Annotated in this window: 45 protein-coding genes and 4 tRNA genes (1 of these 49 running past the window's edge); 33 read left to right on the forward strand and 16 right to left on the reverse strand. The window is 39.2% G+C overall.

The features are described from left to right. A tRNA-Val gene (locus L0668_RS16180) sits at nucleotides 1-76 on the reverse strand. A gap of 402 nt (nucleotides 77-478) precedes the next feature. Here L0668_RS16180 and gltX point away from each other — a divergent pair. From gltX to L0668_RS16225, 9 genes are all read left to right on the forward strand, one after another. Further along, nucleotides 479-1,888 (forward strand): glutamate--tRNA ligase, encoded by a 1,410-nt coding sequence (gene gltX, locus L0668_RS16185; protein ID WP_235313765.1) that lies wholly within the window; start codon nucleotides 479-481, stop codon nucleotides 1,886-1,888. Between the two features lie 100 nt (nucleotides 1,889-1,988). Next, nucleotides 1,989-2,064, forward strand: a tRNA-Ala gene (locus L0668_RS16190). A gap of 152 nt (nucleotides 2,065-2,216) precedes the next feature. Then, nucleotides 2,217-2,292, forward strand: a tRNA-Glu gene (locus L0668_RS16195). 188 nt (nucleotides 2,293-2,480) lie between these two features. After that, a tRNA-Glu gene (locus tag L0668_RS16200) sits at nucleotides 2,481-2,556 on the forward strand. Between the two features lie 520 nt (nucleotides 2,557-3,076). Next, nucleotides 3,077-4,195: a tRNA guanosine(34) transglycosylase Tgt gene (gene tgt, locus L0668_RS16205; RefSeq protein WP_235313766.1), complete on the forward strand. Its 1,119-nt coding sequence runs from the start codon at nucleotides 3,077-3,079 to the stop codon at nucleotides 4,193-4,195. A gap of 38 nt (nucleotides 4,196-4,233) precedes the next feature. Next, on the forward strand, nucleotides 4,234-4,572 hold the full coding sequence (gene yajC / locus L0668_RS16210; protein ID WP_235313767.1) for a preprotein translocase subunit YajC: 339 nt from the start codon (nucleotides 4,234-4,236) through the stop codon (nucleotides 4,570-4,572). A 115-nt stretch (nucleotides 4,573-4,687) separates the two neighbouring features. Next, nucleotides 4,688-6,535, forward strand: coding sequence for a protein translocase subunit SecD (secD, locus tag L0668_RS16215; RefSeq protein WP_235313768.1), 1,848 nt, complete (start codon nucleotides 4,688-4,690; stop codon nucleotides 6,533-6,535). A gap of 10 nt (nucleotides 6,536-6,545) precedes the next feature. Continuing rightward, a complete protein-coding gene (secF, locus tag L0668_RS16220; RefSeq protein WP_235313769.1) occupies nucleotides 6,546-7,487 on the forward strand; it encodes a protein translocase subunit SecF in 942 nt (313 codons plus the stop codon). A 163-nt stretch (nucleotides 7,488-7,650) separates the two neighbouring features. Next, nucleotides 7,651-10,551: an insulinase family protein gene (locus L0668_RS16225; RefSeq protein ID WP_235313770.1), complete on the forward strand. Its 2,901-nt coding sequence runs from the start codon at nucleotides 7,651-7,653 to the stop codon at nucleotides 10,549-10,551. Between the two features lie 397 nt (nucleotides 10,552-10,948). Here the strand turns inward: L0668_RS16225 and L0668_RS16230 are convergent, their stop codons facing one another. Continuing rightward, nucleotides 10,949-12,595 (reverse strand): diguanylate cyclase, encoded by a 1,647-nt coding sequence (locus tag L0668_RS16230; protein WP_235313771.1) that lies wholly within the window; start codon nucleotides 12,593-12,595, stop codon nucleotides 10,949-10,951. A gap of 219 nt (nucleotides 12,596-12,814) precedes the next feature. Next, on the reverse strand, nucleotides 12,815-13,591 hold the full coding sequence (gene suhB / locus L0668_RS16235; RefSeq protein ID WP_235313772.1) for an inositol-1-monophosphatase: 777 nt from the start codon (nucleotides 13,589-13,591) through the stop codon (nucleotides 12,815-12,817). Nucleotides 13,592-13,863: 272 nt separating this feature from the next. Here suhB and trmJ point away from each other — a divergent pair, with 272 nt between their 5' ends. The 9 genes from trmJ (at nucleotide 13,864) to fdx (ending at nucleotide 20,948) form a co-directional block, all read left to right on the forward strand. Next, a complete protein-coding gene (gene trmJ, locus L0668_RS16240) occupies nucleotides 13,864-14,598 on the forward strand; it encodes a tRNA (cytosine(32)/uridine(32)-2'-O)-methyltransferase TrmJ (RefSeq protein ID WP_235313773.1) in 735 nt (244 codons plus the stop codon). A 2-nt stretch (nucleotides 14,599-14,600) separates the two neighbouring features. Then, entirely contained in the window at nucleotides 14,601-15,410 is an 810-nt protein-coding gene (gene cysE / locus L0668_RS16245) for a serine O-acetyltransferase (RefSeq protein ID WP_235313774.1), read from the forward strand. Nucleotides 15,411-15,539: 129 nt separating this feature from the next. Further along, a complete protein-coding gene (iscR, locus tag L0668_RS16250) occupies nucleotides 15,540-16,028 on the forward strand; it encodes a Fe-S cluster assembly transcriptional regulator IscR (RefSeq protein ID WP_235313775.1) in 489 nt (162 codons plus the stop codon). 12 nt (nucleotides 16,029-16,040) lie between these two features. Continuing rightward, a complete protein-coding gene (locus L0668_RS16255; RefSeq protein ID WP_235313776.1) occupies nucleotides 16,041-17,264 on the forward strand; it encodes an IscS subfamily cysteine desulfurase in 1,224 nt (407 codons plus the stop codon). A gap of 106 nt (nucleotides 17,265-17,370) precedes the next feature. Further along, nucleotides 17,371-17,751 carry a Fe-S cluster assembly scaffold IscU gene (gene iscU / locus L0668_RS16260; RefSeq protein ID WP_235313777.1) on the forward strand — a complete coding sequence of 127 codons (381 nt, stop codon included), beginning with the start codon at nucleotides 17,371-17,373 and terminating at the stop codon, nucleotides 17,749-17,751. 34 nt (nucleotides 17,752-17,785) lie between these two features. Next, nucleotides 17,786-18,109: an iron-sulfur cluster assembly protein IscA gene (iscA, locus tag L0668_RS16265; protein ID WP_235313778.1), complete on the forward strand. Its 324-nt coding sequence runs from the start codon at nucleotides 17,786-17,788 to the stop codon at nucleotides 18,107-18,109. A gap of 19 nt (nucleotides 18,110-18,128) precedes the next feature. Then, the gene (hscB, locus tag L0668_RS16270) at nucleotides 18,129-18,656 is read left to right on the forward strand and encodes a co-chaperone HscB (RefSeq protein ID WP_235313779.1); all 528 of its coding nucleotides are present in this window, start codon (nucleotides 18,129-18,131) and stop codon (nucleotides 18,654-18,656) included. A gap of 27 nt (nucleotides 18,657-18,683) precedes the next feature. Further along, nucleotides 18,684-20,546 (forward strand): Fe-S protein assembly chaperone HscA, encoded by a 1,863-nt coding sequence (gene hscA / locus L0668_RS16275; RefSeq protein WP_235313780.1) that lies wholly within the window; start codon nucleotides 18,684-18,686, stop codon nucleotides 20,544-20,546. Between the two features lie 63 nt (nucleotides 20,547-20,609). Continuing rightward, nucleotides 20,610-20,948 (forward strand): ISC system 2Fe-2S type ferredoxin, encoded by a 339-nt coding sequence (gene fdx, locus L0668_RS16280; protein WP_235313781.1) that lies wholly within the window; start codon nucleotides 20,610-20,612, stop codon nucleotides 20,946-20,948. An 88-nt stretch (nucleotides 20,949-21,036) separates the two neighbouring features. Here the strand turns inward: fdx and putA are convergent, their stop codons facing one another. Continuing rightward, nucleotides 21,037-24,879 carry a bifunctional proline dehydrogenase/L-glutamate gamma-semialdehyde dehydrogenase PutA gene (gene putA / locus L0668_RS16285; RefSeq protein ID WP_235313782.1) on the reverse strand — a complete coding sequence of 1,281 codons (3,843 nt, stop codon included), beginning with the start codon at nucleotides 24,877-24,879 and terminating at the stop codon, nucleotides 21,037-21,039. Between the two features lie 346 nt (nucleotides 24,880-25,225). Here putA and L0668_RS16290 point away from each other — a divergent pair, with 346 nt between their 5' ends. The 3 genes from L0668_RS16290 to L0668_RS16300 all read left to right on the forward strand — a co-directional run bounded on the left by L0668_RS16290 (nucleotide 25,226) and on the right by L0668_RS16300 (nucleotide 28,059). After that, nucleotides 25,226-26,350, forward strand: coding sequence for a sensor histidine kinase (locus tag L0668_RS16290; protein ID WP_235313783.1), 1,125 nt, complete (start codon nucleotides 25,226-25,228; stop codon nucleotides 26,348-26,350). Continuing rightward, nucleotides 26,343-27,176: a LytR/AlgR family response regulator transcription factor gene (locus L0668_RS16295; protein WP_235313784.1), complete on the forward strand. Its 834-nt coding sequence runs from the start codon at nucleotides 26,343-26,345 to the stop codon at nucleotides 27,174-27,176. Before L0668_RS16290 ends, L0668_RS16295 begins: the two co-directional genes overlap by 8 nt. Before the next feature lie 241 nt (nucleotides 27,177-27,417). After that, nucleotides 27,418-28,059, forward strand: a complete 642-nt coding sequence (locus L0668_RS16300) for a substrate-binding periplasmic protein (protein WP_235313785.1) — start codon at nucleotides 27,418-27,420, stop codon at nucleotides 28,057-28,059. Between the two features lie 297 nt (nucleotides 28,060-28,356). Here the strand turns inward: L0668_RS16300 and L0668_RS16305 are convergent, their stop codons facing one another. Genes L0668_RS16305 through L0668_RS16335 form a run of 7 tightly spaced genes read right to left on the reverse strand, consistent with a single transcriptional unit; the run spans nucleotide 28,357 to nucleotide 33,532 of the window. Continuing rightward, nucleotides 28,357-29,520 carry a glutathionylspermidine synthase family protein gene (locus L0668_RS16305; RefSeq protein ID WP_235313786.1) on the reverse strand — a complete coding sequence of 388 codons (1,164 nt, stop codon included), beginning with the start codon at nucleotides 29,518-29,520 and terminating at the stop codon, nucleotides 28,357-28,359. A gap of 38 nt (nucleotides 29,521-29,558) precedes the next feature. Further along, nucleotides 29,559-30,215, reverse strand: a complete 657-nt coding sequence (locus tag L0668_RS16310; protein WP_235313787.1) for a DUF1190 family protein — start codon at nucleotides 30,213-30,215, stop codon at nucleotides 29,559-29,561. 12 nt (nucleotides 30,216-30,227) lie between these two features. After that, entirely contained in the window at nucleotides 30,228-30,644 is a 417-nt protein-coding gene (locus tag L0668_RS16315; protein ID WP_235313788.1) for a DUF350 domain-containing protein, read from the reverse strand. 34 nt (nucleotides 30,645-30,678) lie between these two features. Then, a complete protein-coding gene (locus L0668_RS16320) occupies nucleotides 30,679-31,326 on the reverse strand; it encodes a YjfK family protein (RefSeq protein WP_235313789.1) in 648 nt (215 codons plus the stop codon). 18 nt (nucleotides 31,327-31,344) lie between these two features. After that, nucleotides 31,345-32,403 carry a potassium channel family protein gene (locus tag L0668_RS16325; RefSeq protein ID WP_370659909.1) on the reverse strand — a complete coding sequence of 353 codons (1,059 nt, stop codon included), beginning with the start codon at nucleotides 32,401-32,403 and terminating at the stop codon, nucleotides 31,345-31,347. A 30-nt stretch (nucleotides 32,404-32,433) separates the two neighbouring features. After that, nucleotides 32,434-33,114 carry a PspA/IM30 family protein gene (locus L0668_RS16330; RefSeq protein WP_235313791.1) on the reverse strand — a complete coding sequence of 227 codons (681 nt, stop codon included), beginning with the start codon at nucleotides 33,112-33,114 and terminating at the stop codon, nucleotides 32,434-32,436. 28 nt (nucleotides 33,115-33,142) lie between these two features. Continuing rightward, nucleotides 33,143-33,532: a YjfI family protein gene (locus tag L0668_RS16335; protein WP_235313792.1), complete on the reverse strand. Its 390-nt coding sequence runs from the start codon at nucleotides 33,530-33,532 to the stop codon at nucleotides 33,143-33,145. Nucleotides 33,533-33,730: 198 nt separating this feature from the next. Between L0668_RS16335 and L0668_RS16340 the strand changes: the two genes are divergently transcribed. From L0668_RS16340 to L0668_RS16360, 5 genes are all read left to right on the forward strand, one after another. Continuing rightward, on the forward strand, nucleotides 33,731-34,048 hold the full coding sequence (locus tag L0668_RS16340) for a DUF6471 domain-containing protein (protein WP_235313793.1): 318 nt from the start codon (nucleotides 33,731-33,733) through the stop codon (nucleotides 34,046-34,048). A 240-nt stretch (nucleotides 34,049-34,288) separates the two neighbouring features. Continuing rightward, nucleotides 34,289-35,338 carry a tRNA preQ1(34) S-adenosylmethionine ribosyltransferase-isomerase QueA gene (queA, locus tag L0668_RS16345; protein ID WP_235313794.1) on the forward strand — a complete coding sequence of 350 codons (1,050 nt, stop codon included), beginning with the start codon at nucleotides 34,289-34,291 and terminating at the stop codon, nucleotides 35,336-35,338. Between the two features lie 8 nt (nucleotides 35,339-35,346). Next, on the forward strand, nucleotides 35,347-35,565 hold the full coding sequence (locus L0668_RS20740) for a DUF1289 domain-containing protein (protein WP_268820404.1): 219 nt from the start codon (nucleotides 35,347-35,349) through the stop codon (nucleotides 35,563-35,565). A gap of 64 nt (nucleotides 35,566-35,629) precedes the next feature. Continuing rightward, entirely contained in the window at nucleotides 35,630-36,556 is a 927-nt protein-coding gene (dusC, locus tag L0668_RS16355; RefSeq protein ID WP_235313795.1) for a tRNA dihydrouridine(16) synthase DusC, read from the forward strand. A 380-nt stretch (nucleotides 36,557-36,936) separates the two neighbouring features. Continuing rightward, complete coding sequence (locus L0668_RS16360) at nucleotides 36,937-39,267, forward strand: glycoside hydrolase (protein WP_235313796.1); 2,331 nt, start codon at nucleotides 36,937-36,939, stop codon at nucleotides 39,265-39,267. A gap of 123 nt (nucleotides 39,268-39,390) precedes the next feature. Here L0668_RS16360 and L0668_RS16365 read toward each other — a convergent pair whose 3' ends face one another. From L0668_RS16365 to L0668_RS16380, 4 genes are all read right to left on the reverse strand, one after another. After that, entirely contained in the window at nucleotides 39,391-40,977 is a 1,587-nt protein-coding gene (locus L0668_RS16365; RefSeq protein ID WP_235313797.1) for an ABC-F family ATPase, read from the reverse strand. Nucleotides 40,978-41,119: 142 nt separating this feature from the next. Continuing rightward, a complete protein-coding gene (locus tag L0668_RS16370) occupies nucleotides 41,120-43,177 on the reverse strand; it encodes a transglutaminase TgpA family protein (protein WP_235313798.1) in 2,058 nt (685 codons plus the stop codon). 1 nt (nucleotide 43,178) lies between these two features. Further along, nucleotides 43,179-44,147, reverse strand: coding sequence for a DUF58 domain-containing protein (locus L0668_RS16375; protein WP_235313799.1), 969 nt, complete (start codon nucleotides 44,145-44,147; stop codon nucleotides 43,179-43,181). A 42-nt stretch (nucleotides 44,148-44,189) separates the two neighbouring features. Continuing rightward, on the reverse strand, nucleotides 44,190-45,107 hold the full coding sequence (locus L0668_RS16380) for an AAA family ATPase (RefSeq protein ID WP_235313800.1): 918 nt from the start codon (nucleotides 45,105-45,107) through the stop codon (nucleotides 44,190-44,192). Between the two features lie 242 nt (nucleotides 45,108-45,349). Here L0668_RS16380 and seqA point away from each other — a divergent pair, with 242 nt between their 5' ends. From seqA to dnaJ, 7 genes are all read left to right on the forward strand, one after another. Beyond that, the gene (gene seqA, locus L0668_RS16385; RefSeq protein ID WP_235313801.1) at nucleotides 45,350-45,910 is read left to right on the forward strand and encodes a replication initiation negative regulator SeqA; all 561 of its coding nucleotides are present in this window, start codon (nucleotides 45,350-45,352) and stop codon (nucleotides 45,908-45,910) included. Nucleotides 45,911-45,935: 25 nt separating this feature from the next. Next, the gene (gene pgm / locus L0668_RS16390; RefSeq protein ID WP_235313802.1) at nucleotides 45,936-47,585 is read left to right on the forward strand and encodes a phosphoglucomutase (alpha-D-glucose-1,6-bisphosphate-dependent); all 1,650 of its coding nucleotides are present in this window, start codon (nucleotides 45,936-45,938) and stop codon (nucleotides 47,583-47,585) included. A 491-nt stretch (nucleotides 47,586-48,076) separates the two neighbouring features. Next, the gene (locus tag L0668_RS16395; RefSeq protein ID WP_268820405.1) at nucleotides 48,077-50,560 is read left to right on the forward strand and encodes a glycogen/starch/alpha-glucan phosphorylase; all 2,484 of its coding nucleotides are present in this window, start codon (nucleotides 48,077-48,079) and stop codon (nucleotides 50,558-50,560) included. Nucleotides 50,561-50,758: 198 nt separating this feature from the next. Beyond that, a complete protein-coding gene (locus L0668_RS16400) occupies nucleotides 50,759-52,063 on the forward strand; it encodes a putative bifunctional diguanylate cyclase/phosphodiesterase (protein ID WP_235313803.1) in 1,305 nt (434 codons plus the stop codon). Between the two features lie 164 nt (nucleotides 52,064-52,227). After that, a complete protein-coding gene (grpE, locus tag L0668_RS16405) occupies nucleotides 52,228-52,863 on the forward strand; it encodes a nucleotide exchange factor GrpE (RefSeq protein ID WP_235313804.1) in 636 nt (211 codons plus the stop codon). A gap of 145 nt (nucleotides 52,864-53,008) precedes the next feature. Beyond that, entirely contained in the window at nucleotides 53,009-54,946 is a 1,938-nt protein-coding gene (gene dnaK / locus L0668_RS16410; protein WP_235313805.1) for a molecular chaperone DnaK, read from the forward strand. A 146-nt stretch (nucleotides 54,947-55,092) separates the two neighbouring features. Continuing rightward, nucleotides 55,093-56,232 carry a molecular chaperone DnaJ gene (gene dnaJ / locus L0668_RS16415; protein ID WP_235313806.1) on the forward strand — a complete coding sequence of 380 codons (1,140 nt, stop codon included), beginning with the start codon at nucleotides 55,093-55,095 and terminating at the stop codon, nucleotides 56,230-56,232. 287 nt (nucleotides 56,233-56,519) lie between these two features. Here dnaJ and L0668_RS16420 read toward each other — a convergent pair whose 3' ends face one another. Continuing rightward, on the reverse strand, nucleotides 56,520-57,671 hold the 3' portion of the coding sequence (locus L0668_RS16420; protein WP_235313807.1) for a DUF2254 domain-containing protein. Its footprint extends 189 nt past the window's final position; only the last 1,152 of its 1,341 coding nucleotides appear in the window; the start codon falls outside the window, past its right edge; it ends in the stop codon at nucleotides 56,520-56,522.

A 57,671-nucleotide genomic window follows, 5' to 3' on the forward strand; every position in this document is an offset into this window, starting at 1 on the left:
TGGTGGACGCTACTGGGCTTGAACCAGTGACCCTCGCCTTGTAAGGGCGATGCTCTCCCAACTGAGCTAAGCGTCCAATCTTTGTACTTCAAAATTTTTTATTACTGGGTTTAACCAGTGACCCTTGCCATTCTTGTACTAAGAGCGGCGATGCTCTGTCTTTTTCTAACTGAGCTAAGCGTCCAAATTTTTTTCACTTTCAGCCTACGGCCTTAAGTGGAGCGCTATTATAGGTATGGGACTCTAACTGTCAACATCTAAATCAAAATTATTAATTAACTGAATAAAAAGTATCCAAATTTATGTTTTTATAAACAAAATTTTAAAGGGGATTTATTTGTGTCGTATAAGAAAGTTAGATTATTGGTGTTATTTGAGGATTGTTTAAAATTAATCAGGATTGTTGCTGATGGATATGTAATTTCCAGTTATAGACTGTTAAAATGCCGCCAATTTTTTTACAGGATATACTTTCTCCATGACAGTGGTAACTCGATTTGCTCCTAGCCCTACTGGCTATTTACATGTTGGCGGTGCACGTACTGCACTTTATTCTTGGTTATATGCAAAAAACCAAGGTGGTAAATTTGTACTTCGTATTGAAGATACTGACATCGAACGTTCAACTCAGGCGGCCATAGATGCCATTTTAGAAGGTATGCAATGGTTAGGTTTAGACTGGGATGAAGGGCCTGTATACCAAACTCAACGTTTTGATAGATACAATCAACTTATTGACCAATTGTTAGCTGAAGGCAAAGCCTATAAATGTTTTATGCCAGCAGCAGAGCTTGACGCTATTCGTGAACAACAAATGGCAAATGGCGAAAAACCTCGATATCCAGGTACTTGGCGAGACCGTACTGATCATCCTGAAGACCAGCCTTATGCAATCCGTTTCAAAACGCCTTTAACTGGTAGTGTGACGATTAAAGATCATGTACGTGGTGAGATCGAAATCGCTAATGAAGAATTAGATGATTTAATTATTCGCCGCACAGATGGCGCGCCTACTTATAATTTTTGTGTGGTAGTAGATGATTGGGACATGGGAATTAGCCATGTGGTACGTGGTGAAGATCATATTAACAATACCCCACGGCAAATTAATATTTTACAAGCCTTAGGTGCACCTATTCCTGAGTACGCTCACGTTTCAATGATTTTAGGGGATGATGGTAAAAAATTATCGAAACGGACCAATGCAGTTGGCGTGATGGAATTTAGAGATGATGGCTATTTACCCCAAGCTTTATTGAATTATTTGGTGCGTTTAGGTTGGTCACATGGTGATCAGGAAGTGTTTTCTACTGAAGAAATGATCGAATTATTTAGTTTAGACGCCATAGGTCAGTCTGCATCAGCTTTTAATACCGATAAACTCATTTGGTTAAATCAACACTATATAAAGACACTCCCAGCCTCTGAAGTCGCTGAACATGCTAAATGGCATTTTGACCAGCAGGGTATTGATACAACCCAAGGACCTGCGCTTGAAGGTGTGATAGCAGTGCAAGCCGATCGAGTCAAAACCTTAAAAGAACTAGCTGAAATTAGTGGTTATTTTTATCAAGAATATGAAGAGTTTGACGAAAAAGCGGCTAAAAAACATCTTAGACCGGTGGCAAAGGAAGCATTACTTTTAGTTCAATCTAAATTAGCAGCCTTAACTGAATGGACGCCTGAAACGATTCATGACGTAATTAATCAAACAGCCGAAGAGTTAGACGTAGGTATGGGGAAAGTGGGCATGCCATTGCGTGTTGCAGTGACAGGCGCAGGTAATTCACCTTCTTTAGATGTAACTTTAAACTTGTTAAAACCTGCTCAAGTTGAGCAACGTATAAACAAAGCGCTCAAATTTATAGCAAACAGAGAAAATTCTTAAAAAAATCGTTGACATGAAAAGGGGAGGTGCCTAGAATGCGCCCCGCTGTCACGGAACGACACCCAGTTATTCAAAAGAAGCTTTTGCTTTTAATTGATTAGGGGCCATAGCTCAGCTGGGAGAGCGCTTGCATGGCATGCAAGAGGTCGGCGGTTCGATCCCGCCTGGCTCCACCAATATCAAGGATTATTTACTACCACCTAGGCCAGTAAATATATAGATAGACAAAATTTTGGTTTTTGTGTTGCATCAAAAGTTAGGTTGCGCGATTCGCAGGCTCATCTTGCCATACAAAAATCTGCAAAGCTTGCTTTGCAAGAAGATTTTTGTCCCCATCGTCTAGAGGCCTAGGACACCGCCCTTTCACGGCGGTAACAGGGGTTCGAATCCCCTTGGGGACGCCATATTGATTAAGTCACAGGAAGTGGCTTAAGTGTCAAAACAAGGATTATTCATTACCGCCTAGGCCAATGAGTATAGTGTTTGATGAAAGGTTCTTTTTGTAGAGCATCAAAAGTTAGGTCGCGCGATTCGCAGGCTCATCTTGCCCTACAAAAACTTATCGAAACATGTATCGATAAACGAAGTTTTTGTCCCCATCGTCTAGAGGCCTAGGACACCGCCCTTTCACGGCGGTAACAGGGGTTCGAATCCCCTTGGGGACGCCATATATCAAAGCCGACTAAGCAATTAGTTGGCTTTTTTATTGCCTAAAATAAAATGATGACCCAAGGGGACGAGAACCCCTATGGTTCTGACAAATTCGTCTGGAACGAATTTGAACGTGCTTTAGCACGGCCGCTAAGCGGTGAGGGCAGGGATAGCCCGAGTACAAAGGTCTGGAACGAATTTGAACGTGCTTTAGCACGGCTGCTAAGCGGTGAGGGCAGGGATAGCCCGAGTACAAAGGTCTGGAACGAATTTGAACGTGCTTTAGCACGGCCGCGAAGCGGGAAAATACAAGGATGTATTTTATAATCCCCTTGGGGACGCCATATATCAAAGCCGACTAAGCAATTAGTCGGCTTTTTTGTTGCCTAGTGATTAATTCCTTAAATTTTGTATTAAAAATATGCTTTTTGGCCTATCTATGTTTTTCCTCCTGTTACAGTTTCGTATATAATCCTTCGACTTTTATACTTAGGGTGTAATCAACTAGCTTTTGGTGAGTTGCACTAGGATAAATTAATGAAATTTGAGTTAGATAATACCGACGGGAAAGCCCGTCGAGGTCGTTTAGTGTTTGAGCGTGGTGTGGTTGAAACTCCGGCATTTATGCCTGTAGGAACCTACGGTACGGTGAAAGGCATGACACCAGAAGAGCTAAAAGAAACAGGTGCACATATTTGTTTGGGCAATACTTTTCATTTAATGTTGCGCCCTGGCACTGAAATCATCAAACAACATGGTGATTTACATGACTTTATGCATTGGGATAAACCAATCTTAACGGATTCAGGTGGATTCCAAGTATTTAGTCTTGGCGAATTGCGTAAAATTACAGAAAAAGGTGTCACATTTCGCTCACCAATCAATGGTGAAAAAATACTTCTCACTCCAGAAAAATCTATGCAAGTTCAGCGTGATCTTGGATCCGACATTGTGATGATTTTTGATGAGTGTACGCCTTATCCCGCGACTGAAAGTGAAGCTAGAGTGTCGATGGAGTTGTCACTGCGTTGGGCAAAACGCAGCAAAGATGAACACGGTGATAGTCCCTCTGCATTATTTGGCATCATACAGGGTGGTATGTACGAAGAGTTGCGAGATGTGTCATTGCAAGGCCTTGAAAAAATTGGTTTCGATGGATATGCGATTGGTGGTTTGTCAGTGGGTGAACCTAAAGAAGAGATGATCAAAGTGTTAGATCATACAACTGAGCAAATACCTGCTAATAAGCCTAGATACCTGATGGGAGTAGGTAAACCTGAAGATATAGTTGAAGCGGTGCGCCGTGGTATTGATATGTTCGATTGTGTTATGCCAACCCGTAATGCAAGAAACGGACATTTGTTCGTTACTAGTGGTGTGGTAAAAATTCGCAATGCTGTGCACAAAACAGATACAGGACCATTAGACGATAAATGTGACTGTTACACTTGTAAAAACTATTCTCGGTCATATCTACATCATTTGGACAAGTGTAATGAGATCCTTGGCGCTCGTTTAAATACTATTCATAACTTGCGATATTACCAAAGAGTTATGCAAGGTTTGCGGGATGCCATAGCGTCTAATCAGTTGGATGAATTTGTGACAGAGTTCTACGAGCAGAAAGATATGCCCGTACCGGTTTTAAATAATTAAGCAGTACTTAAAAAAAATAACTAACAAAAGAGGTAATTATGAGTTTATTTATATCAGACGCACACGCACAAGCTGCACCAGGTGGAGCTGCCGGCGGTGGTTTTGAAATGTTAATCATGTTGGGCGTATTTGGTCTGATATTTTATTTCATGCTTTATCGTCCACAAGCCAAACGCGTTAAAGAGCATAAAAATTTAGTATCTTCATTGAGCAAAGGAGATGAAGTGTTAACTCAAGGTGGTATGGTTGGCAAAATAGCTAAAGTATCTGAAGAAAAGGATTTTGTTGAATTAAGCCTTAACGACAGTACCAATATAGTTGTGCAAAAGTCAGCAATTTCAGCGGTATTACCAAAAGGTACCATGAAGGCTATTTAAGCCCTTAATAATAAAGGCTTAATATTAAAGGGCCGTTTGGCCCTTTTTAACGCTTTTGATTTAATAGCGCCTTTTTAACTGCGCTTTTTAATAGGATAACGGGAAGGAATTACTTGTGTTAAACCAAACTCCGCTATGGAAGTACTTTTTGGTGATCTTAGTGGTCGGCATGTGTGCTTTGTATGCCTCTCCAAATTTATACGGTGAAGATCACGCTGTGCAGATCTCCGCTAGTAAAAACGCTGTTATTGACGAAACTACGTTAGATAAAGTCAACAAAGAATTGGCCGCGGCTAATATTTCTGCCAAACAAGTTGAATTTGATGACGGACAAATTTTAGTGCGCTTAACCGATTCTGACAGTCAGTTAATTGCCCGAGAAAAAATCGAAAAATCGCTAGGTGAAGACTACGTTGTTGCCATGAACCTTGCGCCGGATACACCAGAATGGCTAGAAGCCTTAGGTGGTGTACCTATGAAGTTAGGATTAGATTTACGTGGTGGTGTGCACTTCTTAATGGAAGTGGATATGAAATCAGCAATGGCAAAATCATATGAAGATATGGTGGGTGACTTCAGAACGGCATTGCGAGAGGAAAAGATCCGCTATCGCACAGTAAAACAAGTCTCGGATGGGGTTGATATTTATTTCCGTGACCAAGATACCCTCGATAAAGCAGACTTTTTCTTAAAAAATCGTAACCGTGATTTGGTGTTCACTGAAAAAAATGACCTAATTCTTTCAGTTACCATGTCAGAACAAAAACTCAAAGAAACCCGGGATTACGCGGTTAAACAAAACATTACTATTATCCGTAATCGGGTAAATCAATTGGGTGTGGCTGAACCAACAGTTCAGAAACAAGGTCCTGATCGAATAGTTGTGCAATTACCAGGTATTCAAGATACAGCTAAAGCGAAAGAAATACTTAATGCAACCGCAACACTAGAATATCGCGAAGTGGACATTGAGCATGATGTAAATGATGCAATCAATGGCCGTGTTCCTGCTGGCTCTGAATTGTTACCTTATGAAAAAACCGGTCGTCCACAACTACTTAAAAAACGTGTGATTGTAAAAGGAAGTGCCATTATTGATGCAAATAGTGGTGTCGATCAAAACGGCATGCCTAAAGTGTCTATTTCATTGGATTCTAAAGGTGGCGCTCAAATGCTTAATTTCACCAAAAGAGCCGTGGGTAAGCCAATGGCAGTGGTCTTTATTGAATATAAAACTACAGGTGAGAGAGATGCCGATGATAAGTTGGTTTTTGAAGAAAAAAGGCGCGTTATCAGTGTTGCGACTATTCAAGGCGTATTTAGTAATCAGTTTGAAACCACAGGTTTAGATTCCCCCAAAGAAGCTCATGATCTAGCACTCTTATTACGTGCAGGTGCGTTAATTGCGCCAGTCCAAATTATTGAAGAACGTACTGTTGGCCCAAGTTTAGGTCAAGAGAATATTGATTTAGGTATGCAAGCCATTATTTGGGGGTTTGTTGCGGTATTGATCTTTATGTTGGTGTACTACAAAAAGTTTGGGTTTGTTGCCAATGTCGCCCTTAGCTTAAATTTAGTCATGATAGTAGGTATTATGTCTATGATCCCTGGAGCGACCTTAAGTCTGCCAGGCATGGCAGGAATTGTGTTAACCGTAGGTATGGCGGTTGACGCTAACGTTCTAATATTTGAACGGATCCGCGAAGAAATTGCGGATGGTCGAAGTCCACAACAAGCTATTCATCATGGCTACGATAGTGCGTTCTCAACTATTTTAGATGCCAATATCACTACTTTCTTAGTAGGTTTAATCTTATTTGCCATAGGCACAGGACCGATTAAAGGTTTCTCTATTACATTAATGATCGGTATCTGCACTTCGATGTTTACAGCCATTATTGTTACTCGTGCAATAGTTAATGCATGGTGGGGCGGAAAACGTCTAACCAAGCTATCGATATAGGAGTCTGCACATGCAAATACTAAATATGAAAGAAGTAGTGGCATTCATGTCATTGAAAAAAACAGCAGCAGCCTTGTCAATATTATTAATATTAGGTTCTATCGCTTCGTTGGCGGTTAACCAACTAAATTGGGGCTTGGATTTTACTGGCGGTACTCAAATTGAAGTGGGTTATCAACAAGCTGCTGATTTAGAAGTTATTCGTAAGCAACTTGAAGCCTCAGACTTTAAAGATGCCGTGGTACAAAATTTTGGAAGTAGCCAAGACGTTTTAATTCGTTTAGCTTCTCGCGAAGGCGTTAAACCTTCAGAGTTGGGTGATGCTGCGCTAAAGGTACTACGTGAAGCTGATGCAACAGCAGAAATGCGTGGAAGTTCGTATGTGAGTTCCAGTGTAGGTGAAGAATTAACTGAGCAAGGTGGGCTAGCAATGTTAGTCGCTTTGTTATGTATTTTAATCTACGTGGCTTTGCGGTTTGAGTGGCGTTTTGCTTTAGGTTCAGTGGCTGCACTGACTCATGATGTGATTATCACTTTAGGGTTGTTTTCTGTGTTCCAACTGGAGTTTGATTTAACTGTATTAGCTGCGGTGCTTGCTGTTATTGGTTATTCACTTAACGATACTATTGTTGTTTGTGATCGTATTCGCGAGAACTTTAGAAAAATCCGTAAAGGTGAACCAGAAGAAATTATTAATACTTCTTTAACACAAACCTTAAATCGTACCATAGTGACGTCTTTAACCACTATTTTAGTATTGTTAGCCTTGTTCTTTTTAGGCGGTGCTACCATACACGGCTTTGCTACAGCCTTGTTATTCGGCGTGGTAATTGGAACTTACTCTTCAATATATGTGGCGAGTTTAGTGGCCTTAACTTTAGGTATCAGTAAAGAAGACCTAATGCCAACTGAAATTGAAAAAGAAGGGGCGGACCAAGACGCAGTGGTTTAACCGCTTCCGTTTGAGCTCAGTTTAAATAATATCAGCAGCACCTATTAAGGTGCTGTTTTTGTTTCTATGAAAGCTAGTTGCAAAAACTTACATTCGCCTTGCGCAATCATTTGAAATATCGGGTATATTTCTTATTCCAGCATTATTAGGAATAAGAAAATACATGGGATTATTCAATCCACGAAGAATTAGCTACTTAGTATTTGTAATCAGCTTTACAATATTCAGTGGATGCCAATCTCAAAAATTCCAGCTTGTATCTGATCAACCCCTTGCTAAGTCTTCTATCGTTAAAAGCCCAAATGATAAACGAGAATATGCTTCTATCACCTTGCCTAATCAACTTGAACTGGTGTTGGTGTCCGATCCAACCATCGAAAAATCAGCTGCTGCTATTAGTGTGGGGGCTGGCTCTTACCAAGAGCCCAAAGGGTTTGGTGGACTTGCTCACTATTTAGAACATATGTTGTTTATGGGCACAAAAACATTCCCAGAAGTTAACGGGTATGGAGATTTTGTTAGCCGTAACGGTGGTACACAAAATGCCTATACAGATTTAGAACACACCAACTACCTAGTAGCAGTCAATAACAATGCTTTTGATGAAGCCTTAGCTCGTTTTAGCGGTTTCTTTTATGAAGCAAGCTTAGATGAAAATTATGCAGATAAAGAGCGTAATGCGGTGCACTCAGAATGGACCATGAAAAGCCCAAATGATTGGGTGATATTACAACAGTTAAATGGATTAACTCTTAATCCAGCCCATCCAGTTTCACAATTTAACTGGGGAAACTTGGAGTCTCTTACTGACAAAAAAGATAAAACCTTACATGCGGCGTTAGAAGAGTTTTACCAAAAGTACTATTCAGCCAATTTAATGAAAGGTGCACTGGTAAGTCATTTATCAATTGCCGAAATGAAATTATTAGCCTATAAACACTTTGCACATATCCCCAACAAAAATATCCCTAGGCCTACACAAGTAAAACCAGCTGCGAAACCAGAGCATTTAAATAAAATAGTGCACTATTTACCACAAACCGACATGAAACAGATCCAACTTAAATTTGTGATTGATAATAATGTAGATCAGTTTGCAGTGAAGCCTAATGGTTACGTTAATTATTTATTGGCCAATGAGATGCCAGGAACATTGGCTTCTGAATTGAGAAATGCAGGATTGAGTGAAGCGGTTTACGCTGACTATGACGCTGATTTATATGGCAACACTGGCGATTTAACCCTGTATATTGATTTAACAGAAGAGGGTCTTAACAACCGAGATAAGGTGATGGCTGCTGCATTGAAATACTTAGCTTTACTCAGAGAAGAAGGCGTTAACCAAAAATATTTTAAGGAAATTCAGCAATCACTACAAAATGAATTTAGGTTTCAAGAACAGATCAGTGACTTTGACTATGCCATGCAGATAGCAGCAGATTTGCAAACTGGGACGGCTGAATATGTGTTAAGTCGGCCTTATGAATATCAACGCTTTAACCCTCAAGTGATTCAACAAGTATTAGACCAACTAACCTTAGAAAACGCTCGTGTTTTCTATATTGATAAAGAGCAAAAAACCAATAAAAGTATGCAATTCTTTTTGGGACAATATGCTGTCACCGAAATCTCAGTCAAACACAAACAAAAATGGGTCGAGCTGTCCAAAGAGTTCAATCTTCAATTGCCTAGAGAAAATGGTTTAATGCCAAGTAAGTTCGACTTAGTTCCAGCAGTGTATACAGCTAAACCTACCCAAATAATTCAACAACCTGGCTATTCTTCTCATTTGGCCCATTCTGCTTTATTTCAAAAGCCTAAAGGTAGGATCAAAATCGAGTTGAATACTGAGGTAGCTAAAAAATCGGCTAAAAATCATGTGTTAGCCAGTATTTTAAGCAGCATATTGAACCAACAAATAACAGAGTTGCAATCGGAAGCAATGACAGCGGGTATGAACCTGCAAATTAATACAGATAAAGGCTTATCTATTGGGATCAGCGGGTTTAGTCATCAACAAACAGAGTTATTAGACCGAACTTTAGACTTAATTAAACACTTAACTATTGGCCAGAGTGAATTATTAAATTCAATTGCTAGTTTTGAATCTGAATTACACAGTCGTAAAAAGAATATTTTACTCAACCAACTATTTCCAAAATTTCGCCAAGTATTAAATCTAGATAATTACAGCGATAAGGCTTTATTAGCTGAGGTTACAGCTATCACTGTTGATGAATTGATAGATTACAAAGATCAAATTTTAAAACGAGCTTACTTACAGGTCTTTAGTTTTGGAAATTATACTGAAGAGCAAGCCAAAATTTTTGGTGATTTGGTGCTTAAGGTATTACCCGAGGACAGACAGTTTTCTGAAATCTACTTGTCGCCAGAGCTAAATGTCGCAGCAGGAGATATTTTCAGTTGGCAAGAAGATGTAAGCATGGACGATATTGCTATGGTCGACACTTATATGAAAGCGCTGAATATTAAAGATTTAGCGGCTGCTCAATTATTAAACGAAATTATCAATCCTGCTTTATTTAATCAAATTAGAACTGAAGAACAACTAGCTTATTCAGTTGGCTTTTTTAGTCAGCGGATCAAAGAACAATTACTACTGGGATATTATATTCAATCTCCGGCTAAAGGCTTAGCTGAAGTGCAAGAGCGCATTAAGTCATTTCGTCAATCGTTTTTAGATAAGCTTAAAATCCTGCCTAAATTGGGGTTTGAAGACTATAAAACCAGTTTACTCAATACTTTAAAACAGCCGGCTAAAAATTTAGCTGAAGAGCAGGGGCAATATTTAGCTGATTGGCGACTACAAAATTGGTTGTTTGATAGCAAAGAACAACTTATTCAACAAGTTGAATTGGTCAGCATTGAGCAAGTGATTGATTTATATCAGCAGATTGAAAAGAATCAAAGGTTTGGTCGTTTACTGGTGCAGTTGAGAGGAAATAAATTTATAGATGAACCTTTTATTCAGCCTGACGGGGTGACTATTATTCAGGATATCGAAAGCTTCCATGCAGCTCAAAATAATAAAAAGAGCAATTAATTAAACAAGTGGATAGAGAGATTTATACCATTCAATCTACCCAATGTAATTTAGCTTATTATATGAGCTTGTGTTTTGAGGTGAATGCAAACGTAATTAGAGCCCGCAACCTACTTTTTAGTAAACTTATGGTTGGCATGGGGCGTTGCCAATAAGTTATAAACAAGTCAGCTCAATTCCCGATTTCAGTTTGCAAAATATAATTCACTGGACGAGGTCCTGATGGGTAACTTTTAGCTGAAGATTTATCACTTACTATTTAACCTGAAATCAGGTTATTTAAGCCTGTATACAAGGTGGGTCACCTACTTATATCTGAGTTTAGAGTGATGTCTTAACTAGTGCGATTTCATTAAGATTTAACAAAGCGCAATCTTTTAGGTGTTACTTAACCTAATTACTTAATTTGCACATTATTGCGGCCTTTCTCCTTTGCCCTGTATAGAGCTGAATCGGCAGCTATTAAAATATCTGCGAGTGATTCATAATCCTCAGAGCTTGCAATTCCTGCACTGTAAGTAACATTAAACTCTTTATTGCCATGTTTGAACATAAGAGATGATAAAATTTCTCTAATGTGATCTAACTTTTGTTTAATTACCTCAAGTTCAGAATCGGGAAAAACTAATAAAAACTCTTCACCACCATAACGGCCAATATAATCAGTTTGCCTAACATGTTGCAACAATAGTTGTCCTAGACCCATTAAGACTTTATCACCCGCCGCGTGCCCATGAGTATCGTTAACGGCTTTAAAATAATCGAGGTCTATCATAGCGAAAATAGTTGGTGTTCGGCGTCTAATACCTAATTGTAAGGCACTTGACGCTGCATCCATAATCTGACCATGGTTTAACAAGCCAGTTAAGCTATCACGACTATTTAAGTAACGTAATTCATGTCCCCGTTTTAGACGGCTTGAGACTTGTTTAACTAAAACGTCAGGTGAAATATTCTTAGGTAATACGTCGTCACAACCCACTTCGAGCACTTCAAGCTTAGTTTCAATGGTATTTTCAGAGGTTAAAAATACGATGGGAATCGAATCATATTTTTCCATTAGACGAATTATTTTAGCCAGTTCTATTCCATTAACCTCAGGCATAAATAAATCAAACAAAAATATATCAGGATCATATTCTTTTAAACTTTCTAAGATTTTTGTGGGGTCAAGCAATACCTTTACGTCCATGTCATATGCTTGTAACGTGGACTGAAAATAACTGGCTACAGATTCTTGGTCATCGACTAAAAATACTTTAAACGGACGGACAAGATCCAATAGTAATGCACTGCGTATTTTAGCCACCAGATTGGTAATTTGGTAAGGTTTCACTATAAAATCTGATACGTTTGCATGAATAGCGCCCAAACGTACGTCAAAGTTATCTTGGCCAGAAAGAATGACGGCTCTCGTGTTCTGTTTCTCGAGATCTTTAGCAAAACTAAAAATTTCGTCCACAGTACAATCAGGCATGACTAAATCTAGTAATACTATGTGCATTTTAGTTTCAGCATGCAGTTGCTTGGCTTGGGTTAAATTTTTTGCATAACTTGTGTTAAAACCAAACTCAGATAATAATTTTTTTAACAATTCGCCACTGGAGCGCTCGTAATCTACTACCAAAACTTGAATATCGCTTGGTTTTAAAATTTTGCTGCTAGGCTCTAAGTTTTGTCGTAGTGATACTTTTGAAGGTTGTTGATTAGTACTTAATAGTTTCTCTTGGGCTACCACTAACCTATCAAATGCTTGTTTTAATTGAAAAACTAATTCGGATTCTGGAGATTGAGAAAAATCATGGATCGCTTTAAGTTTACTTTCACAATCACTAAATGCAGCACTGATTTCTTTAAATCCTAAGGTTCCACTTGAGCCTTTCAAACTGTGCAATTCAAATATACATTTTTTACAATTTGCTTCTGTCCAATCTTCTAAAGTATTTTCCCAAAGGGATAATACTTCAGCCATTTTATCAGGCAAGGTAGAAGTGAAAAGTTCTCGTAATTCTTTTAATTTAGCTTCGAAGTTTTGATTAGACATTACTCACCAGTTTCGTAATAACTATTTTATACCAATTACTTAGTAATTAGAGTGTAACTAGAACACAAAAGGCTAGGTAGAAGCAATAGTTAGATTTGATTGGAATAGGTAAATAAATTTTCTACAAAATAGTAGTAGTGACAATAATAAAGACGAGGGTTAACCTCGTCTTTTTGTTGTTTGGATATGCAGTACCTATAGCTAGGTTGGTGTTAACCTTTATTTGAGGTGTTTAACTAAGTTTTGAACTACTTTGGGGCTGCCAGCAACAATTTCACCTTTATGCATAGGATCGTTGCCACCGGCAAAGTCGGTAACTAAGCCCCCAGACTCTCTTACTAATAGCTCACCTGCTGCAATATCCCAAGGCTTAATACCACGCTCCCAATATCCGTCATAACGGCCAGCAGCCACATAGGCTAAATCTAAAGCGGCAGAACCTGAACGTCTAATGTCACCAGACTGCATAAAGATTTTATTAAACCCTTGTTGGTATTGGGCTAGGCTTTCTTTGTTCTTAAATGGAAAAGCCGTTGCCAATATGGTTTGACTCAACTCTTTGGCTTTACTTGCGCGGATCCTAAATCCGTTTAATTGTGCGCCAGCACCTTTGCTCGCGGTAAATAATTCGCCGCGAATAGGATCAAACACAACCGCTTGATCTAAACGGCCTTTGTGTAATAGGGCAATGGATACACAGAAGTGAGGGATGCCTTTAATAAAATTGGTGGTGCCGTCTAATGGATCTATCACCCATTTAAAATCTTTATCAGACCCTTCAACTATACCGCCTTCTTCTCCAACAAAATTATGCTCTGGAAAAGACTGTTTTATTTTATGAATAATAGCTTGTTCAGCTTCTTTGTCGATTCGAGTAACAAAGTCATTGTCTCCCTTCGCTTCAGTTAATAAATCCGTTTGATTTTCAAAACCTTTAGCAATGATATTGCCCGCGACACGCGCGGCACGAACCGCTATATTCAGCATAGGATGCATAGTTAAACCACCAATTTTAAAAGAACATTAAATATAGCCCAACTAATCCAGATAGTATTAAATGAAAGTTGAGCAAAAAATCGCCGCGCAGTTTACCAAAATAGCCCAATTAAGCAATCAGAATATAAATAAAATCAATTATTAGTGAGCAAGGGGCAGTTAAGGTTTACTCATAAAAAATGCACAAAGCTCAACAGGCCCTAGCCAATTTACAGTAAAATTGTGCTATCATCCGCGCCCAGAAAACTACGGGCTAAGGGCAAACGCTTGTTATGTTAGAAAATATTCGTGTTGTGTTAGTCAATACCTCGCATACGGGGAATATTGGTTCAGCTGCAAGAGCAATGAAAACCATGGGTTTGAGTCAACTAGTGTTAGTTGATCCAATTTCGCCTCCAGATGGCAAATCAAGCGCATTGGCTGCCGGTGCCGGTGATGTGTTAGCCAATGCTAAAACAGTTGGTACCTTGGCTGAAGCGGTTGCTGATTGTGGGTTGGTGATAGGTACCAGCGCTCGTTCACGTACTTTGTCATGGCCTATGTTAGAGCCTAGAGAATGTGGTGAAAAGCTTATTGCAGAGGTGCCAGACTATCCTGTAGCGCTAGTTTTTGGTCGAGAAAACAATGGTTTGAGTAATGAAGAGTTACAACAGTGCCATTTCCATGTATGTATTCCTGCCAATCCAGATTACAGCTCTTTGAATTTAGCTGCAGCTGTACAAACTTTATGTTATGAAGTTCGTATGGCTTATTTGTATGCGACTCGTCATCCTAACTCAGATGTAGAAACTGACAACGAGTACCCATTATCGGCTGATCTAGAAGGCTTTTATACTCATCTAGAATCTACCCTTACTCAAACTGATTTTATTGTTGCCAATCATCCGGGCATGGTGATGACTAAATTACGTCGTTTGTTTAATCGTGCTAGGCCTGAATCTCAAGAGTTGAATATCCTCAGAGGTATTTTGTCTTCAGTAGATAAACTGACAAAACAAAAAGATTAATTATGTTCGAGCGATTTAAAGAAGATATAAAGAGTGTATTTCATCGGGATCCTGCTGCTCGAAATACATTTGAAATTTTAACCAATTATCCTGGGTTACATGCCATTTGGTTTCATCGTTTAAGCCACAAGTTATGGGGGAACAACTGGTTTTGGCTGGCTCGCACAGTCTCTACTTTTTCTCGTTGGTTGACAGGTATCGAAATTCACCCGGGTGCAAAATTAGGTCGTAGGTTTTTTATTGATCATGGCATGGGGGTGGTAATCGGTGAAACTGCCGAAATTGGTGACGATGTGACCTTATACCATGGCGTGACGCTTGGTGGTACTAGCTGGAGTGCTGGAAAACGACACCCTACTTTGGAAGACAATGTAGTGGTGGGTGCTGGAGCAAAAGTATTGGGGCCTATTACTATGCACAAAGGTGTAAAGGTTGGCTCTAATTCGGTGGTGGTAAGAGATGTACCTGAAGGGGCAACGGTTATCGGCATTCCTGGTCGAGTAGTCGTACAGCAAAAGAAACCCAAGTCTCCCAGTAATGGTCATAGAGAAAAAATCGCTGAAAAATATGGCTTTGATGCCTATGCCGTAGTGACAGACAATCCTGATCCCATTGCTCATGCCATAGGTGTAATGGTTGATCATGTGCATTTGATGGACACTAAAATGGAAGAAATGTGCAAAGAAATCAACAGAATGGGTGGCAAAGTATGTGACCAAGCTTTGCCCAATCTGGAGTTAAACGATTTTTCTGATCAAGAAATGGTAAAAGATATCGAAAAAGCTAGAGATGCCTTCGACCCACAAATATAAGTAGAAATATAAATAAAAATATATTTTATCATTTAGATATAAGTACTTGACTAAAATACTTGGTTATATACTTGACTAAATTAGTCAAGTAAGTAAAATTTACCTTAAGTTTTGTCTTGAGCGTACATTATGAAATTAACCTCAAAAGGTCGTTATGCGGTAACAGCTATGCTGGATGTGTCATTACATTCTCAGCGTGGGCCTGTGTCTTTAGCTGATATTTCAGAGCGTCAGGAAATTTCGTTGTCTTATCTTGAACAATTGTTCTCTAGATTACGTAAAGAAAGTCTAGTGGATAGTGTACGTGGCCCCGGTGGTGGATATAAATTAGGCCGAAATGCAGGTGAAATATCGATCGGTGAAGTTATCCGAGCGGTAAATGAATCTGTAGATGCTACCAAATGCCAAGGACTAGCAGGTTGCCAAGGCGGTAAACGCTGCTTAACCCATAATTTATGGGAAGGTTTGAGCGATAGAATTAGTGTGTTTTTAGATGGAATTACTTTAGGTGAGCTAATGCAGCAACACGAAGTAAAAGAAATCGCAGACAGACAAGACAAAAGCAAACATCTTAATCAAATAGCGGCAAATGATATTACTATCAGCTTGCAGCTATAAGCGGAGTAAAAAATGAGCGAACTTAAGCTTCCAATTTATTTGGATTATTCTTCAACCACACCTGTAGACCCAAGAGTGGCGGCCAAAATGGCTGAATGTTTAACCACTGAAGGTGTGTTTGGTAATCCTGCATCTCGTTCTCATAAATTTGGATGGGTAGCGGAAGAAGCGGTGGATATCGCCCGTAATCAAATTGCTGACTTGGTCAATGCCGATCCAAGAGAAATTGTATTTACCTCTGGTGCTACTGAATCTAATAACTTAGCGATAAAAGGTGCGGCTAATTTCTATGGTAAAAAAGGTAAACACCTTATTACTATCAAAACTGAACATAAAGCGGTTTTAGATACCTGTCGTCAATTAGAGCGTGAAGGTTTTGAAGTGACTTATTTAGATCCTGAACCAAATGGTTTAGTTGATTTAGACAAGTTAACTGCAGCTATTCGTCCAGACACAATTTTAATCAGTGTGATGCATGTTAATAACGAGATTGGTGTGATCCAAGATATAGCCGCTATTGGCGAGTTATGTCGCGAACGTAAAATTTTGTTCCATGTGGACGCCGCGCAAAGTACCGGTAAAGTTGAGATTGATTTACAAACCTTAAAAGTGGATTTGATGTCTTTTTCTGCTCATAAATCTTATGGCCCTAAAGGCATAGGTGCTTTGTATGTTAGACGTAAGCCAAGAATTCGCTTAGAAGCGCAAATGCATGGCGGTGGACACGAACGTGGAATGCGTTCTGGCACTATGGCGACCCACCAAATTGTAGGTATGGGCGAAGCTTTCCGTATTGCTAAAGAAGAAATGGCTGCTGAAAACGAAAAAATTCGTAGTTTACGAGATCGTTTATTAAACGGCATTAAAGACATTGAAGCCGCTTATATCAATGGTGATATGGAGCATAGAATTGCCGGTAATCTGAATATCAGTTTTGCCTATGTTGAAGGTGAGTCGTTAATAATGGCCCTTAAAGATATGGCTGTATCTTCAGGCTCAGCTTGTACATCGGCTAGTTTAGAACCTTCTTATGTTTTACGTGCATTAGGTTTAAATGACGAATTAGCTCATAGCTCAATTCGTTTTACTATCGGTCGTTTTACCACCGAAGCTGAAATTGATTATGTAATCAGTGTGATCCGTAACGCGATTGAGAAGTTACGTGAAATGTCTCCATTATGGGACATGTATAAAGAAGGTATTGACCTGAGCACGGTTGAGTGGGCTCATCACTAAGGCTTTTTTTATTGTTTAGTGAAGAGAATACAGAATATTGAATTTTAAAGTGTGGTTTAAAATCTGATTTTATTAATAACTGCACTTAATTAAAAAGGTAAAGACAATGGCTTATAGCGAAAAAGTAATCGACCATTATGAAAACCCTCGTAACGTTGGCGGTTTTGATAAAAATGATCCTAGTATTGCAACCGGTATGGTAGGCGCGCCAGCATGTGGTGACGTTATGAAATTACAACTTAAAATTGATGATAATGGCATCATCGAAGATGCTAAATTCAAAACTTATGGTTGTGGTTCTGCAATAGCCTCTAGCTCTTTAGTGACTGAGTGGGTTAAAGGCAAATCTATTGATGAAGCTAGCGCAATCAGCAATATGGACATTGCCGAAGAGTTAGCATTACCACCGGTAAAAATTCACTGTTCTATTTTGGCAGAAGATGCCATTAAAGCGGCAGTAGATGACTATAAAAGTCGTCAGAAGTAATTAGTAAAATTTAGTTTAGTAGTAGGAGTAACCAGTGGGAATATCAGTATCTGACAGCGCAGCGCAAAGAGCACGTACCTTTTTAGAAAATCGAGGGGCTGGCATAGGTTTGCGCTTGGGTGTTAAAACCACTGGTTGTTCTGGACTCGCCTATGTACTTGAATTTGTTGACGAAATGAATGAAGACGATCAAGTATTCGAAGATAAAGGCATTAAAGTCATTATTGATGGTAAAAGTTTAGTGTATCTAGATGGCACACATCTAGATTTCACTAAAGAAGGATTAAACGAAGGTTTTCAATTCACCAACCCTAACGCCAATGGCGAATGTGGTTGTGGTGAAAGTTTTAATGTTTAAGCCTGTTGTTTAACTACCAATGAATCACTTTGAATTATTTAACCTGAAGGTGTCTTTCGATATTGATCTAACTCAGGTTTCTAGTACTTATCAAACTCTACAACGTCTCACTCATCCCGATAAGTTTGCCAGTGGCAGCCAACAAGAAAAATTACTGGCGATCCAAAAAAATGCTTTAGTTAATGATGCATATAACATGCTGAAGTCTCCGTTACTAAGAGCTGAATATATATTGCAATTGCGCGGTGTTGATTTACAACACGAACAACAAACCATAAAAGACACCAGTTTTTTGATGCAGCAAATGGAATGGCGTGAGCAATTATCAGAAGTGGAAGAGCAAGCTGAACCTCTTGATGAATTAGAATTGTTAGATGATGAAATTCGTAAAGAGATAACAAGTGAGCTGGTTGAACTTAAAAGCTTATTAGATCAACAAACCGAACAAGCTAATCAACAAGCAGCTGACTTGATCCGCAAGTTAAAATTTTTATATAAAATGTGTGCTGAAATTGAGCTAAAAGAAGAAGCTCTCAGCGATTTTTAACCACATAAATAAAGAACTAATTAAAACATGGCATTATTGCAAATAGCAGAACCGGGCCAAAGCGCCGTACCTCATCAGCGTAAACTAGCCGTTGGTATTGATTTAGGCACCACTAACTCTTTAGTGGCGACAGTACGAAGTGGAGCGACGACCACTTTACCAGATGATATTGGACAACATATCTTACCGTCAGTGGTGCATTATACGTCCCAAGGTGCAGTTGTTGGCGAAGAAGCTAAAAAACAGGCTAGCCAAGATCCTGCCAATACTATTAGCTCGGTTAAACGTTTCTTAGGGCGTTCCACTACCGACATCAAAGCCAAATATCCAAATTTACCTTATCAATTTACTGAATCTGACTCACCTGTGATGCAAGTAGTGTCTGGTGAAGTGAATCCAGTACAAGTTTCAGCTGAAATTTTAAAAGTGTTAAAACTACGTGCAGAAAGTACTTTGGGTGATGAACTAAAAGGCGCTGTAGTGACTGTGCCTGCCTACTTTGATGATAGTCAAAGGCAAGGTACTAAAGATGCTGCTACGTTAGCTGGTTTAAATGTATTGAGATTATTAAATGAACCGACAGCGGCGGCCATCGCTTATGGTTTAGATTCAGGTCAAGAGGGCATAATTGCTGTTTATGACTTAGGTGGTGGTACCTTTGACATTTCAATTTTACGTTTATCCAAAGGGGTATTCGAAGTCTTGTCTACCGGCGGGGATTCAGCCTTAGGTGGCGATGACTTTGATGCCGTGCTGGTAGATTACATTCGTCAGCAAACTCAGTTAACCGGTGATTTGTCGAAAAACTTGCATCGTACTTTGTTAGATCTGGCTAAAGAAGCCAAAGAAACCTTAAGTCACGAATCAGTGGCTAATCTAAGCTTTGAAGATGACAATAAACAAAGCCACAAAGTATTAATCACGATCAACCATTTTGAAAAACTCATAGCGCCATTAGTTAAGAATACTTTGCGAGCGTGTCGTCGTGCCTTAAAAGATGCGGAATTATCTAAACAAGATATTCTAGAAGTAGTCATGGTAGGTGGTTCAACCCGTGTACCTTATGTGTGCCAACAAGTCGGTGAGTTTTTCGAAACTTCGCCGCTCACCTCTATCGACCCTGATAAAGTTGTGGCCATAGGCGCAGCAATTCAAGCGGATATTCTGGCTGGTAATAAGCCCGATAGCGACATGTTGTTATTGGACGTTTTACCGCTTTCGTTAGGTATAGAAACCATGGGGGGGTTGAGCGAAAAAGTCATTCCGCGCAATACCACTATCCCTATTGCTAAAGCGCAAGAGTTTACCACCTTTAAAGATGGTCAAACGGCTATGATGGTGCATGTGGTTCAAGGTGAAAGAGAGCTGGTACAAGACTGTCGTTCATTAGCCAAGTTCACCTTAAGAGGGATTCCGCCCATGGCCGCAGGTGCTGCCCATATTCGTGTGACTTTTCAAGTGGATGCAGACGGTTTACTCAATGTCAGCGCCATGGAAAAATCCACTGGGGTACAAGCGCAAATCCAAGTTAAGCCGTCTTATGGTTTAGAAGATCATCAAATTGCTGACATGCTTAAAGCTTCCATGCAAAATGCAGAACAAGATATGCAAGCCCGTATGTTAAAAGAACAACAAGTTGAAGCCGCTAGAGTACATGAAACCCTGCAGGCTGCGTTAAACGCCGATGCTGCTGCCTTGTTATCAGCTGATGAAAAACAAGCCATTGAAACGGGCTTAACAGAACTACAAGAGTTAGCTAAAGGTTCTGACAAAGAAGCCATTAAAGCGGGCATTGAAAAAGTGGATAAACTCAGCCAAGTCTTCGCCGAACGCAGGATGGATCAGTCCATTCGAAAGGCATTTTCTGGCCAATCTGTCGAACAGATATAGTTGTCTATATTTAGCCGACTAACTTTAAATCAAACAAAATTTACAGAATATTAGGAACAAGTTATGCCACAAATCATCTTTTTACCCCATGAAGAATTGTGTCCAGATGGCGCGGTATTAGAAGGCGAAAAAGGTACTTCGGTATTAGATGTAGCGTTAAAAAATGGCATCGGTATTGAACATGCTTGTGAAAAAGTATGTGCCTGTACTACTTGCCACGTGATTATTCGTGAAGGCATGGACTCTTTAGAAGAAGGTGATGAGTTAGAAGAGGATATGTTAGACAAAGCCTGGGGTTTAGAACCTGACTCACGCCTTGGTTGCCAAGCCATAGTGCAAGACGAAGATTTAGTTGTGGAAATTCCAAAATACACAGTGAATATGGTCAGCGAAGGGCATTAGTACCTTCCGCTTGATGATTTAAAAAAAAGGGTAATAACCGCAAGGTTATTACCCTTTTTTTGTACTTGCTAGCAATAGCTGATTTTTATTAATCTTCTTCTACTAGTGTCATCAAAGAAGTGTTTCCACCTGATGCTGTGGTGTCTATGCTAATGGTTTTTTCTGTAACTAAACGTTGAATTAAGTTATCAAAATATTCAGAGCTTATCACCGGTAATATTGCGCCTGGACGTTTGGCTAATTCATCACTCATATAATGTTTACGTTCACAAAGACTATCCACTACCACGCCGTCTAGGGCAGGGTGCTGCAACATGCTGGATAAGTGACGTAAACGAGCGACTTGAAAAACATGTTTATCTTCGCCAGTGGCAATAAACTTATCTCTAAAGGCTAATGCCTCATCATAAAAAACGTCAGATACTACAGCAATAACAGTATTACCCGTGGCTAATGCTGTCACTATTGAAATGACCCAAAAATCAAAACTGACCTTACCATCAGCAAAACAGATAATATTGCCACGATTTTCTAAATAAAGAGTATTAGATTCTCCCGTAGGCCCAGGTAAAAATGTCGGTTTCTTTAAGCGTTTTTCAATACTGATCAGTTGCGCACGAGCTGCGGTTAGGGTTTTATTTAAATCATCGGCTAGATCGTCAACTATGCCCACATGGGCTATCTTAGCCAACAATTGACGAACACATGATATACGAGTATTGAGCTCAGTTAAGCGCCAATTTCTTTCTGCTGTATTAGCATTATCCATAAAAATTGAGGCTTCTTTTTCAGATTGCTGATCACCACTTAGTGCTTCAACCTGTGAGGCAGATAAGTTAAATAAGTCTTCATCTGGGGTAGCTTTTTCTTTAACTAAACGAGTTAAATAATTGGGGCCGCCAGCTTTAGGGCCAGTTCCTGATAAACCTCTGCCGCCAAAAGGCTGTACGCCAACAATAGCGCCAATCATGTTGCGGTTGATATAGACATTACCGGCCCGTGATAATTTAGCCAGCTCCATTGCCCTGTGTTCGATTCGAGTATGTATGCCCATAGTTAAACCAAAGCCAGTACTATTAATAGTATCAATCACTTGCTCTATTTGATTACCTTTAAATCGCACTACGTGAACACAGGGGCCAAATACTTCTTGCTTTAATACCTTGATATCTTGAATTTCATACAGCCTTGGGGCAAAAAAGAAATGCCCTTCGTCTGTTACCTCAGAAGCTATCGCGCATTGATACAATAATTGCCCGTGAGTTTGCATATATTCGCTATGTGCATTAAGCGAATCTAAGGCTTTTTGATCTATGACAGGACCTACATCTGTGCTTAGGTAGGCTGGGTCACCTACATGTAATTCAGCTAATGCACCTTTGAGCATAGTGGTCACATTGTCGGCAATATCTTCTTGTAAAAACAATACTCTAAGTGCAGAGCAGCGTTGTCCCGCAGATTGAAAACCTGAAGATATAACGTCGTCTACTACCTGTTCAGGCAAGGCTGTAGAGTCAACTATCATACAATTTTGGCCACCTGTTTCGGCTATGAGTGGGACTTGATCTCCCCCTCTATCAGCCAATATTTGTGAGATCTTGGTGCCTGTGGCGGTCGATCCCGTAAACATAACCGTTTGAATACGAGGATCAGGAACAATCACTTCACCCACTTGGCTACCTTCTGCAATTACAGCCTGCACCACACCTTCTGGTAGACCCACTGATTTCATTAGTTCAATGGCACGTATGGCTATTAAACTAGTTTGTTCAGCTGGTTTGGCTAATACTGTATTTCCCGTGACAATCGCTGCGGCTACTTGGCCTAAAAATATGGCTAGTGGGAAATTCCAAGGGCTGATACATAACACCACGCCACGGGCTTCTAAGCGTGGATCTTCTTCTAACTTAATTGCGTGTTGTGCGTAATAACGGCAAAAATCGACGGCTTCTCGTACTTCATCAATGCCATCTTGGGCGATTTTGCCGGCTTCTTTAATACATAATGCAATGAGTTCGTCTGTATGACGTTCTAGAATATCGGCAACCCTACACAATAAAGCCGCTCGCTCAGCCACAGGGGTTTGAGACCAAGAGTCAAAGCTTGCTTCGGCCGTATCAATCATAGCTAACATAGCATTTTTATCGTGATACTGTGTAAAACCAATGATTTCATTATGGTTGGCTGGATTTTTAACTGCAATGGCACCAGTGGGTAACTCTGTAATACTGAATTGATGCTCGGTAAACCAGCTGTCTAAAGCCATTTTTAACGGTGTGATTTCATTTATGTCAGTTAAATCTAATCCTTTGGAGTTGTCCCTACTGTCAACATTTCCAGCAAGAGTGACAGTTTCTTTGCGGTATAAATCCAGTGGTTTAATGATTTGATAATTATATTTGTCTTTAAGGCGTTGGGTTTTCTCAACGGGATCTTCTAGCAGATATTCAACTGGTTGAGATTCATCTACTATGGCATTCACAAAAGATGAGTTAGCGCCATTTTCTAATAATCTACGGACCAAATAAGCGAGTAGATCTTCATGATGTCCTACAGGTGCGTAGATGCGGCATTGGATTTTTTCGGCGGTGACTATTTGATCGTATAACGAGTCTCCCATACCGTGCAAACATTGGAACTCAAAACCTTCTTTATCATCACCAGCCAACTCAACTATTGTGGCAGCTGTGTAGGCATTATGGGTGGCAAATTGTGGATAGATAGTATCACGATAAGCTAACAGCTTATTTGCACATGCGTGATAAGACACATCTGTAGATGACTTGCGGGTAAACACCGGAAAATGCTGATGACCATCTTTTTGAGCATTCTTTATTTCAGTATCCCAATAAGCACCTTTAACTAAACGCACCATCATTTTTCGATTGACGTTTAGGGTAAGTTGGCGCAACCACTCCACCACAAAAATGGCGCGCTTTTGATAGGCCTGCATGGCGATACCAAACCCTTGCCAATCTGCAAGTTCAGGATCGCTAAATACAGCTTCAATAATATCCAAAGAAATGTCTAGTCGTTCAGATTCTTCGGCGTCAACCGTTAACCCAATATTAAAACTTTTTGCTTGTAGGCAGAGGGCTTTTAATTTGGGCACTATTTCGTTCATGACTCGAGCTTTATGCGAAAATTCGTACCTTGGGTGAATTGCCGAAAGTTTGACTGAAATGCCAGGTACTCTGCGCGGGTCATTTTTACCAGATGCTTGAGCGACTGCGCCAATGGCCTTGATAGCATCTTGATAAGATTTTAAATATCGATCTGCGTCATCCATAGTACGGGCACCTTCACCCAGCATATCGTATGAATATACATAGCCTTTTTGTTCTTTGGTGGCGGCACGTTCGGTGGCGGCTTTGATAGTTTCGCCCATTACAAATTGATTACCCATGATTTTCATGGCGTAATTCATTGATTTACGTATAACAGGTTCACCTAATCGACCTATAGTTTTTTTCAATAAACCAAATTTATCTTGTTGGCGTTTATCCGCGTAGTTGACCATGGCTCCGGTGATTAACAAACCCCATGAAGATGCATTCACAAACAGTGAATCGCTACTACCTAAGTGGCTGCTCCATTGACCTTGGGAGATTTTGTCGCGAATCAAGGTGTCTTGAGTATGTTGATCAGGTACACGTAATAATGCTTCGGCTAAACACATTAACACCACACCCTCTTCACTTGAGAGTGAGTATTCGTTTAGTAAAGAATCTATTGCGCCATTACCTTCTTGATCTTGACGAATTTTCAAGACCATTTTTCGCGATCTTTCCCAAGCACGACTGCGGGCGCTTACATTGACTTCAGCTAAAGGCAGGATGTGATCTACCGCTATATTCTCGTCGATACGGTAAAAATCACGGATCTTCTGTCGAATAGGGCAATGAGTGATGAGTGAACCATTAAATAACATATATTTCTCTTAGGTCAAATTCGCAACTTAATACTATGCTGATTTAGCTATACAGGTCGTCGCTATACTATAGATTTCTGCGGATTGTAGTCAAAACCAAACAAAATATGTTGTTCAAAATCCGTTAATTTTCGTGTTTTATGCTGCTAATAGAGCTTATTTCAGTAGAACATTTTGTTGTTCATTCTGACCTAAACTTGCATGTATCATTTCTAACATAGATTTACCTATCTTGAACAACGAAATTTATTTTTACCTAGGTTTTGTTTCGGGTTATCGCAAAAACGTGCGTCGATTCCAGATTTGTAATACCTTAGCTTAATCTATAGATTGAATTTCGAGCTTTATGTTAATTGAAAACCACCAAGAACAAGGAACACTCGAATTAGGTGAACAAGCATTTGCTAAACATAGCCTACAATTTTGGTCTCTACAGATTAGTGGCTGGATTGGTTATGCCATTGTGGTATTTATGGCCGTTATTCGGCCTCAATTTGATCGAGTAGATTTTAATCTGTCAGGGCAAATGACTAATTTGGGAATAGAAGTTACAAGTGGTTTTATTCTTAGCTATTTCCAATGGACTATCATTAAAAGAATAGTTCATTTACCTCTTAGACAAACCTTGTTTTTAAGTTTTGTAAGTGCTGGAATTATTGGTGTTTTATTTAACGTGATTAAGTTATCTTCATATAAAACAGTTGTTTATAATCAAGCTTGGTATGAACAATGGAGTATGCTGGAGTTTGGTGGATGGTTTCTGTTTTCCTTATCTACTATGTTTGTTTGGACTGGCATATTTTTTATTATGTTGTACAACGTAAAGCTGCAAAAAGAACATGAAATGTTATTGCGTGCTCAAACGTCTGCAAAAGATGCGCAGTTACAAATGTTACGTTACCAACTTAACCCTCATTTTATGTTCAATACTATGAACGCCATTTCCACCCTAATTTATAAAAAAGATAATGAAGTCGCTGGAGAAATGTTAGATAAATTGTGCGCATTTTTTCGATATTCTTTAGACGAAAAGTCGGCACCTAAAAGCTCTTTACGTAAAGAAATTGAACTTTTAGATTTATATTTATCCATTGAAAAAGTGCGTTTTGGTCGTCGCTTGAACATATCTATGGACATTGAACCTCGAGCTTTATTAGCTGAAGTGCCCACTTTATTTTTACAACCTATAGTCGAAAATGCGATTAAATATGGTATCGAAACGCGGAAATCTGATGGCTATATTTTGTTATCTGCAAAAGTGAAAAATGCACAGATAGAAATTGTAGTATCTGACGATGGACAAGGAGACAACAGTGGAGTTGCCAAAGGTTTTGGCATTGGATTAGCTAACACTAAAGAAAGATTGGATACCTTGTTTAATCATGAATGCGAGCTTAAAATTAGTAACAGCACATACGGTACTAAAGTACGCATTGTTTTTCCTTTTCAAAAAGTGGTAGCGAATGCCTGATAAATTAATATCCGCCATCATAGTAGACGACGAACCTTTAGCAATTGAGGGCTTACGTTTGCGATTAGAAAATATTTCAGATGTGAAGGTGATTGGTGAAGCAACTGATGGTGATCAAGCCATAAAATTGTGTCATCAATTACAACCCGACGTGTTATTTTTAGATTTACGCTTGCCTGGATTAAACGGTTTAGAAGTAGTGCAAGTGTTACAATCAGATATTATGCCGCTAATCGTGTTTGTTAGTGCTTATAGTGAATATGCCCTCGACGCTTTTGAGTTAAACGCTATTGATTATGTTATGAAGCCGGCTAATCTAGGTCGTTTACAAAAAACTATGGAAAGAATTAGAGAGCGCCTGCTGCCACAAAATAGAGAGCTAGAAAAATACCGTTTACTCAAAGCTTTGGGTGAAACTTCTGGTATCGCTATTTCAGAGCTCGAAGAATGGCTTGAAAACCCTCAACAGCCTTTACCCTGTAGTTTTCGACAAGAACTAGTGATTAAAAATGCAGACAATGAAAAGGTTTTTGTGCCAGTCAAAGATATAGATTGGATAGACGCTGCCGGTGATTATATGTGCATTCATACGGCGGCAGAAAACTTTATTGTTAGAGTGACAATGAAAAGCCTAGAAAGTGAATTGGACGGAAAAATGTTTAGCCGTATACATAAATCAACCTTGGTTAATGTTCATAGAGTGAAAAGCATTCAAACTTTGCGTAATAACGAAAGTATGCTCGACTTAGGAGGGGAGGTTAAATTAAAAGTGAGTCGAAATTATAGCGATGCTGTGGCTAGAATTATTGAGGCTAGGCAGTCTTGAGCCTTGTTCATGTAATTCATTTTTAAAACATTTAATTTGGGCTAGACTTTATATAAAAGTTTATTGATTTGAGAGCTTTATGGAAATATCGAGGTTTTGTTCATATTTTTCCTATGTAGTTTGTTTTTGTGGTGTTTTCTTTTTTAGCTGTAATAATTTTGCGGTATCTCAACCCGTCATTAGCACCTGTGTTATCGATTCTGAGTTGTTTCCGTTGTGGAGAAAACCAGGCGAAGAGACTATGGACTCTCCTGGTTTAAATATTGAATTATTTAACGTTATTTCAAATAGATTGTCTCTAAAGGTTGAATGGGTGAGAGCTCCGTTTCCAAGGTGCTTAATTTTATTGCAAAATGGAGAGGTTGATTTAATAAATGCTGTCAGTTACCAAAAAGCCCGTGAAAAGTATGGGAAATACCCTTTTACAGAGGGAGAAATTGATATTAGTAAAAGGCTTAAATATGATACTTATCATGCATTTGTAAATAGTACAGACCAAGTGCAGTGGAAAAAAGGCAAGTTTGTAGAGTTAGGTAAAATGCCTGTTGCAATTGAAACAGGGGCTTCAGTAAAAAACTTATTAAACCGACTTAATATTGATGTTTTGGAGTTGCCTAATGCTGAGCATGCATTTGGTATGTTATTAAAAAAACGAGTTTCTGCTGTTATTACAAACGTTAATAATGGTTATAAATATGCCCACCCTAGTATCAAACGCCTTGCAGAGCCCGTTCAAAATAAAGCATATTACCTAATGATATCTAACCAGTTTTATCAAACTCATACTGAGTTGGCTGAAAAAATATGGCTAGGATCGCAATCACTACATATTTCTACTTACCAAGCTGTGGAGGATAAATATAACAAGGCGACGCCTTGGTAATTTATGCTATCCAGTAATCGTACCTATTTAAAACCATTCATTATTTATGATTGGCCCCTACGCCAGAATTTAAAAGGGCTTAGACCTGTCGCATGGCTTTAGTCATAAAACACCTGTGGCTGTTAATTGAGTAGGGTTTAGTTTTTGTAGTCCCTGCGCGTACTAATGTTGAAAAAATGCTAAGTTACTAAAGTATGCTCGACTTAGGCGGGCAGGTTAAATTAAAAGTGAGTCGAAATTATAGCGATGCTGTGGCTAGAATTATTGAGGCTAGGCAGTCTTGATTATCTTTTAAAGCTAAATACAAATATGCGGTAAAAAGCGGCTAGAGTCTTGGGTAATAAGTGATGAGTCCTCTCGCATGGAAATACCTGCCGCTTGGTCGTTGACTAGCCATGAACCAATTAATGTATGGTTATTACCAAATTGCGGTAGGGGGTAAAAATCCTGATAGATAAATCCTTCTTCACCGTATGGGCCATCACCTTGCACTACTGTTTTTCCTTGTTCTATTATACTGATATTGGCCCCTTCTCGAGAAAAAATGGGTTTTTTAACTAGTTTCGTTTCACGGGCTTTAGTTAATTCATCTTCAAAGTAAGCGGCTAATAAGTTGGGGTGGTTAGGAAACATTTTCCATAACATAGGCATTAAGGCTTTATTAGATAAAACAGATTTCCAGATTGGCTCTATCCAATTGACTCCGGCGTCTTGAATGGCTTGGCCAAACTCTTCTCTTTGCATAAACTCCCAAGGGTAAAGTTTAAATAATGTTTCTATTCGGTTGTCTTTTAAGTCGCTAAAACTGCCACAATCACTTAAGCCTATATCTTCAATAAACACAAAGTCATTTAATAAGCCTGATTCTTTTGCGCAGTCCTGTAAATATTGAACTGTGCCTCTGTCTTCTTCGGTATCTTGGCAACATGCAAAATGCATATGCTCAATACCATAGTGTTTTGCTATGGCCGCTAATCGGTGCACTAACTTTTCTTGCAGTGAATTAAATTGGTCTGATTGTTTGGGCAGTTTTGCAGCGTTAACTTGTTCTTCCAACCATAACCATTGCCAAAAACCACTTTCGTACAGTGATGTGGGAGTATCAGCGTTGTTTTCGTATAACTTTGCTGGTCCTTTACCGTGATAAGCAAAGTCTAAACGTGAATAAAGACTGGGTTGTTTGTGTTTCCATGAGTCTGCAATTAATTGCCAAAAATCAGCGGGGATCTGGAATTTTTCTAACAGTTGTTCAGACTGAACCACCTTGTCTACTACCTCTAAACACATTTGATGTATTTCGACTGTGGGATCTTCTAAGTCTTGTTCAATTTGTTGTAAAGAAAATTGATAATAAGCGGTTTCATCCCAATAGGTTTCACCGTACATAGTGTGAAATTTAAAGCCAAAATCAGCCGCTTTACGCTGCCAATTTTCCCGCTCTTTTATATTAATTCTTAGCATTATCTAGGAGATTTATTGTCAGGAATAGTAGATGGAGCTTACCCGCCCCAACCACCTTTTTTACTGCTGCTACCCCAGCTAGATTTAGCTCTGACACTACTACCAAACCCGCCACGTTTCATAGTTTTATTCACCGTGGGTTTAGGTTTAAAAGAATCTTTACTCACATGCATAGAACGTCGGCGATAGTCGCCAAAGTCATATCCGTCAGCTCCTATCCATCTATTTCTGTACGGGGAATAACGAGAATAGGAGGTAAACATTGGCTGATAGTTATATCCCCTAGGAGACATCAGGTTACTTAACATGTAACCGGCCATAAATGGCATGAAAAAAGAGCCTGAGCTATTGTTGACGGCATGACATTGGTTGTTGCCAAATTCACTTTCACAATCTCTTTGTGAGTTGTATTTTGGGCCAGTTCGCTGCGCTTCTGCTAGTGCCTCTTCGTAGGCTAGCTTACATTGCTGGGCATACTCTGGATTGGCGTTAGTGCAATCTTCAGGACTAGTAAATACTTCGGCTTTTTCTTTATCGCCACAAGAGGATAAAAAGATTGCTGTAATACCCAAAGCTAAAGGTTTTACACTAAAACCCTTACGCATACTGTCAATATTGATTGAGCGGCTTCGTTTACTGGCAGTCTGTTCACTGCTGGTGTTTTTACTTCTTGTTTTACTTAAATCGGTTGGCATATGACCTTCCTCCTAGTAGCTCATACAAGCGGCATTTAACAAACCCACAGCTATAGACATAGATGCTAATATCGTTCCGGCAGACACTTCGTTTTGATCAATTCTTTCGGCAATTTTGGGCATAAAGGTAAAACGTAATAATGCAAATGCCAGTGATTGGGCGATGATGGCTACCACGCCCCAAACCACAAAATCAACGAGTGATTCAGAATTAGATACCGCTCCTGCTAGAGCAATACTAAAACCAACAATAGCCCCGCCAAAACCTATGGCAGCGGCTTGATTTTTGTCTTCTTTGACTAACTTCCACTCATCATGTGGCGTGACAAAAGCATAGACAATTTTAAATATAAACAATAAGACAATTGATACTGCAAAATACAAGGCAAAGTTAGTTAAGCCCGCGATTGAAAGTAAAATGGCGTCCATTATTAATCCTTTTGGTAGAATGAGCTAAATGAGATTACCCATTTATTGTGATATCTGCTTGACCGATATTAAAGCCTGTACTAACTACTAAGCAACGATCAAAATTATTATTTATTAATTTTTCTTCAGCGCTGACTAAAACCGTTTCAGTATCATCTTGATTTATGTGCCTTTCGTACAACATCACAAATTGATCGGTTTCGCTTACATCACCGTCTTCTTCATAGGTTTTTTCAGTCATGGCGACAGGTGGTGATTCTTCACCTACCGCATCCCACACTCTTTGGTATGAATTGCCTTCAAGAGAGTAGGTCGGGGTAGATACGCCAGAGTTTAAGGTTTGTTTCCATTGAGCTTCAGAGCCTATGGTTTTCGTTTCATAAAAATACCAAAGTTTCACATCAGTTATATGATTTTCGGTATCACCGCCATCTAAAATAACTTGTAAGTAGGCATCATCATCTGTGTAAAAACGTAATATTTTTCCACCTGTATCTAAATTTACCTCACCAACTGCTTGAATTATATGCTGACTGGCGGCTTTTTCGATAACAAGCTCAGGTTCTATTAAACGCAGTTTTAGTGGGTCTAGTTCAAATGAACCACCTAAATATAAGCCCATGATTTCTGGAGCTTTAGGCTTATTATCTGTTTCTTTTTTGCCAAATAATTTACTAAACATATTTTCCTCAATGGCCAGTTAGGCCTCCAAAAACTCTTGCCAACGGATATTCATGATCCTCTTTTCGGCGATATAAAAGATTTTGTCGTTAGGGTAGAGGGTTAAATCTAAATCAGGATTAACCATAATATTAAGTTTTGTATCTGATTTGGAAACACCAATTAAAGTCGCGCGATAATGACGTTTCAAGTGTTCAAATATGCGCTCTACTTTTATCGGAGTTAGCTCCTTGGGAATAGACACTGAGTATTGCGCTTGACCATCATACACATCTAATAAGTCATGGTGTAACAAGCTAGAACCTGGATCAAAAGCTGATTTGGCTAACATTTCTACCGCAACACTAGGGGTACATTCTACATTTGGACAATGCTTTTGCAGTAAACCTACTAAACTTTCATCGTTAAAGTAAGCCACCATTTGTGCATTAGGATTACGTTGGCTGCAATAAAGCGCGGTAGTCATGGTTAGATCATCTTCTGGATTATCCATTAACACCACTCGGGCTTTATCCACACAGGCTCTATCCATGTCTACGTCATTACTAAAAGTTGCCACTTTAACAAACTCAATTTGGCCGGGCAATGGGTTGGTGATATCAGCTCTTACACACAAGACTATGGTGGGATCATCTTCGATAGAAGCCCGTTCTCTAATAAGTAAATTTAGTAAACGAATAGTGCGGTGGCCATTCCAACCCAGAACTAGAATATGATCTTCTAAATCTAAACTTTTCAAACCTCTTGCTCCTTTTTGCCATTGGTTAGATACCCAAGTTGCCGTTCGTCCTAAGACTAAAGCAAATATCGTTAAGCCAAGTGGGATGATATAAAATGATACAAGATATTTCCCCGTATCTGTGACAGGAGATAAGTCACCATAACCAACAGTTGAACCAGTTACTACCAGCCAATAGATAAAATCTGTCGGTTGAGTGAGTGCTGTTTCACCTGCAATTGATAATAGAACCCAACTACTTACCCCATAAAAAAGAAGCGTTAGTACAATAGTGTACCAACGCATCTCAGCAAATACTCGGGTAATCAATGCTCTTAATTTCGGAAATTTATAAATCATCATTCCTTAATAATATTTTATAATTAGCAGTTATTTACCCAAAATACGGCTTAATTCGTCATCAGCAGAAGTTGTACCACCGGCAATCCCAGCTTCAGCTAAACGTTTAGATAAATCATCACTTGATTCTTCTGTGGCCAGTTCTTCAGCTGCTTGTAATTCAGCATTACGTAAGTTTTGTTTTTCTTGAATACGCGACAAAGATTCAGTGGCTGTTTTCATTTTACTATTTGCGCCTAGATGACGAGACGACACAGCTACTTGAGCTTTTTGCACTGATTCAGTGGCCTTTACCATGTCAACCTGCTGCTCTAAACGTTTTAGATTAGACTTTGCTTGGCTGATATTACTGGCCAATTGTTTTTCAGAGGTTTTAAACTGGTCTAGATACTGTTGTTCTGCATCTTGTTCAGCACGTAAGTCGCTTACCTTTTGAGCACAATCTAAAGCGAGTTGACGATCTGTATCAATTGCTTTTCTGGCATGGGCTTCATATTGCTCAATTGAAGCTTGCAGGTTATCTACTTTTTGCTGTGCTAATTTACATTTCGCCAAAATTTGTGTTCTGGCGTGATCAGACTTACGTAGCTCGTCTTTGGCTTCGCGAATTTCTTGCTCAAGAATACGAATGGCCTGGCTGTCTACTACAGACTGCGCCGCTTCTGTTGCTCCGCCTTTTACAGCAGTGACTAATTTTCTCCAAACTGACATATTCTATCTCCTAAATCTTACAAAATAACTATTTCAAATGATCTTGGTAGGCATCTAAAAATGCCTCAACATTTTGAAACAGTGTGGTTAATTCAATCACTACACTTTCTGCTTTTGACTGTGAACTTAATGAGCCAAATGCGGTGTAATACTCTTCACCCGCTACTTGCGATATTCCTACTGTAGTCAGTGGAAAAATCATGTGGGTTTTTAAAATTTCCTCGTTTAAAGCATTGCTATCTTTCACTTCTGACTTAGAAAACAACAATGATTCAACAATTATTTGCTCTCCACTGATAGCAAGCCAAGCATCAATACCATCGGTATTGGCAACTAATAAGCAGCTCTCTTCACGTGTGACCACTAAATCTTGATGGTCAGTTAATAGGGTCTCAAGTTGGTTAAGATCCCAAGTCATGGCTTCTCTCCTGTAAGGCTAATGACTAATAGTTACTCCACATTTGTAATACAATGGATGTATTACGTTTATGTTTCGAGACATAGTGTAGTCAGTAATAAGTTAATAAGTCAATTTATTTTTTCAACATTTGATATTTATATGTTTTAAATGTAAATTATACTTCACATTTTGTGGTAAATATAGCGATCGAAAAATATGTCCAGTAACGATGATAAAACAGCAAAGGATAACAATGCCAGTCTTTCTACAACCCTTTCTGCTGATTGGCGACAATTAGTCCAGCGAATAATAAAGGCTGAAATGTCTAAAAGAGGCACTAAATATCAAGATTTGAGTGACCGTTTAGCTCATATCGGAATTCATCAGAGTGCTGATAATCTCAGAAATAAGGTGAATAAGGGAATAATGGGCGCCGATTTGTTGTTACAAATCATGTACGTGTTAAATATGCGCAGAATTGAACGAGATGATATTATTGATATCTTTGCCGATTTAGGTTGTCCACTAGAGTAATGCTTGTTAGTGGACTATTTTTAAGCATAAAATTAAACAAGCATAAAAAAACCCGGATACATAATTTAATGTTCCGGGTCAAAAATACAGTTTGGGAGAAAACGTCAATAATCTAACTGTGAATTAATCATATGCCACTAGACTTTTTCCGCAATACTACTTTGGTATGTTAACCGAAAGGCTAGTATTAAAAAATATACGTAAATGCCGATTAAAATGTTCCCTTTGTAAGAGATTTGAATGAAATTATCTGATTTTCAATTTGATTTGCCCGAATCACTCATTGCTAGATACCCTACTGAAAATAGGGTTGCGAGCCGTTTAATGCATTTAGACGGCAATACTGGTGTAATTAAACATAAACAATTTGTAGACATGATTGAGCTAGTAGAGCCCGGCGACTTGCTTATATTCAATAATACCCGTGTTATCCCCGCTAGATTATTGGGCCAAAAAGAATCAGGTGGAAAAGTCGAAGTATTAGTAGAACGTGTATTAGACGAGCATCGCGTTCTAGCACATGTAAGAGCCAGTAAATCACCTAAAGTGGGTACTAAGTTGATACTTGAAGGTAAAGTTGAAGTAGAGATGTTAGGCAGGCACGATGCACTATTTGAATTGAAGTTTTTAGCAGATGCACCGGTATTAGCAATATTGGAAGAGTTTGGCCATATGCCATTACCACCCTACATTGACAGGCCTGACGAAGATTCAGACAAAGAACGTTATCAAACAGTGTACAACCAAGTACCAGGAGCCGTTGCTGCACCAACAGCTGGATTACACTTTGACGACAACATTTTGCAGCAGCTTACAGATAAAGGTGTACAAACAGAGTTTGTGACTTTGCATGTTGGGGCTGGTACTTTTCAGCCTGTTAGAGTAGATAATATTTTAGAGCACCAAATGCATTCTGAGTATGCAGAAGTGCCTCAGAAAGTGGTAGATGCAATTTTAGCTACTAAAAAAGCAGGCAAAAGAGTGATTGCTGTGGGTACCACTTCAGTCCGTTCTATAGAATCTGCTGCGCAACAGGCACATAAAAATAATACCGAGCTCAAACCTTTCTTTTCTGATACCGATATTTTTATCTATCCGGGTTATGAGTGGCAGATTGTAGATGCCATGTTCACAAATTTTCATTTGTCTGAATCTACCTTACTGATGCTAGTCAGTGCATTTTGTGGCAAAGAAAATATCTTTAACGCTTACCAGCAAGCGATTGAAAATGAGTACCGTTTTTTCAGTTATGGTGATTCTATGTTTTTGCAAAAACGAGTGGAGAAGTAGTCTAGGATATGGGGGGAGCATCGCAAATAGTTTCACCTTGTGTGAGTAATTGTTGCTTAGATGACAAAGATATGTGCTTGGGCTGTTTTCGAATGATGGATGATATTCTGGTTTGGGCGCAATCGGACGATAATCAAAGAAAAAAGATACTCGATGCTTGTACTAAACGGCGTGAGTCACATGATAAAAACTATAAAAATCGGTTCACAAATAATTTTCCTCCCTAGATAGTCTAGTCGTCATAGATTTGCTAACATCCCGCCTCAATTTTTCAAAGGGCAATTATCCCAAATGCAAATTACGTTAGCGCCTATGGAAGGGGTTGTAGACCACCTGATGCGCGACATGTTGACTCAAGTAGGTGGTTTCGATTTATGTGTTACGGAATTTGTGCGCGTAGTTGAACAACTTATGCCTAGAAAGGTGTTCTACCGTTTGTGCCCTGAGCTTAAAAATGGCGGTTTTACTCCTAGTGGCACACCTGTAAAAGTGCAATTGTTAGGTCAACACGCCAATTGGCTAGCTGAAAATGCAGTAAGGGCAATAGAGCTAGGATCACATGGGGTTGATTTAAACTTCGGTTGCCCTGCTAAAACGGTTAATAAAAGTAAGGGCGGGGCGATATTATTGCGCGAGCCTGAAACCATTCACCAAATAGTCAAAGCCGTTCGTCAAGCCGTTCCAAAAGAACAAGCTGTTACTGCTAAGATGCGTTTAGGTTTTGATGATAAATCACTCGCGGTAGAAAATGCTCAAGGGATCGCTGATGCAGGGGCTGATTCGTTGGTTATTCATGCCAGAACTAAAGTCGAAGGGTATAAACCGCCTGCCTACTGGGACTGGATTGCCAAAATTAAACAAGAAGTGAATATTCCCATTGTGGCGAATGGTGAAATTTGGAATCAACAAGACGCTTTAAACTGTCAACAGCAGTCTAACTGTGAAAACATTATGATAGGTCGAGGAGCGTTAGCCTTACCCAATTTAGCTAATGTGATTAGAGGCGAGCAAGAGCACATGCCTTGGGACCAAGTAAAAGACTTGTTAGTTAAATATTCTGGTTATGAGTTGTATGGCGATAAAGGTCGATATTACCCTAATCGAGTTAAGCAATGGTTGGGGTATTTGAGTCGCGAATATACTCAAGCACAAGTGCTATTTGACCAAATAAAAAGACTACGTGATTCGGCAGATATTTTGCAGGAAATTCAACGATAGAAAATGTGCTAAGGGCACCAAGCCTTATTTTAAGTGCTTCGCACCTAGGGCATGAGGTTTGTTCACAGGGCATACGCCGCGCGAACAAGGAATCGCTTCGCGATAGCTTGATTAGCAAGCTCACTAAAAGCATACGCTTCGCTTATTAAAAGTATTCAATACGTTCATGGCAATCTTGGTAACGGCTCCCTTCGAGCTATTGACTCTTTTTATAAATAACTTCTTTGGTATTGATCCAAAGGTGCAGCTGAAGCTATTCCATATTTACCCTGTAGATATTAGTCAACATTTAAGAGACATTACTGAGTCACTTAATCCGTGTTACCTTTAAATATTATTACTTTCTACAAAAGTTTATTTATTTGGGAACAATAGGATTTATGCATAAAGCTAGATTACGCCTTAATGTATTTTCAATTTTGATTCTGTTTGTATGTTTCGCCCATGGCCAAACACACAAAGATTCATCTGTAGTGGTATTGAAAAGTGATCAGCAAGTCATCCAAATTGAAGCTGCCACTTTGGCGATTGAATGGCAAACTACTACAGATAAACTGGCTATAAACCAGGCTAGTTTATTGGTTAATGGCGTTGCTCAATATGTTAATAAAGTAGAACAACAATCAGAAAGTTCAGCGAGTTGGGTACTCAAACCGAGCCAAATTCAAATCTCAGTTAGTTTTAACCAAACACTACAAGTTAGTTTTGAATATTCAACACAAGCACCGCCCATTCTTCGAAACCAACCCATTCAATTAACTTGGTTTGACTTACCAGAACAATTCACACAAACCCTGCTTATGCCTTTTAATGAAGGTATGCGTATTCCTACAGACAATAAAACTTGGACTGAATATGCAATTTCAACTTATTCAGGTGCCACCACCACCCAAGATCTTAAAATGCCATTTTGGACTGCTGAGTTAGTTGCGCAGCGGCCCACTTTTGTCAGTGTTCACTTACTTACAGCAACGGATAATCGTTTGCAGTTTTCTGAACAAGGAAATAAGTTGGATCTCACCGCTGAGCATGACTTTACTATCTTGAATTCTCACCAGCCATTTGCAGTACAATTTATCTTAGGTCAAGACCAGCTAGATGGCGCTAAATATTATCGAGCTTGGCGTAAACAGAAAAAACTTAGTACTTCTTTGGCTGAAAGGCTGGTTAAACAACCTCAAATTAAACGCCTAATTGGTGCCAGTCAAGTTTATCTTTTTGGTGGTAAAGTCTTATCTCATCATGATGTAAAAGACTGGTGGGGACTCAAAAAATGGTACTTTTCACAAACTCAATTCAAACCAACAAAAGAGTTAATTAAAGAAATTGCTCATTTTGAAAAAGGTAAAGATTGGTTAAGTATTTATCAAAAGCGTTTGTTGATTGAAAATATTAATCTGGCTGTAGAGCGATTAATACCGCCTGATAAAGCGATAAATAAAGAGGTAAAAAACCAAAATGGTATTGAACAACAATTTATCGCCGCACAAAACCGAAAAACTTGGCTAGTGAAACATGCAGGGCAATTTTTGATTGAGTCAAACCAGTGGGGGCAGGGGATTGCAAAAGGTATGCTAGATACTTTTAAAAGCGCTAAATTGGAAAAATTGTGGTTAGGCTTTGATAATTGGATGCCTGCGTTTTACCAACCTGAAGTTATAGACCAAGCCAAAGCCACAGGATATTTAATTGGTACTTATGACTCTTATAATACAGGCATTCCAAAAGGACTAAACGATTCTTGGTTAACCGCACAATTACCCGATGATATGCGTAACACCTGTGCCATTCAGCGGGCTGATGGGGTAAATGTTAAGGGCTTTCAAAATAGTGGTTTTTATTTAAACCCTGCGTGCGGCAGACCTTATGTTGAACAACGGATTAAAGACTTATTACGTTTTGGTCGTTTTAATAGTTTATTTTTAGATGTTGATGCAACGGCTATGGCTCGTGAAGATTATTCCTTTATTTCAGATGGGAAAGAGGGCATGGATCAAAAACAAATGCTTGAAGCCTTTAATCAGCGTATGGATTGGATTGCCCAACAGGGCGTGGTGTTAGGCTCCGAAGATGGAAATGCATTGACTACCCAAGGCTTAGCTTTTGCCCATGGCATGGTCACTCATGGTTTTGGTTGGAGAGATCCAGATATGCGACGTAATCGTAAGTCGCCTTATTTCTGGGGAGCTTGGTACCCAGATGCTAGGCCTGCGGTGTTTTTTAAATCAGCTCAAGTTAAAGAGCCTTATAAAACCTTGCTTTTTTCTCCACAATTTAGAGTGCCTTTATATCAAACCGTTTTCCACGATGAGGTGATCAATACTCACCACTGGTTGTTCGATAGCTTAAAGTTTATCGACGTAAAAATAGCCCGTGATTTAACCTCAATGTTATACAACACTCCAGCTATGGTGCAGTTAAGTCGTGATGATGCGATAAAGGTTAGTCAACCTCGAATTAAAGCTTTAAAACATTATCAGCAAGGTTTTTTACCTATTCATACTCAGCTTTGGGATAAAGCTTTAACCGACTTTAAATGGTTAGATGACAAAGGCCAATTGCAACAAACCAGTTTTAGCGATGGCTCTAAAATTATTGCCAATTTTTCCCTACACCAAGATCAAAAAATTGATGAGCAACTCATTCCTAAAACATCGATAGTAGCGTTTTTAAGTAATGGACAAGTGATTTCTTGGACTGCCAGCCCCTAAATAGCTGATGTGATCATCAAGAAAATATCGATAAAATATCAATAAAAAGCCAATAAAAAAAGCACGCATATTTCTAAGAGTGCTTTAATCAGTTTTTACATGTTTAGCTATTAGTACTAGTGATTATACGCCTTGGCTGGCTAAGTAACTCTCGTAATCGCCTTTAAAGTCCACTACACCGTCAGGTGTGATTTCAATTATGCGAGTCGCTAGCGAAGATACAAATTCTCTATCGTGGCTAACGAATATTAAGGTACCTTGATAGTTTTCTAACGCTAAGTTTAATGATTCGATAGATTCCATATCCAAGTGGTTGGTGGGTTCGTCCATCAATAAAATATTCGGTTTTTGTAACATCAATTTACCGAATAACATGCGACCTTGTTCACCACCAGATATCACTTTAGTCGATTTAGTTATGTCATTTTGAGAGAACAACAAACGGCCCAAAGTGCCGCGCATCACTTGTTCGTCGTCACCTTCTTGTGCCCACTGATACATCCAGTCCATGAGTGTCATGTTTTTTTCAAAATCATCAGCGTGATCTTGAGCGTAATAACCAATATTGGCATTGTCTGACCATTTAATGCTTCCTGCAGTTAAATCAGTGTCGCCTACTAAACATTTAAGAAGTGTGGTTTTACCCGCACCATTAGGTCCAATTACCGCAACCCGTTCACCCACTTCAATCATAAGATCTAAGTTTTTGTATAACTCTTCATCATAGGCTTTTGCTAAGCCTTCTACTTCTAGAGCTAAACGGTGGAGTTTTTTCTCTTGTTCAAAACGTATATATGGGTTTTGACGACTAGAAGGTTTGACTTCTTGAATTTCGATCTTATCGATTTGTTTAGCACGGGAAGTGGCTTGTTTAGATTTAGAAGCATTTGCGGAGAAACGGCTAACGAAAGCTTTAAGCTCTGAGATTTGGGCTTTTTTCTTAGCATTGTCAGATAACAAACGTTCGCGAGATTGGGTAGCTGCTGTCATATATTCGTCATAATTACCTGGAAATAAACGAATTTCACCATAATCGATATCTGCCATATGGGTACACACTGAATTTAAAAAGTGCCTATCGTGCGATATGATGATCATGGTGCAGTTACGTTCGTTTAAAACAGTTTCTAACCAACGTATGGTGTTGATGTCCAAGTTGTTGGTGGGTTCGTCTAGTAACATGATATCGGGATCAGCAAATAACACCTGAGCCAACAATACTCGTAATTTCCAACCTGGGGCGATTTCACTCATGGGGCCAAAATGTTGTTCGATTGGGATCCCAACGCCCATAAGCAACTCACCGGCACGAGACTCAGCCGTGTAACCATCCATTTCAGCATATTCAGATTCAAGATCGGCTACACGAATGCCGTCTTCTTCGCTCATTTCTGGATTGGCGTAGATGGCATCACGCTCTTCTTTGACTTTCCATAACTCGTTGTGACCCATTACCACAGTGTCGATCACACTATATTCTTCGTAGGCAAATTGGTCTTGTTTTAGTTTACCAATCCGTTCACCTGGATCCGTTGAAACGTTACCAGATGTGGCTTCTAAGTCCCCGCCTATTATTTTCATAAAGGTGGATTTACCACAACCATTGGCGCCAATTAGGCCGTATTTATTGCCGTTGCCAAATTTGGCAGAGACGTTTTCAAATAAAGGCTTAGCGCCAAATTGAATGGTAATATTCGCAGTAGTAAGCAAGGTGGGTCCCCAATAAAATATGCTGTAAATTGCTAATAACTAATCTTTAATTTGACTCATTATTTTTTAGCAAGAAAATTTGCGCGGGATTATGCCATAAAAGTCTATCACTCGCTAAGGTCCTTTTAGCTGTCACTGCTGGCTAATTCAAGCGAGCTAATTCAGCTTTTAGTTGTGCCAATGCTTTGCGCATCATTTTGTGACATTGTTTATCATTTAATTGCCCCTGAGTGGTTATATTTGAACTTTGGTAGACTAGGCGAACATATAACTTAGTTAAGGTAGCGAATGGTTCAGCTATTTCAACCGAGTACCTTTGATTTACTTGGTTAGCTAACTCTATAGGGCCTTGCCAATTTTTTCGACCTAATTGCTTGTTATTTAAAAGTTTAATTGCTTGTTGGTAGTATCTTTGGGTTTTATCTAACCTATTTTCTAGCCAGTGGGGAATAAAAAATAAGGTGAGTAGTAGGGTGATGATAGTTGTGATCCCTAAGCCTAATAAAGACATTCTATCTGGCGTAAGTTTACCCAAAATACTTTTAAACAATTCTTGTTGGTGCTGTTTATTAAAGCCTAAGATCCAGCGGCTCCAATTATAATCCATATCGGCCAGTAACAAACGAATATTATTCAACCAAGCCACATCTATCATACGCGCTAACGCAAAGGGTGAGTCAGATAAAAATGAGCCTTCCTCTGCCATCGCTTCTCTTAAACCCAGGTTAATTCTATCGGGGGAAACCAGTGCGGTTGGATCAATGCGTAACCAGCCGCTATTGGGCTGCCAAATCTCAACCCACGCGTGAGCGTCATATTGATAAACACTTATATAACTGGTTTGTGCATCTGTGGCTAATTCACCACCTTGATAACCAGTCACTATTCGCGCTGGAATCCCGCCTAACCTCAAGCTAAAAGCAAGTGCACTGGCGTAGTGGCTGCAGAACCCTGCTTGATTTTCGAATAAAAATTTATCGATCGGATCACTGTACATCAATGCTGGTTTTAAAGTGTAGATAAAGGAATTGGTGGTGAAATGGGCCAATACGGCTTGGATAAATTCTTGATTGTCAGCATATTGCGTTCTGAGTTCGTTTATCCACTGTCTGGTTAGAGGGTTACCATTTTTCGGTACGGATAAATTAAGCTGTTGGTCTAATTGGCTAAAAGGCTGAGTACTCAATGCCTGAGGGTAAGAGCGTACCTTGTATTGATATTGACTAACCAACTTTTGATGGCTAATTAATTGAAATTCATTACTTTGAAATATTTCTACTTGACTGGCATTGCCATTTGGCGTGGCTAAATCTAATCCAAACAACCAATTTTGATGAGTGGGCTCTGCAATCACCTGATAATCCCAATAAGTGCCAGTTAGTTTGGGTTGAAACTCTTGATTAGCCCGTAATTGTTGGTTTCTAAGTTGCTTTCGATAAGGATGGATTTTCCAAGTTTTACCATCAAAATCTTCCATAACAATCGCACGCCAGTAGCGCTCAGACGACACTGGGACAGTACCAATAAATGTGGCTCGAAATGCTAATTCACTAGATTGTGACAAACTAGCGATATCACCGGGAGTAATTTGTTCTGCTAAACCTGTTTCCATGCTCTTAGATTTAGGTGTTTGCCATAGGGGCGGCAATTGTGGCAATACCAAAAACAACAAAATACCTATGGGGGCAGCTTGTAAGCTGAGGGTAAACACTCTTTTAAATTGCGACTTTAATCGAATATTAGGGGCATGGTGGCAAGCTAAACTGAGCAACAATAATAAACACATAGCGCAATAAAATAGGCTGTAAACTATGGATTGATTGAAAATAAAACCACAACCAATCAGAAAAAACAGACTAATAATTAATTGATAAATATCTTTTTGGGTACGTACCTGCATGAGTTTTAAAGCACAGGCTAATACTAATAAATTAACCATGCCGATTAACAACCCAAGTGACATACCTGAATAAATCAGCCCTAAAGCACTTAATATGGCTAATAAATTAAGAGTACGGATTGAAGGTAAATGTTTATGAAAATTAAAATGAATAGCTCCACGTATCACTGCCGCACAAGCTACTATTAATAAAATCCAAGTTAATACTGATTCAAACAAACTAAAACTCACAAGAATGAGTTCTATGGTGATGAGTATTAAACTAGAATTTTTCGTCAAAGCTTGGCTAACTTGTTTCATATTAGGCTTTGCTCTGTGGGAATAGCGCTAAAGCGGTTAAACAAGCTTGGGTGTGAGCATGTCCTACATCTGGTGCGATACAAGTGTTGCCGAGATCTAAGCCAAACTTTTGTTGCTCACGGGATAATTCAATGACTTGAAAAGTGAGTTTGCTGATATCTAATTCAAGATTCTCATTTGATTGATTAGTTGCGAGTTTTAACCAGCCTATTTGGTTCTCTACACTAGAAAATTGTTTACTCACCATGCCCCGACCTTTCGCCACCTGTTTCCATGCTACATGGTGCAATGGTTCACCTGCTTGGTAAGCTTTTAGGTGGGAAAAATCGTCATGGCCGGTTAGTTCTGTACCAGCTTGAACGCTGCTGTCTTCCACCGAGTGAGGATGTGATGATAAGTGTATTTTGCAAGGAATAGGTTCGGGGTAAACAATAATTTGATTATTAAAGGCTAGGTGAGTCCAACATCTAAACAGCCCTAATGGAAAATAACTACTGAGTGTAATTCTGGGTAAACTTAAAGCTCCTCGATTGGTACAAGGATAGTTTAAACTAATGGGGTTGGTATAAACATTGACATCAACCTTAGTCATTGCGGTTTTAATTTGGCTTTTGTTTTGTTTGTCTAGCTTAAACTTAAAATACAATTCGCCATCTGGCATGTGTTTATTATCTACGTCAGAATTTAACCATAAAGGCAGGTGTAAATTATCTCCTACAAATACCTGAGCTGACTTCCCTTGGTGTAATTCGATTCGAGCAAAGTTGATATAACTGGCTAATAAATTCACTAAAAATAACGCTAATAAAAAGTAGCAAAGTAACAGCATTAAGTTGTTTTGGTAATTAGTGCCCAATAAAAATAGCAAGACACATAAAGCTAGAAATAACCCGCCAAACTTAGAGGGAAAAATAAAAATATTTTTATGGTTCAACTTATGTTTTTGTGCAGCGGGGATACGCTTATTCAACCAATTACTTGTTAATTTTTTGAGTAGTTTCATATACAGTAATCAAGCCGCAATTGGATCAATACTTTCTAATAACAATTGGCTTAAACTTCCGGTTAGGCTGAAATCACTAGAGGCACTGCGTAATCTGTGTTCAGCAACAGCAGGCAATATGGCTTGGATATCTTCTGGGATCAAATAGTCTCTGTTACTTAAATAGGCCCAAGCTTTGGCTGCGGCTAAAATGGCTTTTGTGGCCCTTGGAGATAGTGGGTTGGCAAATTGTTGGCTCTCTCGACTAAATGTCACTAAACGTAAAATATAATCCACTAGAGGCTCTGAGCTATGAACTTGTTGAGCTAAGGTTTGGGCTTGTTGAAATTGTTCGACGCTCATAATCGGTTGAATCTGGTGTTCCAGGGATGATATTTGGTTTTTTAACATCAATTTTTCTGCTTCTACATCCGGGTAGCCCAGTTGAATACGCATTAAAAAACGATCGAGTTGTGACTCGGGTAGTGGATAAGTACCTGATTGATGTGAAGGGTTTTGTGTACCAATTACAAAAAAAGGGGAGGGCAAGGCGCGGGTTTCTCCATCTAAACTGACTTGACCTTCTTCCATCGCTTCTAACAGGGCACTTTGGGTCTTGGGGCTAGCGCGGTTAATTTCGTCAGCTAATACCAACTGGTTAAAAATAGGACCCGGGTGAAATCTGAAATTTTGCTCTTTATTGTCAAAAATACTTATGCCTAACATATCGGCAGGCAATAAATCTGAGGTAAATTGAATGCGTGAATATTGCAAGCCAAGTACTTTAGCCAAAGTATGGGATAAGGTGGTTTTGCCCATGCCGGGTAAGTCTTCAATGAGTAAATGTCCATTCGCTAGTAAACATGTCAGAGCTAGTTTTACTTGTTGCTGTTTACCGATTAACACTTGGCAGGTTTTTTCAATCGCTTGGTTTAATTGAATTTGCATAATAAAATTTTGCTACCTTTTTTATTTAATCGCGGTTTATCCTTTATCTTCAATATATTAGCCTATCTAAATCGAAGAGTGAGTGATTTTAGTTATACCCATCACCTAAAAAATATATTGGCAAATTGTTTTAATTATTGGCTTTGTTAACAGGAATTACTGATAAGACCAAATTAATCGATGAATTGATTCAATCAATCCGTATAATCAGGTTTTATATTGTTCTTAGAAAAAGAAGTTTAATGAAAAGCATAGAAATTGATGACGACCTATACCACTTTATTGCCGCTAACACCCAACACATAGGTGAAAGTGCTTCAGATATTTTACGTCGAATGGTAATGCCTGGCTCAGTGCCGGCAAATCAATCAACTTCTAAAGCTGATACAGCTCAAGAAGTGGCAATCAGAACACCCGACCAAAGCCCTGAAGTTTCAGCTGAGTGTCACGCTCAAGCTGTACTTGAAGAATTAGATGGTCAACAGTTATTAATTATTCCTAAAATGGTAGAAAGATGGTTGTTGGTTTTATCAGTCATCTATAAACACCATACAAGTGCCTTTGCAAAAGTATTAGGCATGAGTGGCCGTAATCGCACCTATTTTGCCACTGATAAAGATACTTTGTTAGAAACAGGCAGTAGTACTAATCCTAAAAATGTACCTGGATCTGAATATTGGGTGATCACTAACAATAACACAGTGAAAAAAATCAACATGCTTAAAGAAGTCGCCCAAGTGTTAGGCTTTAATGAACAAGAAGTGACTCAGCTAATAAATATTTTTGCTCCAGAACATATTTAACATTTCAATTAACTAAGGGAACATTATGGCTCTACACCCTGAAGCGGGAAAACCAGCATCAAAATCACAATTGGTAAATGTTGCTAGATTGATTAGTGCGTATTACACCAATAAACCTAACAAAGATGAGCCCAGTCAAGGGGTTTCATTTGGTACCTCTGGACACAGAGGCAGTGCGTTTTTAAACACTTTTACTGATACCCACATTGCAGCTATTTGCCAAGCCTTAGCTGAATATCGCCAGCAGCAAAATATTACTGGACCTTTATTTATGGGCATGGATACTCATGCTTTGTCTGAAGCAGCATTTTCAACTGCGGTTGAAGTATTGGTGGCTAACGGTGTGTCATTAGTCGTGCAAGAAAATCGCGGATATACGCCTACTCCGGTTATCTCTCATGCCATTTTAGATCACAATGAAAGTTCAGATGTTTTAGGTGATGGCGTGGTGATTACACCGTCCCATAACCCCCCAGAAGATGGTGGCTTTAAGTATAATCCTCCGCACGGTGGTCCAGCTGACAGTGATGTTACCAACCAAATACAACAACGAGCCAATCAAATCATTGCTAATGAAATGACTGAGGTAAAACGTGTTGATTTAGTTCAGGCGTTTAATTCTGATTTAGTTAGCGAAGTGGATTTTGCTGAAAACTATATTGCTCAACTCGATCAAGTCATAGATATGCAAGCCATTGCCAAGGCTGGTTTAGTGCTAGGTACAGACCCCCTTGGTGGTGCTGGTTTAGGTTACTGGGATCGTATTGCCAAACATTACGGTATTAAAATTGATGTAGTGAATCGTGATGTTGACCAGCAGTTTGGTTTTATGCGCCGCGATAAAGATGGAAAAATTCGTATGGATTGTTCATCTCCTTATGCTATGGCTGGTTTGATTGACTTGCGTGACAAATTTGATTTAGCTTTTGGAAATGATCCTGATTTTGATCGTCATGGCATAGTGACTAAGAAAGCTGGGCTGATGAATCCTAATCATTATTTAGCCGTCGCTATTAATTATTTATTCCAACACCGAACTGATTGGCCAGAAGGTATTAAAGTAGGTAAAACTTTAGTGTCTAGCAGCATGATTGATAGAGTGGTGAATAGCTTAGGCCGCGAGTTAGCAGAAATGCCAGTTGGCTTTAAATGGTTTGTGGATGGTCTGCTTAAGCAAGAAATTGGATTTGCCGGAGAAGAAAGTGCTGGTGGCATTTTCTTGCGTCGTAATGGTAAACCTTGGGCTACGGATAAAGACGGTATTATTTTGTGTTTATTAGCCGCTGAAATTATTGCCGTAACGGGTAAAGATCCAGGTGAGCATTATGCAGAGTTAACTCAGAAGTTCTCCGCTCCGGTCTACACTCGAATTGACATAGCAACCAATCATGCACAAAAACAAGTGCTGAGCAAAATGGATAAAAGTGTCATCACCTCTACCGAGCTGGCGGGTGAAAAAATTATTAATATTCAAACTCATGCACCAGGTAATAATGCGGCTATTGGTGGGGTTAAGGTGAGTACTGAAAATGGTTGGTTTGCTGCTCGACCTTCTGGAACTGAAGATGTGTATAAAATATATGCCGAAAGTTTCAATGGTCAAGAGCATTTACAACAATTAATTACCGAAGCCCAAGCTTTGGTAGATGGTGTGTTTAAATCTGCAAATGTTTAAACTTAAGGTTTAAACTGTTACTTTTGTGTTAACAGAGGGCGATTCTTTGATAGGAGTCACCCTTTTTTTATTTTGAATTGGTGTAATACCAATTTATCTTAATATGTGATCACTCAGAATGCATCCAGCGGGTTTTGATTAAGACGTCGCTGTGCAGTAATGGTGTTCCCTTTCAAATAGCGAGAACGCAAAGCAAAATCCGCTGGCGCATTCCTTTCAGGCGAGTTTTAATAGGGTTTACTCTGTGTTGCATGATCTCGAAATAGAACCACTATTCCTTCAATCATGCGCCTTGATTAAACCCTTTTAAACTCTCGCTGAGTGACTACATATTAAGATGAATTGGTATGAATTAACCAAGTTTTAACAAACAGCAGCCAAAAAAGCTGTTACTAATAGCGCATAGAGTGAATTTTAAGCGTTTCTATTCTGTTGATATTAACTTTGATATTAATCAGCTAGATAACCTTGATAGTTAATTAGAGGAAATTATGAATATTAAAACTAAAAAGCTCCAAGTCTCTACATCAGCATCAGCAGCAGACAAAAACATAATTAAAGAAGCCATAGTTCGCCATATGCATTGCTCATTAGGCACAGATGAAAACAAAGCCAATAATCATGCTTGGTATAAAGCTACTTGTGCGTCAGTGCAAGAACATGTACTTGAACAGTTACGTAAAACTCAGAAATCCCATTATTTCAATGATACCCGGGCGGTGCATTATTTTTCTGCCGAGTTTTTAATGGGCCGCTTAATGTCGAATAACCTGCATAACTTAGGCTTATTCGAAAAAACCAAACAAGCCTTACTTGAGTTAGGGGTGAACTTAACCGACATCATGGAAGAAGAGCCTGATATGGCCTTAGGCAATGGCGGCTTAGGGCGTTTGGCAGCTTGTTTTATTGATTCTCTTGCTACCTTAGATTTCCCCGCGGTGGGTTATGGTTTGCATTACGAACATGGGCTCTTTCGCCAAGATATTAAAAATGGGGCACAAATCGAGCGCCCTGATAGTTGGCGTGATTACGGTAACCCCTGGGAAATATGCCGTCCCGAATCCATTCAAGAAATTTCATTGTATGGATATGTAGAAACTAAATATAAAGATAATGGCCAAGTACAAAAAGAATGGCACCCAGGCATGATTGTCAAAGGCTTACCTTGGGATATTCCAGTGGTAGGTTATGGTGGTAAAACGGTTAACGTTTTACGTTTATGGCAAAGCCAAGCATCGAATTATTTTAATTGGGATGTGTTTAACGCAGGTGGATATGTTGACGCACAAAAAGAAAATGTGCAGGCAGAAACCATTTCAAAAGTCTTGTATCCCAATGATGAAACTGAAGCAGGAAAACAGTTACGTTTAATTCAGCAGTACTTTTTTAGTGCCTGTTCTTTGAAGGATATTATTCGTCGATACAAACGGGCCAATGGTGATGACTGGAAGTACTTTTCAGAGCAAGTGGTTATTCAATTAAACGATACCCACCCCGCAATCGCAATTCCTGAGTTGATGCGGATTTTAATTGATAGAGCTGAACTAGATTGGGATACTGCTTGGGATATCTCGAGTAAAACATTCGCTTATACTAATCATACTCTGTTACCTGAAGCATTAGAGAAATGGCCTGCTCGTATGTTAGAAAAAATATTACCTCGCCATTTAGAGATTATTTATGAAATAAATCACAGGTTTATGGAAAAGGTAGAGGCTATTTGGCCTGGTGATAACCAGATTAAGCAAAAGTTATCCATTATCGAAGAAGGCCATGAAAAAATGGTGCGTATGGGTAACTTATCTGTCATAGGGGCGTTTGCAGTCAATGGTGTGGCTGAGATCCATTCGGCATTGGTGAAGAAAAACTTGTTTCCTGAGTTTGATCAAATGTGGCCTGAAAAATTAACCAATGTCACCAATGGCATAACCCCAAGGCGTTGGTTAAAGGCTTGTAACCCTAGGTTATCAGCATTAATTAGTGAAAAAATAGGGGATGATTGGCCACTACATTTAGAAAATTTAGCCACGCTAGACAAATATGCTGACAACGCTAAATTTCAAAAACAGTTCATGAAAATAAAACATGAAAATAAAGTAGATTTAGCCAAAGATGTGCTGGCTTTAACCGGTATTACTATTAATCCAAAGGCTATATTTGATGTGCAAATTAAACGTTTACATGAATATAAACGTCAACATCTAAACCTACTGCATATCATGGCTTTATATCGTCGATTATTAGAAAACCCTAATTACGAAATGCAACCAAGGGTGTTTTTGTTTGGTGCCAAAGCCGCGCCCGGGTATAAATTAGCCAAAGATATTATTTACGCCATTAATCAAGTGGCAATGCGAGTGAATAATGACCATCGCCTTAAAGACAAAATTAAAGTGGTATTCCTACCTAATTACCGCGTGAGTTTAGCCGAGAAGATGATCCCTGCGGCTGATATTTCAGAGCAAATATCCACAGCCGGAAAAGAAGCTTCTGGGACAGGAAATATGAAGCTGTCATTAAATGGTGCTTTAACTGTTGGTACCTTAGATGGCGCAAATATTGAGATAGCAGAGGAAGTAGGGGACGAAAATATCTTTATATTTGGTTTAACTGTAGATCAAGTGCAGCAATTAAATGACCAAGGATATAACCCTTACGATTATTATTATAAAAATAAAGAAATTAAGGCTGTTTTAGATTGGTTAGATACAGATTATTTCACCCCAGACAAACCCGGTGCCTTAGCTTCAATTAAACATAGCTTATTGGAAGGGGGAGATCCTTATAAAGTGTTAGCCGATTTTGAGTCATATTCACAAGCACAACTCAAAGCTGACAAAGCCTATGCTGATAAATCTCTATGGGCGAAAATGGCCATATTAAATACCGCGCGTATGGGAAAATTTACCTCAGATCGCTCAATCCAAGACTATGTGCAAAAGATTTGGAAATTAAAGCCATGTGCTGTAGAGTAAATTTATAACCTTAAAGGTGTTAAGTTCTACACCTTTTGTGTATCAGCATATTTTTATTTGCTAGGCTAAATTGTATCATTTGAAAACTCAAACATGTGTTTGAGTTTTTATTTGAGTGAAATTTGTTACATTCTTTGTTTTGACTTTAATAGGGAAATTAGTCAAGTTTATAGGTTGTAAATAGGGCTAAATTATTAAATGCAAGAATCACATCATTCTTTGACCACTATCCCAAATCGTTATGCGTTTTTGGACGAAATCGAACAGTTATTGTTGGAAGATAGTAATCAAAATTTATTCTTGATTGATGTGGTGCGTTTTTCTGATGTCAGTAGTAGTTTTGGTTATGAATTTGGTGATCGAATACTTCTCGAAATAGCTAACAGAATTATATATTTATCTGACAATGAGGCCATTTTTGGTCGTGTTAGTGGCGATATTTTTGGTTTAGTTTTATCTGGTAGTTTCCCCCCTCAAAAATTAAAACGTTTTTATACACACCTAGCGGATCACTTTAAAACGCCTATTCAATGTGATGACCATGCTTTTATGGTTGATTTTAATGTGGGGGTGGCGACTAACCCCATAGAAAATAAAAATATTAACACTTTCTTCTCGTTAGCAGAAACAGCCTTAAAACAATCCAAATCTAATAAGTTTGATAACTTCCAGTTTGTAAATAAAGTCAAAACAGATGAATCTGGTCGTTCATTAACCTTAAAAGCCGATTTGACCAGAGCCCTTACTCAACACGAATTAGAAATTTATTATCAACCCAAAGTAGAGTTGAATACTTTAAAAATTATTGGCGCTGAATGTTTATTAAGATGGAATCATCCGTTGGATGGAATGTTGTTTCCTGGTGCTTTAATCGAAGCAGCTGAGTCATACAATATGATGAATGAAGTGGGTTATTGGGTATTAGAAGCTGCCTTTAAAGGTGCTGCCAAACTCAATAAATCAGGACTAAAATTAAAAATATCGGTGAATATGTCTCCCACTCAATTATACGACCTACATTTTACTGAAGTTTTGGTGAGTATGTCTAAATTACATGGGGTTGAATTATCGCAGTTTGAGTTAGAACTTACTGAAGATGTAGCTTTATCCAATTCACTGTTGGTTAAAAAACAGTTAAGTAAAGTCCGTGAACTTGGTATTGCCATCGCTATTGACGATTTTGGTAAAGGTTATTCTAATTTGGGGTACATGCGTAATATCGAAATAGATACCATCAAAATTGATAAATCTTTCATTATGGAAATTGAGCAAAACCCCATCAACAAAGCCATAGTGGAAGCCAGTTTATTGATTGCTCAAGCAGCTAATTGTGAATTGGTTGCAGAGGGTATTGAAAACATTCAGCACTTACACATTTTACGTGAGATAGGCATAGTGCACGGACAAGGTTTTTTATTTTCTAAAGCCGTGTGTCTGCAAGATTTTATCGAATTAGCTCATCAAGACATTTCTGTGGGATCATCTCTTTCTTATATCTCCTAATACCATAAACCTCGTTATTCCCTGCTAACTAGTCATAATTCCAGTGTTCTACGATTAATTTTTACCTGATCACAGATTAATCCTTGAATTGCATTTTTCTATCCCCATTTCAGCCAGCAATTACTAATTTATATTGTTATTAGCCGGATAAGGCGGGGAAATTTATGAGTGACGATAAGCAAGCTGCTGAAGAAATAAATCAAGAGTTTGAGCAAAATCAGGCTGACCCACAATCAGCTCAGCAAGAGGGAGACCAAGTAGAGACTCAAGAAGTCGCTGAAGAGTTAACCGAAGACCAACAACGTATTGTTGAGTTAGAAGCCGCTGTGATTGCGGCTGAAACTAAACTTGCTGACCAAAAAGACTCAGTAATGCGCGCTATTGCTGATGCTGACAATTCTCGCAAACGAGCTGAAGGCGAAATTGACAAAGCACGTAAATTTGCTCTGGAAAAATTTGCCGGTGAACTCTTGCCTGTTGCTGATAATTTGGAGCGTGCTTTACAAGTAGGTAATCCAGAAGATGAAAACATCAAGCCAATTCTTGAAGGCGTAGATTTAACCCTAAAGTCTTTTGTTAGCACAATTGAAAAATTTGGTATGAAAGTGATTGATCCTCAAGGCCAACCTTTTAACCCAGAGCAACATCAAGCCATGTCTATGCAAGAAAATGCTGATTTACCACCCAATACGGTATTAGCAGTGATGCAAAAAGGATATGAGATTAATGGCCGTTTATTACGCCCCGCAATGGTGATGGTAACCCGTGGGCCAGACGGTGGCGTTGACACTCAAGCTTAATTTAGGTTTTACCTAAAGGCAAAAGTAGAAATAGCGAAAATAATTACAGTTTTGTGTAGGTTTTTTTAAACAAGATATTGAAAAGCTCAATAATAACCCCACAAAGTGTACAAGCTTTTAAGAAAAATTTTTTGGAGACAAACTAATGGGTAGAATCATTGGAATTGATTTAGGTACTACTAACTCATGTGTAGCAGTACTAGACGGCGATAAAGCCAAAGTTATTGAAAATGCAGAAGGGGATCGTACTACTCCTTCTATTATTGCTTACAGCCAAGATGGCGAAACTTTAGTGGGACAACCTGCTAAGCGTCAAGCTGTGACTAATCCTAAAAACACCTTGTTCGCTATCAAGCGTTTAATTGGTCGTCGTTGGGAAGATAAAGAAGTTCAGCGTGATATCGACATCATGCCGTTTAGTATAGTGAAAGCTGATAACGGTGATGCTTGGGTAGAAGCGAAAGGCGAAAAAATGGCGCCACCGCAAATTTCTGCTGAAGTATTGAAAAAAATGAAAAAAACTGCCGAAGACTACTTAGGCGAAGAAGTAACAGCTGCTGTTATTACAGTACCTGCGTACTTTAACGATTCACAACGTCAAGCAACTAAAGATGCGGGTCGTATTGCTGGTCTTGAAGTTAAACGTATTATCAACGAACCCACGGCTGCTGCTTTAGCATACGGTATGGACAAGAAAAAAGGCGACAGTGTTGTTGCAGTATACGATTTAGGTGGTGGTACGTTTGATATCTCTATCATCGAAATCGACGAAGCCGATGGCGAGCATACTTTTGAAGTATTAGCGACTAACGGCGACACTCATTTAGGTGGTGAAGACTTTGATAACAAAGTAATCAACTACTTAGTAGAAGAGTTTAAGAAAGATTCAGGCATGGACTTACGTAAAGATCCATTAGCTATGCAACGTCTTAAAGAAGCCGGTGAAAAAGCTAAGATTGAACTTTCTTCTGCTCAGCAGACTGAAGTTAACTTGCCTTACATCACAGCCGATGCCTCTGGTCCTAAGCACTTAACGATTAAATTAACCCGTGCCAAGTTAGAGTCACTAGTTGAAGATATGGTTAAAGCGACACTAGAGCCACTTAAACAAGCTCTAGCGGATGCTGATTTATCGGTAAGTGATATCAACGATATCATCTTAGTGGGTGGTCAAACTCGTATGCCACTTGTACAAAAACATGTAACTGAATTCTTCGGTAAAGAGCCTCGTAAAGACGTGAATCCTGACGAAGCAGTGGCTGTTGGTGCGGCCATTCAAGGTGGTGTGTTATCTGGTGACGTTAAAGATGTATTGTTACTTGATGTAACGCCATTATCACTTGGTATCGAAACTATGGGCGGCGTGATGACTGCTCTAATCGAGAAAAACACAACAGTACCGACTAAAAAGTCACAGACTTTCTCGACTGCTGAAGATAACCAAGCGGCTGTTACTATCCATGTATTACAAGGCGAACGTAAACAAGCTACGGGCAATAAATCTCTAGGTCAATTTAATCTAGAAGGTATTCGTCCAGCTCAGCGTGGCGCACCTCAAATCGAAGTGACATTTGATATTGATGCGGATGGTATCTTACATGTATCAGCTAAAGATAAAGATACAGGTAAAGAGCAGAAGATCACTATCCAAGCTTCTTCAGGTTTAAGTGAAGATGAAATCGAGCAAATGGTACAAGACGCAGAAGCAAACAAAGATGCTGATGCTAAGTTTGAAGAATTGATTCAAGCACGTAACCAAGCTGACGGCATGATCCACGGTACACGTAAACAAGTGGAAGAAGCAGGCGATGCGTTAAGTGAAGAAGATAAAACTCAAATCGAAACAGCTGTAACTGCCCTTGAAGACGCAGTGAAAGGTGATGATAAAGAAGCGATTGAAACTAAAACTCAAGAGCTAATTCAAGCATCAGCTAAGTTAATGGAAGTGGCTCAGGCTAAAGCTGCTGCAGAAGGTGCAGCAGCGGAAGGCGGCCCAGAGCCAACTGACGCAAGTGCTAAATCACAAGATGATGATGTAGTAGATGCTGAGTTTGAAGAAGTAAAAGAAGACGATAAAAAGTAATCTTACTTAACTTCTAGGTCGATAAGGTGACTTATCGGCCTAACTTGGCGCAGCAGTTCGCACTGACTGCGCCTTGTTTGTATTTAGCGCTAGGCAAATTAGTCGCTAAGAATTAGAAATTAAAGACCGCAGGATACCGAAGCAAGATGTCAAAGCGAGATTATTATGAAGTGCTGGGCGTGGACAAAAGTGCCAGCGAGCGCGATATAAAAAAGGCTTATAAACGCCTAGCGATGAAGTACCACCCTGATAGAACTCAAGGTGATAAAGCTTTAGAAGAAAAATTTAAAGAAGTGCAAGAAGCGCACGAAATGTTAACCGATTCGCAAAAGCGTGCGGCTTATGATCAATACGGTCATGCTGGTGTTGATCCTAATCGTGGCGGTGGCGGCGGTCATGGTGCTGACTTTGGTGACATTTTTGGTGACGTATTTGGTGATATATTTGGCGGTGGACGCGGAGGTGGCGGTCGTCAATCGCGCGCTCGTTCAGGCTCAGATTTACAATACAATCTTGAGTTATCACTTGAAGAAGCGGTAAAAGGTAAAACTGTAGAAATACGTGTGCCTACCTTAGCAAGTTGTGAAACCTGTGACGGTTCTGGTGCCAAGAAAGGATCGAGTGCCAAAACCTGTAACACTTGTCATGGTCAAGGCCAAGTACAAATGCGCCAAGGTTTCTTTGCTGTGCAACAAACCTGTCCTACTTGTAATGGTAAAGGTAAAATTATATCTGATCCTTGTAAGCCATGTCATGGGCAGGGCCGGGTAGAAAAAACTAAGACCTTATCTGTTAAAGTACCTCCAGGCGTTGACACAGGTGATCGTATTCGTTCTACAGGTGGTGGAGAAGCTGGTGAGAATGGTGCACCTTCTGGCGACTTGTACGTGCAAATTCACGTGCGGGAACACAGTATATTTACCCGCGAAGGTAATAACCTTTATTGTGAAGTACCCCTTAGTTTCACACGAGCTGCATTAGGCGGTGAAATTGAAGTGCCTACTCTAGAAGGTAAAGTGAAACTGAAAGTCACCCCAGAAACCCAAACAGGCAAAATGTTCCGTTTGCGTAATAAAGGTGTGAAATCGGTACGCAGTGGTAGCTTAGGCGACCTTATTTGTAAGGTAGTTATAGAAACACCGGTTAACTTAAGCAAACGCCAAAAAGAGCTATTAGATGAATTAGAGTCATCTATGGGCACAGGTAAAGATGTAGCTAAAAATCGCCCGAAAGAAAGTGGTTTTTTTGATGGTGTGAAAAAGTTCTTTGATGATTTAACTAATTAATAGTTAGTTAACTTTTAAGATACTTGAAAGAGGGTCGCTAGTTAGCGGCCTTTTTTGTGTTTGTATATGAACTACGTTACTTAATACAAATCAGTCTTAGAACTCATCTTTATACTGATTGGTATGTAGTCACTCAGCGAGAGTATAAAAGGGTATAATCAAGGCGCATGATTGGTAGCACTTTACTAAAAATCACCTCGTTCTCTTTCGAGATCATGCAACGCAAAGTAAACTCTTTTAAAACTCGCCTGAAAGGAATACCTTAGCGGATTTACAACAAGGCATAGTTACACAGATTTATTTACAGGGCTATTTAAAATCAATGCCACTTTACTGTTAATTGCGCTTGAATCGTCTTTAGATAAGGGTTGCTTAGATTGCTGTTCTTCTATCATTTTTGTTTGACTCTTCACAAAATGTTTCTGCTCATTGGTTTGGACAAAAGTCATCAGTACCTGCAAAGACTCCAACAGCCGAATAGTGACAGCAACATTACTATTTGCTTGTTGTCTAATTTGGTCGAATGCCGCTTTAGCAATATTTTTAAACGATAACACCTTGCAGACTAATCTTAATATGCCTGCCTGATCATAATGCTGCTTTTCGGGAAAAACTTTAGTGGTTAGTTCACACAATACTGAGGTGAGTTTATCGATACAGGTTATGGCAGAGTATGGGTCATTAATTCCTGGAGATAGCGCCCTTAAAGCAATTTCAACTAACTGGTGGATGGCAAATTCTGGATCTTGGACTGGCGTTCTGTATGCACCTAATACTATTTGTATGGAGGCTAAGTCAGTCACCTTGTTATCTACTAGATTATCAGAGTAAATGGTGGCTATTACTGCGTTTTGAACCACAAAATCGCCAGGACCATATAGACACTCAACTAACACATCACTGTCAGTCGCTAGGGTTATTAATGCCTTACGGTCAACTGTTTGAATATATCCACTAAAACTAGCGAGTACGTTTATCTGATGAGCTCGCTGAGTCAAACCATTTTCAATAGATTCGGCATTGCTCACCGCTTCATGTTGTTGGTTAACCGAGGGAAATAGCTGCTCAATACCACATTGTAGCTCTTGGTAAACATCATCTATCACCACATCGGCTTGAATAGACTTAGCCACATGATGTATAAAATAAATTAACACTCCCACGCTAAAACAAGTCATCAACACCGCAATAACAACCATAATTCCAGGTTTTAAAGTGTATAGCTGTTGAAAACTAATGGCGCAAAATGCGAGGATACAAAACAAAAAATTAGAAATAAACGAGCCAAGTACAACTTGGGTCCCCGAGTCCATCATAAAGTTACGCAGTAAACGCGGACCAAATTGTGATGAAGCTAAGGTTAGAGCAACTATAGTGATTGAAAATGCGATGCTGGTAACGGTAATCATCGCCCCTGCAATCGTGGCCAACAAGGATCG

It is taken from the genome of Paraglaciecola algarum (assembly GCF_021532655.1).
Lineage (GTDB): Bacteria > Pseudomonadota > Gammaproteobacteria > Enterobacterales > Alteromonadaceae > Paraglaciecola > Paraglaciecola algarum.

What these genes read in the sequence shown, in the direction of transcription:
- dnaJ (WP_235313806.1), top strand. Translation starts at nt 55,093, where the DNA reads ATGTCAAAGCGAGATTATTATGAAGTGCTGGGCGTGGACAAAAGTGCC.
- L0668_RS16295 (WP_235313784.1), top strand. Translation starts at nt 26,343, where the DNA reads ATGCCTGATAAATTAATATCCGCCATCATAGTAGACGACGAACCTTTA.
- L0668_RS16230 (WP_235313771.1), bottom strand. Translation starts at nt 12,595, where the DNA reads ATGTCTAATCAAAACTTCGAAGCTAAATTAAAAGAATTACGAGAACTT.
- L0668_RS16310 (WP_235313787.1), bottom strand. Translation starts at nt 30,215, where the DNA reads ATGCCAACCGATTTAAGTAAAACAAGAAGTAAAAACACCAGCAGTGAA.
- queA (WP_235313794.1), top strand. Translation starts at nt 34,289, where the DNA reads ATGAAATTATCTGATTTTCAATTTGATTTGCCCGAATCACTCATTGCT.
- L0668_RS16225 (WP_235313770.1), top strand. Translation starts at nt 7,651, where the DNA reads ATGGGATTATTCAATCCACGAAGAATTAGCTACTTAGTATTTGTAATC.
- L0668_RS16330 (WP_235313791.1), bottom strand. Translation starts at nt 33,114, where the DNA reads ATGTCAGTTTGGAGAAAATTAGTCACTGCTGTAAAAGGCGGAGCAACA.
- L0668_RS16325 (WP_370659909.1), bottom strand. Translation starts at nt 32,403, where the DNA reads ATGATTTATAAATTTCCGAAATTAAGAGCATTGATTACCCGAGTATTT.
- L0668_RS16380 (WP_235313800.1), bottom strand. Translation starts at nt 45,107, where the DNA reads ATGCAAATTCAATTAAACCAAGCGATTGAAAAAACCTGCCAAGTGTTA.
- L0668_RS16305 (WP_235313786.1), bottom strand. Translation starts at nt 29,520, where the DNA reads ATGCTAAGAATTAATATAAAAGAGCGGGAAAATTGGCAGCGTAAAGCG.
- L0668_RS16360 (WP_235313796.1), top strand. Translation starts at nt 36,937, where the DNA reads ATGCATAAAGCTAGATTACGCCTTAATGTATTTTCAATTTTGATTCTG.
- dnaK (WP_235313805.1), top strand. Translation starts at nt 53,009, where the DNA reads ATGGGTAGAATCATTGGAATTGATTTAGGTACTACTAACTCATGTGTA.
- secF (WP_235313769.1), top strand. Translation starts at nt 6,546, where the DNA reads ATGCAAATACTAAATATGAAAGAAGTAGTGGCATTCATGTCATTGAAA.
- iscU (WP_235313777.1), top strand. Translation starts at nt 17,371, where the DNA reads ATGGCTTATAGCGAAAAAGTAATCGACCATTATGAAAACCCTCGTAAC.
- L0668_RS16335 (WP_235313792.1), bottom strand. Translation starts at nt 33,532, where the DNA reads ATGACTTGGGATCTTAACCAACTTGAGACCCTATTAACTGACCATCAA.
- L0668_RS16290 (WP_235313783.1), top strand. Translation starts at nt 25,226, where the DNA reads ATGTTAATTGAAAACCACCAAGAACAAGGAACACTCGAATTAGGTGAA.
- tgt (WP_235313766.1), top strand. Translation starts at nt 3,077, where the DNA reads ATGAAATTTGAGTTAGATAATACCGACGGGAAAGCCCGTCGAGGTCGT.
- grpE (WP_235313804.1), top strand. Translation starts at nt 52,228, where the DNA reads ATGAGTGACGATAAGCAAGCTGCTGAAGAAATAAATCAAGAGTTTGAG.
- pgm (WP_235313802.1), top strand. Translation starts at nt 45,936, where the DNA reads ATGGCTCTACACCCTGAAGCGGGAAAACCAGCATCAAAATCACAATTG.
- L0668_RS16320 (WP_235313789.1), bottom strand. Translation starts at nt 31,326, where the DNA reads ATGTTTAGTAAATTATTTGGCAAAAAAGAAACAGATAATAAGCCTAAA.
- hscA (WP_235313780.1), top strand. Translation starts at nt 18,684, where the DNA reads ATGGCATTATTGCAAATAGCAGAACCGGGCCAAAGCGCCGTACCTCAT.
- L0668_RS16395 (WP_268820405.1), top strand. Translation starts at nt 48,077, where the DNA reads ATGAATATTAAAACTAAAAAGCTCCAAGTCTCTACATCAGCATCAGCA.
- iscR (WP_235313775.1), top strand. Translation starts at nt 15,540, where the DNA reads ATGAAATTAACCTCAAAAGGTCGTTATGCGGTAACAGCTATGCTGGAT.
- L0668_RS16370 (WP_235313798.1), bottom strand. Translation starts at nt 43,177, where the DNA reads ATGAAACAAGTTAGCCAAGCTTTGACGAAAAATTCTAGTTTAATACTC.
- yajC (WP_235313767.1), top strand. Translation starts at nt 4,234, where the DNA reads ATGAGTTTATTTATATCAGACGCACACGCACAAGCTGCACCAGGTGGA.
- hscB (WP_235313779.1), top strand. Translation starts at nt 18,129, where the DNA reads ATGAATCACTTTGAATTATTTAACCTGAAGGTGTCTTTCGATATTGAT.
- L0668_RS16400 (WP_235313803.1), top strand. Translation starts at nt 50,759, where the DNA reads ATGCAAGAATCACATCATTCTTTGACCACTATCCCAAATCGTTATGCG.
- trmJ (WP_235313773.1), top strand. Translation starts at nt 13,864, where the DNA reads ATGTTAGAAAATATTCGTGTTGTGTTAGTCAATACCTCGCATACGGGG.
- L0668_RS16300 (WP_235313785.1), top strand. Translation starts at nt 27,418, where the DNA reads ATGGACTCTCCTGGTTTAAATATTGAATTATTTAACGTTATTTCAAAT.
- putA (WP_235313782.1), bottom strand. Translation starts at nt 24,879, where the DNA reads ATGTTATTTAATGGTTCACTCATCACTCATTGCCCTATTCGACAGAAG.
- dusC (WP_235313795.1), top strand. Translation starts at nt 35,630, where the DNA reads ATGCAAATTACGTTAGCGCCTATGGAAGGGGTTGTAGACCACCTGATG.
- cysE (WP_235313774.1), top strand. Translation starts at nt 14,601, where the DNA reads ATGTTCGAGCGATTTAAAGAAGATATAAAGAGTGTATTTCATCGGGAT.
- L0668_RS16315 (WP_235313788.1), bottom strand. Translation starts at nt 30,644, where the DNA reads ATGGACGCCATTTTACTTTCAATCGCGGGCTTAACTAACTTTGCCTTG.
- L0668_RS20740 (WP_268820404.1), top strand. Translation starts at nt 35,347, where the DNA reads ATGGGGGGAGCATCGCAAATAGTTTCACCTTGTGTGAGTAATTGTTGC.
- gltX (WP_235313765.1), top strand. Translation starts at nt 479, where the DNA reads ATGACAGTGGTAACTCGATTTGCTCCTAGCCCTACTGGCTATTTACAT.
- L0668_RS16255 (WP_235313776.1), top strand. Translation starts at nt 16,041, where the DNA reads ATGAGCGAACTTAAGCTTCCAATTTATTTGGATTATTCTTCAACCACA.
- fdx (WP_235313781.1), top strand. Translation starts at nt 20,610, where the DNA reads ATGCCACAAATCATCTTTTTACCCCATGAAGAATTGTGTCCAGATGGC.
- L0668_RS16340 (WP_235313793.1), top strand. Translation starts at nt 33,731, where the DNA reads ATGTCCAGTAACGATGATAAAACAGCAAAGGATAACAATGCCAGTCTT.
- suhB (WP_235313772.1), bottom strand. Translation starts at nt 13,591, where the DNA reads ATGCATCCTATGCTGAATATAGCGGTTCGTGCCGCGCGTGTCGCGGGC.
- seqA (WP_235313801.1), top strand. Translation starts at nt 45,350, where the DNA reads ATGAAAAGCATAGAAATTGATGACGACCTATACCACTTTATTGCCGCT.